The organism is Kocuria sp. CNJ-770, from assembly GCF_001942375.1.
Classification (GTDB): Bacteria; Actinomycetota; Actinomycetes; order Actinomycetales; family Micrococcaceae; genus Kocuria; species Kocuria oceani.
In genome coordinates this window covers 1-54,862 of the sequence record NZ_MKJW01000078.1, presented here as the reverse complement: position 1 = coordinate 54,862, position 54,862 = coordinate 1, and the positions used below count along the sequence as shown (strand labels likewise).

General features: G+C 72.8%; 55 protein-coding genes and 6 pseudogenes (1 of these 61 cut by a window edge). 25 read left to right on the top strand and 36 right to left on the bottom strand.

The features are described from left to right. Nucleotides 1-789: the 3' portion of an amidohydrolase gene (locus BJF77_RS04795; RefSeq protein WP_075871428.1), read on the top strand. 891 nt of this gene lie to the left of the window's left edge; only the last 789 of its 1,680 coding nucleotides appear in the window; its start codon lies beyond the left edge, outside the window; its stop codon occupies nt 787-789. Beyond that, nucleotides 786-1,730, top strand: coding sequence for a GTP-binding protein (locus BJF77_RS04790; RefSeq protein WP_075871427.1), 945 nt, complete (start codon nt 786-788; stop codon nt 1,728-1,730). The genes BJF77_RS04795 and BJF77_RS04790 overlap by 4 nt, the downstream gene beginning before the upstream one ends. A gap of 429 nt (nt 1,731-2,159) precedes the next feature. Here BJF77_RS04790 and BJF77_RS04785 read toward each other — a convergent pair whose 3' ends face one another. Then, nucleotides 2,160-2,432, bottom strand: coding sequence for a hypothetical protein (locus tag BJF77_RS04785; protein ID WP_075871426.1), 273 nt, complete (start codon nt 2,430-2,432; stop codon nt 2,160-2,162). Between the two features lie 96 nt (nt 2,433-2,528). Continuing rightward, on the bottom strand, nt 2,529-3,014 hold the full coding sequence (locus BJF77_RS04780) for a GNAT family N-acetyltransferase (protein WP_075871425.1): 486 nt from the start codon (nt 3,012-3,014) through the stop codon (nt 2,529-2,531). A 444-nt stretch (nt 3,015-3,458) separates the two neighbouring features. On the opposite strand from BJF77_RS04780, the gene BJF77_RS04775 reads away from it, so the two are divergent. Both BJF77_RS04775 and BJF77_RS04770 read left to right on the top strand, forming a co-directional pair. Next, a complete protein-coding gene (locus BJF77_RS04775; protein ID WP_075871424.1) occupies nt 3,459-4,865 on the top strand; it encodes a hemolysin family protein in 1,407 nt (468 codons plus the stop codon). Between the two features lie 28 nt (nt 4,866-4,893). Further along, nucleotides 4,894-5,892 (top strand): CNNM domain-containing protein, encoded by a 999-nt coding sequence (locus BJF77_RS04770; protein WP_255396136.1) that lies wholly within the window; start codon nt 4,894-4,896, stop codon nt 5,890-5,892. Nucleotides 5,893-5,976: 84 nt separating this feature from the next. Here BJF77_RS04770 and BJF77_RS04765 read toward each other — a convergent pair whose 3' ends face one another. Continuing rightward, nucleotides 5,977-6,786, bottom strand: coding sequence for a nuclease-related domain-containing protein (locus BJF77_RS04765; protein ID WP_255396135.1), 810 nt, complete (start codon nt 6,784-6,786; stop codon nt 5,977-5,979). Nucleotides 6,787-7,198: 412 nt separating this feature from the next. On the opposite strand from BJF77_RS04765, the gene BJF77_RS04760 reads away from it, so the two are divergent. Next, the gene (locus BJF77_RS04760) at nt 7,199-8,296 is read left to right on the top strand and encodes a thermonuclease family protein (protein WP_075871422.1); all 1,098 of its coding nucleotides are present in this window, start codon (nt 7,199-7,201) and stop codon (nt 8,294-8,296) included. Nucleotides 8,297-8,594: 298 nt separating this feature from the next. On the opposite strand, the gene BJF77_RS04755 is transcribed toward BJF77_RS04760, so the two are convergent. After that, a complete protein-coding gene (locus BJF77_RS04755; RefSeq protein ID WP_047803763.1) occupies nt 8,595-8,828 on the bottom strand; it encodes a hypothetical protein in 234 nt (77 codons plus the stop codon). Between the two features lie 353 nt (nt 8,829-9,181). On the opposite strand from BJF77_RS04755, the gene BJF77_RS04750 reads away from it, so the two are divergent. After that, nucleotides 9,182-9,508 carry a GYD domain-containing protein gene (locus BJF77_RS04750; protein ID WP_047803764.1) on the top strand — a complete coding sequence of 109 codons (327 nt, stop codon included), beginning with the start codon at nt 9,182-9,184 and terminating at the stop codon, nt 9,506-9,508. An 87-nt stretch (nt 9,509-9,595) separates the two neighbouring features. Here the strand turns inward: BJF77_RS04750 and BJF77_RS04745 are convergent, their stop codons facing one another. From BJF77_RS04745 to BJF77_RS04735, 3 genes are all read right to left on the bottom strand, one after another. Beyond that, the gene (locus BJF77_RS04745; RefSeq protein WP_075871421.1) at nt 9,596-10,633 is read right to left on the bottom strand and encodes an FAD-dependent oxidoreductase; all 1,038 of its coding nucleotides are present in this window, start codon (nt 10,631-10,633) and stop codon (nt 9,596-9,598) included. Between the two features lie 75 nt (nt 10,634-10,708). Then, entirely contained in the window at nt 10,709-11,398 is a 690-nt protein-coding gene (locus BJF77_RS04740) for a VC0807 family protein (RefSeq protein ID WP_083664966.1), read from the bottom strand. A 24-nt stretch (nt 11,399-11,422) separates the two neighbouring features. After that, nucleotides 11,423-12,040: a TetR/AcrR family transcriptional regulator gene (locus BJF77_RS04735; protein ID WP_075871513.1), complete on the bottom strand. Its 618-nt coding sequence runs from the start codon at nt 12,038-12,040 to the stop codon at nt 11,423-11,425. Nucleotides 12,041-12,172: 132 nt separating this feature from the next. On the opposite strand from BJF77_RS04735, the gene BJF77_RS04730 reads away from it, so the two are divergent. Beyond that, the gene (locus BJF77_RS04730) at nt 12,173-12,763 is read left to right on the top strand and encodes a GNAT family N-acetyltransferase (RefSeq protein WP_075871420.1); all 591 of its coding nucleotides are present in this window, start codon (nt 12,173-12,175) and stop codon (nt 12,761-12,763) included. 266 nt (nt 12,764-13,029) lie between these two features. Continuing rightward, entirely contained in the window at nt 13,030-13,524 is a 495-nt protein-coding gene (locus BJF77_RS04725) for an SRPBCC family protein (protein WP_047803767.1), read from the top strand. 41 nt (nt 13,525-13,565) lie between these two features. Here BJF77_RS04725 and BJF77_RS04720 read toward each other — a convergent pair whose 3' ends face one another. Further along, nucleotides 13,566-14,894, bottom strand: coding sequence for a serine hydrolase (locus BJF77_RS04720; protein ID WP_075871419.1), 1,329 nt, complete (start codon nt 14,892-14,894; stop codon nt 13,566-13,568). A gap of 546 nt (nt 14,895-15,440) precedes the next feature. Here BJF77_RS04720 and BJF77_RS04715 point away from each other — a divergent pair. The 3 genes from BJF77_RS04715 (at nt 15,441) to BJF77_RS20455 (ending at nt 17,285) form a co-directional block, all read left to right on the top strand. Beyond that, on the top strand, nt 15,441-16,283 hold the full coding sequence (locus BJF77_RS04715) for a hypothetical protein (RefSeq protein ID WP_139318436.1): 843 nt from the start codon (nt 15,441-15,443) through the stop codon (nt 16,281-16,283). Between the two features lie 174 nt (nt 16,284-16,457). After that, nucleotides 16,458-16,889: a DUF1801 domain-containing protein gene (locus tag BJF77_RS04710; RefSeq protein WP_075871417.1), complete on the top strand. Its 432-nt coding sequence runs from the start codon at nt 16,458-16,460 to the stop codon at nt 16,887-16,889. A gap of 231 nt (nt 16,890-17,120) precedes the next feature. Next, complete coding sequence (locus tag BJF77_RS20455) at nt 17,121-17,285, top strand: hypothetical protein (RefSeq protein WP_158041183.1); 165 nt, start codon at nt 17,121-17,123, stop codon at nt 17,283-17,285. Here the strand turns inward: BJF77_RS20455 and BJF77_RS04705 are convergent. The 3 genes from BJF77_RS04705 to BJF77_RS04695 form a co-directional block, all read right to left on the bottom strand. Then, nucleotides 17,239-17,967 (bottom strand): maleylpyruvate isomerase family mycothiol-dependent enzyme, encoded by a 729-nt coding sequence (locus BJF77_RS04705; protein ID WP_083664965.1) that lies wholly within the window; start codon nt 17,965-17,967, stop codon nt 17,239-17,241. The genes BJF77_RS20455 and BJF77_RS04705 overlap by 47 nt on opposite strands. A 62-nt stretch (nt 17,968-18,029) precedes the next feature. Then, nucleotides 18,030-18,260, bottom strand: coding sequence for a hypothetical protein (locus BJF77_RS04700; RefSeq protein WP_075871416.1), 231 nt, complete (start codon nt 18,258-18,260; stop codon nt 18,030-18,032). Between the two features lie 142 nt (nt 18,261-18,402). Further along, nucleotides 18,403-19,179: an IclR family transcriptional regulator gene (locus tag BJF77_RS04695; RefSeq protein WP_075871415.1), complete on the bottom strand. Its 777-nt coding sequence runs from the start codon at nt 19,177-19,179 to the stop codon at nt 18,403-18,405. Between the two features lie 109 nt (nt 19,180-19,288). On the opposite strand from BJF77_RS04695, the gene BJF77_RS04690 reads away from it, so the two are divergent. The 3 genes from BJF77_RS04690 to dgoD are packed head-to-tail and all read left to right on the top strand — an operon-like array spanning nt 19,289 to nt 22,135. Beyond that, nucleotides 19,289-20,350: a 2-dehydro-3-deoxygalactonokinase gene (locus BJF77_RS04690; protein WP_075871414.1), complete on the top strand. Its 1,062-nt coding sequence runs from the start codon at nt 19,289-19,291 to the stop codon at nt 20,348-20,350. Beyond that, nucleotides 20,347-20,973 carry a 2-dehydro-3-deoxy-6-phosphogalactonate aldolase gene (locus BJF77_RS04685; RefSeq protein ID WP_075871413.1) on the top strand — a complete coding sequence of 209 codons (627 nt, stop codon included), beginning with the start codon at nt 20,347-20,349 and terminating at the stop codon, nt 20,971-20,973. Before BJF77_RS04690 ends, BJF77_RS04685 begins: the two co-directional genes overlap by 4 nt. 13 nt (nt 20,974-20,986) lie before the next feature. Further along, a complete protein-coding gene (gene dgoD / locus BJF77_RS04680) occupies nt 20,987-22,135 on the top strand; it encodes a galactonate dehydratase (protein ID WP_047803776.1) in 1,149 nt (382 codons plus the stop codon). A gap of 73 nt (nt 22,136-22,208) precedes the next feature. Here dgoD and BJF77_RS04675 read toward each other — a convergent pair whose 3' ends face one another. Next, complete coding sequence (locus BJF77_RS04675) at nt 22,209-22,961, bottom strand: dienelactone hydrolase family protein (protein WP_083664963.1); 753 nt, start codon at nt 22,959-22,961, stop codon at nt 22,209-22,211. Between the two features lie 147 nt (nt 22,962-23,108). Between BJF77_RS04675 and BJF77_RS04670 the strand changes: the two genes are divergently transcribed. After that, nucleotides 23,109-23,888 carry a peptidase gene (locus BJF77_RS04670; RefSeq protein ID WP_139318435.1) on the top strand — a complete coding sequence of 260 codons (780 nt, stop codon included), beginning with the start codon at nt 23,109-23,111 and terminating at the stop codon, nt 23,886-23,888. Between the two features lie 266 nt (nt 23,889-24,154). After that, complete coding sequence (locus tag BJF77_RS04665; protein ID WP_047803779.1) at nt 24,155-25,027, top strand: DUF1524 domain-containing protein; 873 nt, start codon at nt 24,155-24,157, stop codon at nt 25,025-25,027. On the opposite strand, the gene BJF77_RS04660 is transcribed toward BJF77_RS04665, so the two are convergent. Next, complete coding sequence (locus tag BJF77_RS04660) at nt 25,024-25,395, bottom strand: hypothetical protein (RefSeq protein WP_075871410.1); 372 nt, start codon at nt 25,393-25,395, stop codon at nt 25,024-25,026. The two genes, BJF77_RS04665 and BJF77_RS04660, sit on opposite strands and share 4 nt — an antisense overlap. A gap of 181 nt (nt 25,396-25,576) precedes the next feature. Here BJF77_RS04660 and BJF77_RS04655 point away from each other — a divergent pair, with 181 nt between their 5' ends. Together BJF77_RS04655 and BJF77_RS04650 are read left to right on the top strand one after the other, a co-directional pair. Beyond that, a complete protein-coding gene (locus BJF77_RS04655) occupies nt 25,577-26,074 on the top strand; it encodes a DedA family protein (RefSeq protein ID WP_047803781.1) in 498 nt (165 codons plus the stop codon). A gap of 70 nt (nt 26,075-26,144) precedes the next feature. Further along, nucleotides 26,145-27,152, top strand: coding sequence for an SDR family oxidoreductase (locus BJF77_RS04650; RefSeq protein ID WP_075871409.1), 1,008 nt, complete (start codon nt 26,145-26,147; stop codon nt 27,150-27,152). Nucleotides 27,153-27,258: 106 nt separating this feature from the next. Here the strand turns inward: BJF77_RS04650 and BJF77_RS04645 are convergent, their stop codons facing one another. Then, nucleotides 27,259-28,362, bottom strand: a complete 1,104-nt coding sequence (locus BJF77_RS04645) for an NADH:flavin oxidoreductase (RefSeq protein ID WP_075871408.1) — start codon at nt 28,360-28,362, stop codon at nt 27,259-27,261. Nucleotides 28,363-28,641: 279 nt separating this feature from the next. On the opposite strand from BJF77_RS04645, the gene BJF77_RS04640 reads away from it, so the two are divergent. After that, a complete protein-coding gene (locus BJF77_RS04640; RefSeq protein ID WP_139318434.1) occupies nt 28,642-28,923 on the top strand; it encodes a hypothetical protein in 282 nt (93 codons plus the stop codon). Between the two features lie 115 nt (nt 28,924-29,038). Here BJF77_RS04640 and BJF77_RS04635 read toward each other — a convergent pair whose 3' ends face one another. Further along, nucleotides 29,039-29,779 (bottom strand): LacI family DNA-binding transcriptional regulator, encoded by a 741-nt coding sequence (locus tag BJF77_RS04635; protein ID WP_369821360.1) that lies wholly within the window; start codon nt 29,777-29,779, stop codon nt 29,039-29,041. A 24-nt stretch (nt 29,780-29,803) separates the two neighbouring features. On the opposite strand from BJF77_RS04635, the gene BJF77_RS22505 reads away from it, so the two are divergent. Then, nucleotides 29,804-29,929: a hypothetical protein gene (locus BJF77_RS22505; protein WP_369821365.1), complete on the top strand. Its 126-nt coding sequence runs from the start codon at nt 29,804-29,806 to the stop codon at nt 29,927-29,929. A gap of 47 nt (nt 29,930-29,976) precedes the next feature. Here BJF77_RS22505 and BJF77_RS22500 read toward each other — a convergent pair. The 11 genes and pseudogenes from BJF77_RS22500 to BJF77_RS04590 form a co-directional block, all read right to left on the bottom strand. Continuing rightward, a pseudogene (locus BJF77_RS22500) lies at nt 29,977-30,024 on the bottom strand (hypothetical protein); the annotation flags it as partial. 80 nt (nt 30,025-30,104) lie between these two features. Continuing rightward, on the bottom strand, nt 30,105-31,577 hold the full coding sequence (locus BJF77_RS04630) for a GH1 family beta-glucosidase (protein ID WP_075871407.1): 1,473 nt from the start codon (nt 31,575-31,577) through the stop codon (nt 30,105-30,107). 342 nt (nt 31,578-31,919) lie between these two features. After that, entirely contained in the window at nt 31,920-32,060 is a 141-nt protein-coding gene (locus BJF77_RS20450; RefSeq protein ID WP_158041181.1) for a hypothetical protein, read from the bottom strand. Nucleotides 32,061-32,114: 54 nt separating this feature from the next. Continuing rightward, entirely contained in the window at nt 32,115-32,690 is a 576-nt protein-coding gene (locus BJF77_RS04625; protein ID WP_075871406.1) for an NADPH-dependent FMN reductase, read from the bottom strand. Nucleotides 32,691-32,733: 43 nt separating this feature from the next. Beyond that, nucleotides 32,734-33,825 (bottom strand): NAD(P)-binding domain-containing protein, encoded by a 1,092-nt coding sequence (locus BJF77_RS04620; protein WP_075871405.1) that lies wholly within the window; start codon nt 33,823-33,825, stop codon nt 32,734-32,736. Between the two features lie 154 nt (nt 33,826-33,979). Beyond that, complete coding sequence (locus tag BJF77_RS04615) at nt 33,980-34,480, bottom strand: GNAT family N-acetyltransferase (protein WP_047803789.1); 501 nt, start codon at nt 34,478-34,480, stop codon at nt 33,980-33,982. 85 nt (nt 34,481-34,565) lie between these two features. Then, nucleotides 34,566-35,429 carry an alpha/beta hydrolase gene (locus BJF77_RS04610; RefSeq protein WP_075871404.1) on the bottom strand — a complete coding sequence of 288 codons (864 nt, stop codon included), beginning with the start codon at nt 35,427-35,429 and terminating at the stop codon, nt 34,566-34,568. A 100-nt stretch (nt 35,430-35,529) separates the two neighbouring features. Continuing rightward, nucleotides 35,530-36,339 (bottom strand): annotated as a pseudogene (locus BJF77_RS22495) (4-hydroxythreonine-4-phosphate dehydrogenase PdxA); the annotation flags it as partial. 268 nt (nt 36,340-36,607) lie between these two features. Then, a pseudogene (locus tag BJF77_RS04600) lies at nt 36,608-37,563 on the bottom strand (C-terminal binding protein). Between the two features lie 521 nt (nt 37,564-38,084). Beyond that, nucleotides 38,085-38,849, bottom strand: a complete 765-nt coding sequence (locus BJF77_RS04595; RefSeq protein WP_075871403.1) for an enoyl-CoA hydratase — start codon at nt 38,847-38,849, stop codon at nt 38,085-38,087. Continuing rightward, on the bottom strand, nt 38,846-40,066 hold the full coding sequence (locus tag BJF77_RS04590; protein WP_075871402.1) for a CaiB/BaiF CoA-transferase family protein: 1,221 nt from the start codon (nt 40,064-40,066) through the stop codon (nt 38,846-38,848). The genes BJF77_RS04595 and BJF77_RS04590 overlap by 4 nt, the downstream gene beginning before the upstream one ends. Before the next feature lie 159 nt (nt 40,067-40,225). Between BJF77_RS04590 and BJF77_RS04585 the strand changes: the two are divergent. Next, nucleotides 40,226-40,866 (top strand): annotated as a pseudogene (locus tag BJF77_RS04585) (transposase). A gap of 269 nt (nt 40,867-41,135) precedes the next feature. On the opposite strand, the gene BJF77_RS04580 reads toward BJF77_RS04585, so the two are convergent. Both BJF77_RS04580 and BJF77_RS04575 read right to left on the bottom strand, forming a co-directional pair. Next, nucleotides 41,136-41,660, bottom strand: coding sequence for a gamma carbonic anhydrase family protein (locus tag BJF77_RS04580; protein WP_075871400.1), 525 nt, complete (start codon nt 41,658-41,660; stop codon nt 41,136-41,138). Nucleotides 41,661-41,869: 209 nt separating this feature from the next. Next, nucleotides 41,870-42,550, bottom strand: a complete 681-nt coding sequence (locus BJF77_RS04575) for a GntR family transcriptional regulator (RefSeq protein ID WP_222844959.1) — start codon at nt 42,548-42,550, stop codon at nt 41,870-41,872. A gap of 707 nt (nt 42,551-43,257) precedes the next feature. On the opposite strand from BJF77_RS04575, the gene BJF77_RS04570 reads away from it, so the two are divergent. The 4 genes from BJF77_RS04570 to BJF77_RS04555 all read left to right on the top strand — a co-directional run bounded on the left by BJF77_RS04570 (nt 43,258) and on the right by BJF77_RS04555 (nt 46,975). Beyond that, entirely contained in the window at nt 43,258-44,457 is a 1,200-nt protein-coding gene (locus tag BJF77_RS04570; protein ID WP_075871398.1) for a pyridoxal phosphate-dependent aminotransferase, read from the top strand. Beyond that, complete coding sequence (locus BJF77_RS04565; protein WP_075871397.1) at nt 44,454-45,413, top strand: D-glycerate dehydrogenase; 960 nt, start codon at nt 44,454-44,456, stop codon at nt 45,411-45,413. The genes BJF77_RS04570 and BJF77_RS04565 overlap by 4 nt, the downstream gene beginning before the upstream one ends. 172 nt (nt 45,414-45,585) lie before the next feature. Next, a complete protein-coding gene (locus BJF77_RS04560; protein WP_075871396.1) occupies nt 45,586-46,536 on the top strand; it encodes a helix-turn-helix domain-containing protein in 951 nt (316 codons plus the stop codon). A gap of 235 nt (nt 46,537-46,771) precedes the next feature. Continuing rightward, nucleotides 46,772-46,975 carry a hypothetical protein gene (locus tag BJF77_RS04555; protein WP_075871395.1) on the top strand — a complete coding sequence of 68 codons (204 nt, stop codon included), beginning with the start codon at nt 46,772-46,774 and terminating at the stop codon, nt 46,973-46,975. Nucleotides 46,976-47,084: 109 nt separating this feature from the next. Here BJF77_RS04555 and BJF77_RS04550 read toward each other — a convergent pair whose 3' ends face one another. The 8 genes and pseudogenes from BJF77_RS04550 to BJF77_RS04515 form a co-directional block, all read right to left on the bottom strand. Beyond that, nucleotides 47,085-47,381 carry a hypothetical protein gene (locus tag BJF77_RS04550; RefSeq protein WP_075871394.1) on the bottom strand — a complete coding sequence of 99 codons (297 nt, stop codon included), beginning with the start codon at nt 47,379-47,381 and terminating at the stop codon, nt 47,085-47,087. A 91-nt stretch (nt 47,382-47,472) separates the two neighbouring features. Then, entirely contained in the window at nt 47,473-48,324 is an 852-nt protein-coding gene (locus BJF77_RS04545; RefSeq protein WP_075871393.1) for a fumarylacetoacetate hydrolase family protein, read from the bottom strand. Nucleotides 48,325-48,386: 62 nt separating this feature from the next. Then, nucleotides 48,387-49,139 carry an SDR family NAD(P)-dependent oxidoreductase gene (locus tag BJF77_RS04540; RefSeq protein WP_075871392.1) on the bottom strand — a complete coding sequence of 251 codons (753 nt, stop codon included), beginning with the start codon at nt 49,137-49,139 and terminating at the stop codon, nt 48,387-48,389. Nucleotides 49,140-49,168: 29 nt separating this feature from the next. Next, nucleotides 49,169-49,873, bottom strand: coding sequence for a GntR family transcriptional regulator (locus BJF77_RS04535; RefSeq protein ID WP_075871391.1), 705 nt, complete (start codon nt 49,871-49,873; stop codon nt 49,169-49,171). Then, nucleotides 49,870-51,104: pseudogene (locus BJF77_RS04530) on the bottom strand (fumarylacetoacetate hydrolase family protein). Before BJF77_RS04530 ends, BJF77_RS04535 begins: the two are co-directional and overlap by 4 nt. A gap of 41 nt (nt 51,105-51,145) precedes the next feature. Further along, nucleotides 51,146-52,636 (bottom strand): aldehyde dehydrogenase (NADP(+)), encoded by a 1,491-nt coding sequence (locus BJF77_RS04525; protein WP_075871390.1) that lies wholly within the window; start codon nt 52,634-52,636, stop codon nt 51,146-51,148. Nucleotides 52,637-52,662: 26 nt separating this feature from the next. After that, nucleotides 52,663-53,966, bottom strand: a pseudogene (locus BJF77_RS04520) (enolase C-terminal domain-like protein). A 31-nt stretch (nt 53,967-53,997) separates the two neighbouring features. After that, on the bottom strand, nt 53,998-54,862 hold an 865-nt coding region (locus BJF77_RS04515), incomplete at its 5' end, for a TRAP transporter large permease (RefSeq protein ID WP_255396134.1).

The following is a 54,862-nucleotide window of genomic DNA, read 5'->3' as shown; positions in this document are numbered from 1 at the left end:
TTCGGCAACGTCAAGCTCATGCTGGACGGCTCCATCCAGGGCTTCACCGCACGCCTGCTGGAGCCGGGCTACCTCAACGGCGAGCCGAACGGGATCTGGGCCGTGAGCCCGGAGGAGTTCCGCGAGGCCTTCGAGACGTTCCACCGGGCCGGGCTGCTGATCCACGTGCACTGCAACGGGGACCAGACCACCCAGCTCTTCCTGGACACGCTCGAGGCCGTGCTCGTGGCGCACCCCCGCCCCGACCACCGGCACACCTGCACGCACTCGCAGCTGAGCACCGCCGCCCAGTACCGGCGGATGGCCGCCCTGGGCGCGTGCGCCAACGTCTTCGCCAACCACATCTGGGCCTGGGGCGACCAGCACATGGATCTCACCGTGGGCCCGGACCGGGCGGCGCGCATGAACGCCGCCGCCACGGCGCTGCGGCTGGGCGTGCCGATCTCGCTGCACTCCGACACCCCGGTCACGCCACTGGGCCCGCTGCACTCGGTCAAGCACGCCGTGACGAGGCTGACGGTGTCCGGGCGGGTCATGGGCGAGCACGAGCGGATCGGCGTGCAGGAGGCCCTGGAGGCCGTCACCGTCGGCGGGGCGTACCTGCTGAAGATGGACCACGAGGTCGGCTCGCTCGAGGCCGGCAAGTTCGCGGACCTGGCCGTCCTGGCCGAGGACCCGCTCGCCGTGGCCCCCGAGGAGATCGGGGACATCCACGTCCTCGGCACGGTGGTCGGCGGCCGCCACCACGCCACCCGGGTCCCGGCCCCGCCGGCGGGCGCGGCGCCGTGACCGCCCGGCTGGGGATCATCGGCGGCTACCTGGGCTCGGGGAAGTCCACGCTGGTGAACCGGCTGCTGGCCGGGGTGCTGCCCGGCCGCACCGCCGTGGTCGTCAACGACTTCGGCAGCGTCAACATCGACGCGGACCTCATCGCTTCGGCCTCCGGGGACACCGTGGAGCTGACCAACGGGTGCATCTGCTGCCAGATCAGCGACGACGCCCTGCGCACCATGACCGCCCTGGCCGCCCGCGGGGACCTGGACCACGTGCTGTGCGAGGTCAGCGGCGTGGGCGACCCCGCCCAGCTGGCCGCGTGGCGGGACTTCCCGGGCTTCTCCCCCGGCCCGGTGCTGGTCTGCGCGGACGCGACCGCCGTGCGCCGGCTGCTGCGGGACCAGTACGTCGGGGACACCGTGCGGCGGCAGCTCGCCGCGGCCGAGGTGGTCCTCGTGACGAAGACCGACCTCGCGCTGCCCGCCGGGACGCAGGAGGCGGTCGAGGCCTGCCGGGAGGCCGCACCGCAGGCGCGTCTGCTCGTGCAGGATCCCGCCGACCCCGGCGCGGCGGCGACGGCCGCCTTCGCCGGCCCGGCCCCGGGGACGCAGAACGGCGGAGCGCCGCCGGACGACCCCGCGGACCGCCACGCGACGACCCACAGATCCGCCGCCCTGGAGGACCTCGGCCCCCTCGACGTCGCCGCGTTCGCCCGGGTGCTGGCCGGGCAGGCGGGGCGGCTGGTCCGGGCCAAGGGATTCCTCCAGGATCCGGTCGGGCGGTGGCACGAGATCCAGCTCTCGGGCGGACGGGTGGACCTGCGCCCCCATCCGCCCGGCCGGCCCGCACCGGAGCACCCGGCCCTGGTGCTCATCGCGGCGGGCCCGGACGCCGAGGACATCCTGGACGAGGTCCGTACCGTCCTGCTCCACGCAGCAACCTCCCGGCCGGGGTGAGCCCCGGCCTCGGCGGCTCGGTCGTTTCCGCGGGGACGCCGGCTTCCCCGGCGTCGTCCGGGACCGAGTTACCGGGATGGTCCCGGCCGGGGGCTTCGCGCCCGCAACGAAATGTTGCCTGTGGTGTGCGTCATATTCAGGCACCGTTTGCGAGCCCGGCGGCAGATCCTCCATGGTGGTCGTGGGGAAAGACCAGGGCCTGACCAGAGGCACTTCTGGTCACCCGCAGCCGTTGCGCACCACTCGCTGGACAAGGGAGTCCCCGAGGCGGTCGCAGCGGCCGTCCCTACCCTGAGGGGGGAGCGCTGGAGGCGGATCGTGCTGGGGGGCATGATCCGCCTCCAGCCATGTCCGCACCCTTTCGTGCACCGCCGAGGGTCTCCTGCAGCCGGGCCGTTCGCCGCACCTCGATCAGGGTGCTGTGTCCCGTCAGGGGGTCCAGCCCAGGACCTGCCCGCCGAACGACATCAGGCCGAACCAGCTCACCGCGGCCACGACGGGCACGAGCAGCACCAGGTAGGACCGGCGCTGCACCAGCCGCACGCCGACGACGGTGAGGACCGCCCACCAGACCAGCAGCAGCACCACGGCCCACAGCGGGGCCATCAGACCGCTGGCCAGGTAGAAGTACGCCGCCACGAGGTGGGCGACCGCAGCCAGCACGACCGCGAGCACGAACCCGGGCTGTCTCCGCGTCGTCATGCAGCCACTGTGCGCCCCCGCACGGCGTGTGCGCAATGGTGAACTCCGGGCCGACAGGCCGGGGCCGCCCGGGAGGTCCCGCCCCCGGGGGATCTCCTACAGCACGCGGCTGTAGAACACGGTGGGCAGCGGGGTGAAGCCTCCGGCGGCATAGGCGGCCCGGGCGGAGGCGTGCGCGTCGTCACCGCCGGTGCTCGCCCAGGCGACGACGCATCCGGCAGCGCGCATCGCCGCACAGGCCGCCTCGATCAGGGCACGGCCGAGGCCGCTCCGCTGGTGCCGGGGGTCGACCGCGAGCAGCGTGATCTCCCCTTGGGGCCCGGCGGGACCGGGGTGGACCGCCCAGGCCGCGTAGCCGGCGGGTGCGCCGTCGAGGTCGGCGACGAGGAACCGGTGCCGGCGCTCCGGGGCGGTGAGCTCCGTCAGGGTGTCGCGGTAGTCCTGCTGCCACTGTCCGTTCTGCCGGGCGAACAGCTCAGGACCCAGCTGGTGCCGGATGCCGTCCTGGATGGGCCGGAAGGCGCGGACGGTGAGGCCGATCAGGGTCTCGAGGTCGCCGGCGCGGAAGGTGCGAAGGTGCATGGTCCGTCTCCTGGTGCGTGGGGAATCCCGCGGCCCGGATCCGGGTCGCGGAAGGAGCTCGTTCCCGAGGCAGCGGGGCCTCGGCACGGTCAGGAGCGGGTGCGCGCGGCGGCGGGGCACATCACAGCTCCAGCGTAGGCCAGGTCCGTGACACCGGGACATGGACTGCCTGCCGAAGCCGCGCCGTCCGCGGAGACCGCGCGGGCGAACCTGGGGATCCTCTCGGAATCAGTGCTGGGAACCCGGCCGGCGGAGCGGCGGGAAATAGACTGGTCGGCGCATCTGCATCCCCGACCAATGGAGTGTGTGTACCACCGTCATGGGCCCATCGCCTGCGAGCCCCGGGTCGTCCGACGACCCGGGCGACAGTTGTCCTTTTCCCGCCACAGCTGACCACCGCCGCAGGCTCCGGCCCTGCTCCTCCTCCCCGGGGGTGAGCCCCCGATGATCGAAGCGCTCCTCACCCTGCTCCTGGGCATCGTGGTGATCCTCGCGATCATCGCCGCCAACGGGTACTTCGTGGCCCAGGAGTTCGCCTACATGTCGGTGGACCGCGCCCGCCTGGGGGCCCGCGCCGACGCCGGCGACAAGGCCGCCCAGCGCGCGCTGAAGGTGACCCGCCGCACCTCGTTCATGCTCTCGGGCGCCCAGCTGGGCATCACCGTCACCGGCCTGCTCATCGGCTACGTCGCCGAGCCCATGGTCGGGGAGTCCCTGGCCGTGCTGCTGGGCGAGGCGGGGATCCCCGCGGCGCTGAGCATCACGGTGGGCACGGTGATCGCCCTGGTCGTGGCCGCCGTGGTGCAGATGATCTTCGGCGAGCTGTACCCGAAGAACCTCGCCATCGCGAACCCCGAGCCGCTCGCCCGGGCGCTGGCCCGCTCCACGACGATCTACCTGGCGCTGTTCGGCTGGCTCATCACCGTGTTCGACCACGCCGCCAACGCCCTGCTGCGCCTGGTGCGCGTGGAGCCGGTGCACGACGTCGACGCCACCGCGACCGTCGAGGACCTCGAGCGCATCGTGGCCGACTCCCGCGAGAGCGGGGACCTGCCCGAGGAGCTGTCGGTGCTCATCGACCGCATCATCGACTTCCCGGACCGGGACGTCGAGCACGCCATGATCCCCCGCTCCCAGGTCGGCGCCGTCACCCCGGACACCACCGTGGGCGAGCTGCGCGCCCTCATGGCCGCCGAGCACACCCGGTACCCGGTCCTCTCCGAGACCGAGGAGCCCCTCGGCGTCGTCCAGCTCGCCGACCTGCTGCGCAGCAACGCGCCCGACAGCGCCGCGGTGGCCACCATCATGGCGCCCCCGCTGGTGCTGCCCACGCTCATGTCCCTGCCCGACGCACTGGCCCGGCTGACGGAGTCGCGCCACGAGCTGGCCTGCGTCATCGACGAGTACGGCGGCTTCGCCGGCGTCCTGACGGTCGAGGACCTGGCCGAGGAGCTGGTCGGGGAGATCACCGACGAGCACGACGACGAACCCCCCGCCGTCATCACCGCCGAGCAGGAGGACACCTGGCGGATGGACGGTGACATCCACGTCGACGAGGTCGAGCGCGCGGTCGGTCACGAGCTGCCCGACGGCGACTACGAGACCATCTCGGGCCTGCTCATCGCCCACCGCGGTGAGCTGCCGGCCACCGGGGACGTGGTGCGCATCGAGCTGCCCGACGACCCCCGCGACCTCGTCCTGGACGACCCCGTGCACCGGGCGCTCGACGTCGAGGTGCTGGAGCTGTCCCGGCACGTGCCCAGCGAGCTGCTCGTGCGGCTCGTCGAGACCACCGCCGAGGGCGCCGCCCCGGGTACCACCACCGACACCACCCGGGAGGAGGACCGATGACCGACCCCTGATCGTCACCGTCGCCACCGTGCTGCTCATCGTGCTCAGCGCGTTCTTCGTGGTCATCGAGTTCGCCCTGCTGGGGGCCCGCAGCCACCGGCTCGAGGCCGAGGCCGCGACCAACCGCTCCGCCCGCGCCGCGCTGCGCGGGATCAACGAGCTGACCATCATGCTCGCCGGCGCGCAGCTGGGCATCACCGCCTGCACCTTCGCCCTGGGGGCGGTCACCAAGCCGGCCGTGGACGCGTGGCTGAGTCCGGTGTTCGCGGCCTGGGGCGCGCCCGAGGGGCTGGCCGACGGCGCCGCCTTCGCCCTGTCGCTGCTGTTCGTCACGTTCCTGCACCTGGTGATGGGCGAGATGGCGCCGAAGTCCTGGGCGATCGCGCACCCGGAGACCTCGGCCAAGCTGATCGGCGTGCCCTCCCGCGGCTTCATCTGGGTGGTGCGGCCGCTGCTGGTCTGGGTCAACGCGATCGCCAACCGGCTGGTCGCCGCCAGCGGGGTCACCCCGGTGAACCGCGCGGCGGTCGGCGGCCAGGACGCCGAGACGATCCAGCACCTCGTGGAGCACTCCGCCTCCGTCGGGGCGCTGGACTCCTCCTTCCGCAGCCAGGTCTCCGGTGTCCTGGAGCTCGAGAAGCTCACCGTCGAGGCGCTGATCGCCTCGGACGGGCCGCCCACCACGGTGCCGGTCGGGGCCACGGCCGCCGACGTGCAGGAGGCCGCCACCCGCACCGGGCACCTGCGCATCCTCGTGGGGGACCCCGAGGTCGGCGCCCCCGGCGTCGTGCACGTGCGCGACACGCTGCTCGAGCCGCCGGGCCGACCCGTGCGGGAACTGTCCCGCCCGGCGTTCGTGCTCGAGGCCGACACCCCGGTCTACGAGGCCCTGTCCCGGATCCGGGAGGCCGGCGAGCAGCTCGCCGCCGTCCGGCACGACGGCCGCTTCGTCGGGGTGATCACCCTCTCCGACGTCCTGCGGCGCGTGCTGCCCATGGAGCTCACCCCGGCGGACCAGCCAGGCTGATCCCGCTCCCCGACCTGCGGTGACGCGGTCCCCGGTGCGGTCCCGACGACCGCGCCGGGGACCGCACCGTCACACCGGCGCCGATCAGAAGGAGTCCAGGACCGCCTCGACCGGCCCCGAGCCGAGGAACGCCGCCAGCGCCGCGGCGACCCCGGCGAGCTTCCACAGGTCGCGCCGCACCCGCGCGCCGCGGACGGTGGACCGCAGCTGCTCGAAGCGCTCCTGCAGCACCGCTGGGTCCTCGGGCAGCGCGGGGTGGTCGTGCCAGGTATCCGGGCGAAGGGCCGCGGCCCTGATCCGGTCGACCTGCGCGGGCGCCAGCACGGGGCGACGCCGCTGCAGCCAGCGCAGCACCTGGCGGTCGGTGACGACGGCGACGTCCACGGGACGTTGCTTGACCGTCAGCGACTTCGGGGCGATCAGCACCAGCACCGGGGTGACCGGCACCGGCTCCCCCACCGCCGCGCTCAACCGTTTCGCCGCCCGGGCGGCCTCGTGCCGGGAGTGCGACAGGTAGTGCTGCCTGTGCCCGCCGACAAGAATGGCGCGCGCCCCGAGCCACACTGCCTTGCCCGTGTGGTTCTTCGTGTTGAGCGTGAACACGCCGGCCGGGCCGATCACCACGTGGTCAATGTCCGAGGTCCCGGCCCCGACCGGGACGGCGTGCAGCACCGTCCACTCCGGTCCGAGCCGCCCCAGGATCTGCCCGACCGCCATCTCCCCTTCCGCGCCCCGGAACCACGGGCGGCTCCGGTCGCTGAGCGGATCGGTGCCGACGAAGCGGGCCCACCGTGACCGGGGTGGTCGCTCGTCCTGGATCCGCAGCGTCTCGGCGATCACCGCCTGGCCGGCAGGCCGGTCCGCCAGGCTGGGTCCGGGCCTCGGGCTGCTCACATCCGCCGGTGGGGGCAGGAGCCGGAACGCGGCGAAGCCCGTGCTGCGGATGGGGGCTTCGGGCGGGAACTCCCCCGGCGCCGCGGCCGGCGGGAGTCCCGCGCGGTTCCCGGCATGCACCGGCCGTGGAGAAGGCGGCAGGACGGGTGGGCCGGGCGTGGCAGGAGTCGTCATGGTCGTCGGCTTTCGGACGGAGCGGAGATGTCTTCCTGCATCTCATGTGTTTGCATTAGTACACGACAAGTCGGAGCGCCCGTGTGCCCCATTGTGACGCTGCAGCAGCGCTCGGCCCCCGTCCTCGACGCACCACGAGGCGCGGCACATCCCCCGAACTGGGGACGGGCCCCTCCGTGATGATTGCATTCGCATCCATAGGCTGGAGGGGTACTGACGGCTTCCTGACAGGACCCCCATGACCTTCCTCCCGGCATCTCGCCGCCTGGGCGCCTCCGCGCTCGTCCTCCTGCTCCTGACCGGCTGCGGTGGGACGGCGGCCTCCAGCGACGCGGCACCGCCGTCGAAGGCTTCCTCGACCGTGACCTCCGATGCCGCGGAGCTGCGCGGCGAGCGCGCCGTGGTGGAGCGGGTGATCGACGGCGACACCGTCGACGTCCAGCTGGGCGGCGAGGTGGTGCGGGTGCGGCTGCTCAACATCGACACCCCGGAGACCAAGGACCCGAACGAGGTCGTCGAGTGCCTCGGCCCGGAGGCTACCGCGCTGCTGGAGGAACTCCTGCCGCCGGGCACGGTGGTCGGCCTCGAGTACGACCAGGAGCGCACCGACTCCTACGGCCGCAGGCTCGCCGGCGTGTTCCTGGAGGACGGCACCCTGGTCAACGCCGAGATCGCCCGCCAGGGGCTGGGCACGCCGCTCCACATCGTCCCGAACGACCGGTTCCTGCCGCCCGTGGAGGAGGCCTTCGCCGAGGCCGAGCAGCAGCAGGCCGGCCTGCTCGACCCGGCCCACGGCTGCACCATCCCGGCGCAGCTGCAGCAGGCGACGAACGCGCTCGCCGACGCCGCGCCGGCTGATCTCGACGACGTGGCCGGAGAGGTCGCGGCTGCCCTCGCGTTCCTGGCCGCCCTGGACGCTGTCGACGGGGACGCGCACCCGCACGTGCGCCACCTGGCCGGGCTGCCGTCGCTGAAGGGCAAGCTCTCGGATGTGCGGGGAGACGTCGCCGCGCTCCGGGAGCGCGCCGCCGAGCAGCGCCGCGCGGCGGAGGCCGAGGAGCAGAGCCGCCAGGCAGAGACCGAAGCCGCCCGGCAGGCGGAGGCGGCCCGGCAGGCGGCGGCCGACGCCGCTCGCCGGGTGGTGGTGCCCGCACCTGCTCCTGCTCCTGTTCCCGCGCCCGCCCCGGCACCCGCGCCCGCGCCCGCGCCGAAGCCTGCCCCGAACCCGGGGGCCAACATCGTCAACCAGGCACCGCCCGGGTACTACGCGGACATTCCCGGCTACACGGGACCGCGCTGCTACGCGCCGGGCGGGAAGTTCTTCAAGCCCTGCTGAGTCCACCGGCGGGGAATCCACGGGCGGCGCAGCGACTCACCGGAGCGCGTCAAGGCGCCGGACGCCGAACCGGGCCCTTCCTGGGACGGCCTCGTCGGCCCTGAGTCTGCTGTGGCAGCTCGCCGTCGGTGACAATGGCTGGATGCTGCCTGACCGCCATCTGCTCCGGGCCGATCAGCACCAGCCCCGATGATGGCCCATCCGGCCTCGGCCATCGCTGGGCCGGACAGTCCACGCTCGCCGGACTGCGAGCCTCCCGGCTCACCTTCGGCGTGGACCCGCATGGGGCCGGGAGGCGTCAGCAGCACCGGCACCAATCACCCTCACGGTCATACGCTGCGCGCGCCAGCCACCACTGGACGTTGCGGTCCCGGTCCCGCGCAACCAGAGCCGCGTAGGCGGTGGCGGCGACCCCGGCCAGCATCCACCCGGCGAGCGAGCGCCGAGACTCGGGCGGGGCCTTGACGCCCACCAGCATGCCGAGCAGGACGGCCAGCACGTGGAGGGGCCGGCCCTCAGGGATGATTTCCACGGGGATCTCCTGACGTGGGGGAACGGGAACTGCGCATCATCGTCCCACGTCAGCGGCGTGTTTCTCGGCGGAGGAGACCGGCAGGGCGTCCCCTCTTGCGCGGACGGCAATGGCCCTCCCCCTCGTCGCGACGAGTCCGACCGGCCCCGAGGTCGGTCCACGGGAGGCCGACGACCGATGGAGTTCGCGATGTGCGACTCCGACACGGAGACGACATGAGTCACGGCCCGGCGACGATCCGGTCGATGCCCTTGGGCCGCCTCCCGCCGGGGGCCTACGGTCGGGGCAGCCGCGCTCGAGGACCCCGGCGGAACAGCCGCCAGGACGCCCTCGGGCACCGGAAGGACGAGACGATGCCGCTCTATCTGTCGAAGTTCAGCTACACCCCGGAGACCTGGGCCCGGATGATCCAGCACCCGGAGGACCGCCGCGAGGCCGCCCGGGCCTACATCGAATCGGTCGGCGGGAAGCTGCACGGATTCTGGTACGCCTTCGGCGAGCACGACGGCTACAACCTCTGGGAAGCACCGGACAACGTGTCCATGGCCGCGGTGGCCCTCGCCATCGGCGGGGGCGGGGCGCTCAGCTCGCTGGAGACCACGGTGCTCATGAGCGTCGAGGAGACGCTGGACGCCCTGGGCCGGGCCCAGCAGGTCCGGTACCGGCCACCCGGCACCTGATCCGGTCCGGTACGCCGGTCCGGGCGGGGTCCACGCCGGCGACCCCTCGGACGGCCGGTCGCCCCTCGGACGGCCGGCCGCCGGCGGCTACCCGAGCCGGCTCAGGTGCGATGCCGCGGCCATGACCGTGTTGCGCACGGGCAGGAGATGCTGCGCGGTGCTCACGGTGTTGGCCAGGCGCGCCAGGCGCACCGTGCGGGTGGCCGGCCTGCGGCGGGCGTCGTCGTACCGGCGCAGGGCGCCGGCCACGTCCGGTGCTGCGGTCAGCGCCTCGACGAGGACCGTGGCGTCCAGAAGGGCCTCGCAGGCGCCTCTTCCGAGATTGGGCGCCATGCCGTGGGCGGCGTCGCCCAGGATCGCGGTCCGTCCGCTGACGTAGGAGGGCGGCGGAGCGACGTCGAGCAGCGTCCGCCGGTCGATCGGGGTGTCCCCGAGGGCGTCCAGCACCCGCCGCACCTCCCGGTGCCAGTCCCCGTAGAGCTCTCGGAGCAGCTGGGCGGCGCTGCGCGGAGACGTTTCCGGCGGCAGGAGATCGGCGCGGATGCTCGCGAACCAGTTGGTGTTCCCGGGGTCGTGCGGGGTGATGCCGAAGAGCCGCCCGGGCCCCCAGGTCTCCGTGACCCCGTCCGCAGGGCCGGGCACGGTGCCGCGGAAGGCGACGGTGCCCAGCGCCCGCGGGGCGGTGCCGAACAGGGCGGCGCGGGTGGGGCTGTGGATGCCTTCGGCGGCGACGACGACATCGGCCGTGGGCAGCTCACCGTGGTCGGTGACCGGGGTGTTCCATGCGATGACTCCCGGCGGAATCGCCGCGGCCAGTGCCGTCAGCAGGACTGGCCGGGGCACCAGCCGGACCGGGCGGCCGAGGTCCAGGCGGGCGATCTCGGTGCCGTCCGGCCGGAGGAGCCGCCCGCCGCGCTGCTCGACGGAGGAAGATCGGACCTCCTTCCCCACCCCCAGCCGGTCCAGGGCGTGCATGGCCTCGGGCCACATGCCCAGGGCGGTGCCGGTGTCCGGCAGGCCCGGCGAGCGCTCGAGCACGTGGACGGTCCAGCCCGCGCGGAGCAGCCCGCGGGCGGTGGCGAGACCGGCGATGCCGGCCCCGAGGACGACGGCTGATCCCTGCACGGCGCCTCCTCCGATCGGTGGTGTCCTGTTCAGTGTCTACACCCGGGGGCGGGAGGACGTCGGACGGCCGAGGGTTCAGGTCCGGTGGCCGGGCACGCCCTGGCCCGCACCGGGCCCCAGGTGGCGCCGGCCGTAGGCCTTCCCGCCCTGGACCACGGCCACGAGCAGCAGCACGAGCAGCCCGACGCTGGCCGCGGGCACCACGTCGACCGGCAGCGTGTAGGCCATCACCACCCGGGCCGCGGCGTCGAGCAGGAACGCCGCGCCGAAGGCGGCGGTCATCCGGCGCAGCAGCCGGCGGAAACCGGGGCTGGTCTCCCAGTCCCGGCGCCACCCCGCGGCGGCGCCGGCCGGCATCAGCCGCAGCGTGGCCTCGTAGAGCACCGGCTTTCCCCCCAGCAGGGAGGCGAGGATCCAGCCGCCCACCAGGGCCGTCAGCCAGCTCTCCCGGGCCAGCAGCAGGCGCGGGTCGGGGCTGAGCAGTCCGACGACGGTGCCCGCTGCGAGCACGGTGAGCGTGAACAGGCCCAGCCGCTCCAGCCGCCGGGCGCGCACGGCCGTGACCACCACCCGCGCCAGGGGCCCGACGGCGCCGAGCATGAGGGCCGTCCACGCGTCCGCCCCGGCCAGCCGGGACCCGTAGTAGAGGGCGAAGGGCAGCACCAGGTCCACCCCCAGCCACCCGGCGGCACTGCCGCCCCGGCGCGGGGTCGGAGCGGCGTCGTCGGCGGCGTCGTCGGGGGCCGGAAAGCGTGGACTGCTCATGGCGTCCTCCTCGGGACGGTGCGCTCAGCGCACCCTGCGGGTGGCGAGCTCGGCCGTGGCCACGAGCTCCCGGGTGTAGGCCGCGAGGTCGAACCCGGGGTCGGTGACCAGCCGTCCCGAGGCGGTGTCCACGGCCCCGCGCAGCAGCACGGCCATGCTGCGGGCGTCGAAGTCGCGGAACTCCCCGGCCTGCTGGCCGTCCCGCAGCATCTGCTCCAGGTGGCCCAGCACGGGGTCCTCCCCGGTCGGGGCGAACCGGGGCGCGCCGTCCGGCCCGCGCAGGTTCATCACGATCTCGGTCACGGCCCGGATGTCCGCCGGGTGGTCGGCCAGGAAGCCGAGGTTGGCCTCGAGATAGGCCCGCAGGAACGCGGCCCCGGTGCGCCCGGCGGTCGCCGCGGCGATGGCCGCCCCGGCCCGGGTGTAGACGTCGGCCACCACCTGCCCGAGCAGCCGGTCCTTGCCCGGGAAGTAGTAGGAGACCACACCCTTGCTGACCCCCGCCCGGCGGGCGATCTCCGCCAGGGAGGCCCGGGCGTAGCCCAGCTCCGCGATCGCCTCGACCGCGCACGCCAGGATCTGCTCACGCCGGGCCCGCTCCGTGAACGTCCTCCCGCCGTCCCGCCCCGTGTCTGACCGCATGGTCAGATTCTCGTACGACCGGTCAAGGTCGGCCAGGGTCCGCGGGTCACGATCCGGCCACACCTGCCCGGCGGGATCGCCTCCTTCCCGTTCCGAGATGCCTCGCGGCCCGCGCCCACGCGAGAATGGGCCATGGACACGACCCCGTTCACGATCCGGCCGGCCACGAGCGAGCGGTTCGACGACGTCGCCACCGTCCTCGGCCCCCGGAACCCCGACTCGGCGGTGTGCTGGTGCCTCACCTACCGGCTGCCGTCCCGGGAGAACCGCGCACTGAGCCCTCGGGAGCGGGCCCAGAAGGTGCAGGAGCTGTGCGCCCGGCCGATCCCGCCCGGCATCCTCGCCTACGACGGCGACACCGTGGTCGGCTGGTGCGGCGTCGCCCCGCGGGCCGAGCTGCACGCGTTCAGCCACAGCAGGACGATCCCGCACCTCGACGACCTCCCGGTCTGGGCGGTGTGGTGCTTCCGGGTGCGCGGGGGCCGGCGCGGCCGGGGCGTGGCCCGGGCCCTGCTCGACGGGGCCGTCGAGCACGCCCGCGGCCACGGGGCGCCGGCGCTCGAGGGGTACCCGGTCGACAACGGGGACCGGAAGGTCGACACCACGATGGCCTACGTCGGCACCCGCGCCATGTTCGAGCGCGCCGGCTTCACCTGGGCCGCCGACACGACCTCGACGCTGAACGGCTTCCCCCGCGTCCTCATGCGCCGGTCGCTGCGCTGACTCGGGCACAGGGTCGACGGCGCACCCTGTGCGCTTTCCCCGACCTCGCCCCCCGCACGGACCGTCGCACCGCGGCGGGCGACCACGTCCCGGGAGCTCCAGCGACACGAAGGCGCACATAGTCACGGGCCCGAGACGATCCGGCCTCCGCCCTTGGGCGCGCCCTCGACGGGCGCCTATGGTCGAGGCACCCTTCGGTGCGGGTCCCACCCGCACCGAGGTCCCGGCACCTGATCCGCTCCGCCACCGCACCACGGAGGACCACCATGCAGACCCTGGGCCGTGCCGAGGAGTCCGTGCACATCGAGGCGCCGCCGCAGGCGGTCTACGACGTCGTCGCCGACGTCACCCGCACCCCCGAGTACAGTCCCGAGGTCGACGAGGTCGTCTGGCTCGACGACGGCGGCCCGCACGTCGGCGCCCGGTTCCGGGCCCGCAACCGGGCCCCGGAAGACTCCCGCTTCTCCTGGCACAACACCCCGATCGTGATGGCCGCCGAGCCCGGCCGGGAGTTCGCCTTCGCGCGCACCGAGAAGTTCGCCGGCACCATCGTGTGGCGCTATCGCTTCGAGCCCGAGGGCACCGGCACCCGGGTGACGGAGTCCTACGAGGTGGCCCGCCCGGTCGGCCGGATCGGCTGGTTCATCATCGGCACCCTGGGCCGGGACCCGGACCGGATGACCACGATGCGCGAGGGGCTGCGGGAGAGCCTGCGGCGGCTCAAGCGCCTGGTCGAGGCCGGGACGGCGCCGTCGTCCTAGGGTCGCCCCCGTGCCGGCCCACGGCCCGGAGCCCGCCGTGGTCACTCCTGCGGGTTGGGCGTGAAGGTGTGGCCCAGCGCGGTGGAGAGCTCGGCGAAGATGCGGGTGGCGGGCCCGGAGCACGGCAGCGTCCTCGGGTCGTCGGCCAGCACCGGGGACTCGGGGCAGTTCCCGGAGGCGATGTCGCTGTTGACCAGCACGACCACGGTGGTGTCGGTGGTGGTGTCGTAGTAGACGGTGGTGTTGTACCCGGGCAGCTCCCCGGTGTGCCCGACCCAGCCGTCGATGCACCCGAAGCCCAGTCCGTAGCCTCGTTCCGGCGGTGAGAAGGACATCAGGCGTTCCCGCTGGCTGTCGGCCTCCAGCAGACCCTGTCCGGTGCCCAGGGCCCGGCCGTAGATCAGCAGGTCGTCCACGTCCGAGATCAGGCCCCCGGCGGTGAAGGCCCAGGTGGGGCTCCAGTGGGTGGCATCGGCCGGGGCCTCGGGGGTCGCGGTGTCGCCCTGCAGGGTGAAGCCCCGGGCGAAGGGCTCGGGCAGCTCGGTGGAGGCACCGGGCCAGACGGTTTCGTCGAGCTCCAGCGGGTCGAAGATGTTGGCCTCCAGCACCTCCCCGACCGGGCGTCCGGTGACCTGCTCGACGACCAGGCCCAGCAGGACGTAGTTGGTGTTCGAGTAGTCGAACTGCGCCCCCGGGGCGAACAGCGGGGACTCCGCCACGCCGAAGGCGACGAGCTCCTCGGGCGTGAAGACCGTCTCCGGGGCCGCGAAGAGGACCTTCTGGAACTCCTCGTTGCGGGAGTAGCTGGCGATGCCGCTGGTCATGTCCGCGAGCTGGCGCAGCGTGATCCGGTCCCCGTTGGGGATGCCCTCGACGTAGTCCCCGATGGGGTCGTCCAGGGACAGCTCGCCCTCCTCGGCCAGCTGCAGCACCAGAGTGGCGGTGAAGGGCTTGGTGGCGGAGCCGATGCGGGTGTGCACGTCGACGTCCATCGGCTCCCCGGTGGCCGGGTCGGCCACTCCGTAGGCCTGCGTCCAGGTTCCCTCCGGGGAGGAGACTCCGACGACCGCACCGGGGGCCGAGGCCTGCGCGAAGGATCGCCGCGCGGCGGCATCCAGCCTCGCGGTGAGCTCCTGCGGCAGCGGCTCCGCCGTCTGCGGGGACGGACCGGCGCTGACGACGCGGTCGACGTCGGGAACGCAGGCCTCCGGGACGGAGGGCGCGGGGGCCGCCGCGGCTCCCGTCGCCGGTCCGGCCGCGGACCCTGTGGCCGCCGATGGAACGCCGACGGCGCCGCCGGCCCCGAGGAGCAGCACCGCCGCCACGGCGGCGAGGGACGGGGGACGGGTGGATCGGGTGGATGGTGACATGGGTCTTCTCTTCCCGGTCGGCGGAGCACGCCGTCGGCGCGGACTCTCCGCCCTGGAGGCGGTGCTTCGGACACTGTCGTCGTGGGCGACGATGTCGATCCCTGCGGCGCGCCACGGCGACGGCAGTTCCTGGCCGTGCGCACGGACACGGGAATCGAAGCCGGGGCGGGCCGGTGCCGGGCCCCGCGGATCACGCGCCCCGGCCCGGGTCCGCACCCGGGGGGACCGCTCCGTCCAGCGTAGGACCGCGTCCGGGACAGGCCTCCGGCCCCGTCCCGGATCGTTACCCGACACCGGAAGATGACGCACCCCACGGCCGCGACGGGCCCGGCCGCGCCTCCGGTCGCCGACAGCCACCACGGTCGCCGCCGGACTCCGCCCTGACCAGGCGCTGTGACGCAGCGTTGCGCCCTGCTCGCCAGCAGGATGTGAGGATGCCCACTCATCCTGTGTTCTCCCAGGTCAGCCGGGATAATGGATCCGGCCGACCCGAGCGACGTCGCGGGGATCCGGCCCCCCAACCCGCGACCGGACCAGGACATCAGCATGACCCTCGAAAAGCCCCAGACCAGTACCGCACCCGCCGACGAGCAGGCGCCCACGGACGAGAAGCCGGAAAAGAAGAGCCCGGCCCTGAACATCCCGGGACTGCTCGCCGGTGCCGCCACCGCCGCGACCATGTCCGTGATCGGCGGTCACCTCAGCGTCGTCGGCACCGTCCTCGGCGCCGCCCTGACGAGCATCGTCTCCGGCATCGCCGTGGTCGTCTACTCCACCTCGCTCGAACGGAGCCGCCGGGGTCTGACCAAGGTCCGCACCGTGGTGACCACGCGCATCCTCACCCGCGACGGACTGCGGGTCCCCGAGACCCGCGGCAGCAGCGCCGTGGCCGACGACGCCCCCGGGCCGCGCTTCCGGCTGCCGTGGAAGCAGGTGCTCGTGAGCACCGGGGTGATCATCGGCCTGGCGGTCGCCGCGGTCTTCGGCGTCCAGGCGCTGACCGGCACCGAGCTCTCCGGCGGCACGGGCACGATCCAGCGCACCGTGACCGGCTCCGAGTCCGTGGCCGTGCGCAGCGCCAGCACCCCCGCCCCGGCCGAGGAGCAGGCACCGGGCACCGGCGAGCTCGCCCCGGCCGAGGGCGCCGCCCCTGCGGAGGCGCCGACCACCGACCCCGCGGCGGGCGAGGTGGTGCCCGGTGGGACCGCCCCGACCAGCGGGGCCGTGACCGGCGACGGCTCGGCCACGTCCGGCGACGCGGCCGCCGGCACGGGCGGCCAGCCGCTGGACGGCGGCCAGACGGGCACCGGAACCGGCCAGCTCGACCCGGGAGCGGCCCAGCAGGGCGCCACCGGCACCGACCCCGGAGCGGCCCCCGCCGCACCGTAGGCGAAACCCGGCACCCGCGGAACAGGGGCGGCAGACGTGGCGACCACGGCTGCCGCCCCTGTCGCCGTCCGTGACCCTTTCGCCGTCCGCCCCGCGGCGTACCGTGGCACTCGACCCGGCGACGCCGCCGAGGCGGGGCACCTGGCCCCGCACGCTCGCTTCCGAGGAGACCCCGTGGAGAAGACACCCCAGCCGGTCGAGGAGTTCCTCGAGGGCGTCACGCCCAGGAAACGCCGGAACGACGCCGAGCGGCTGCTCCCGCTGTTCGCCCGCGCCACCGGAGAGACCCCCACCATGTGGGGCACGATCATCGGCTTCGGCGAGTACCACTACCGCTACGCCAGCGGTCACGAGGGCGACGCCCCGGCGGCGAGCTTCGCCCCGCGCCGGGCGGCCACCACCATCTACCTGTTCGACGGCGTGAGCGCCTACCCCGGCGAGCTGGCGCGGCTGGGCCCGCACACGACGGGCGTCGGGTGCCTCTACGTCAAGGACCTCGACGGCATCGACCTCGGCGTGCTCGAGGACGTCGTCGCCGCCTCCTACCGCGCCGTGACCTGCGGGACCTTCGGCCGGGGCGCCCACGACGGTGCAGCCTCGGACTGAGCCGGGACCGAGGCGTCACCGAGGCCGTCGAGCAATCTTTCGTCATGTTCGGGTATCCCCGCTGACCAGGCCCGATGTTTCCGCGGGCACCCGGAGCTCTGGACTTAAGTCCAAAGACATATAACCCGGTCGGCACCTAACTTGGGGAGCAACCGGGCTGCGGTCGCAGCCGCGGAGGACACGACGAAGGGGATCGCAGTGGCGGGGGTTCGAGAAGTTCGGGAGGACCAGGTGGCGCAGTGGCTGACGGTGGTGGCCGTGGCGCTGTTCATCGCCAACGGCGCGGTGCTGGCGCTGGGCGCCCAGTCGTACGGGTGGGCCGCGCTGCTGGTCGTGGGCGCCGTGCTGGTCACCATCTCCACCGGCATCCTGGAGCGCCCGCTGCGCCGGAGCTGACCGCACGCCCGGCCCGTTCGGCCACCGGGTGCCGGACCGGGCCGGCCAGGACGAGCATGCGGCGATCAGCGCACGAGGCTGCGGCGCCCGGGCCGGCGAGCTCCTCCGGCCCGACCGCGCGCCCGGACACCGCCAGCAGCAGGGCGGCGGCGGTCCCGCGCACTTCCGGGCCCGTGCCGGACTCGAGTCCGGCGTCGGTGGTCACGACGCGCAGCCCATGAGCGCGCTCCTTGCCGCCGCCGAAGCGCACACTGGTCCGCAGCTGGTGGCGCAGGGCCTCGGTGACGGGCCCGACCGGATAGATGCGGGAGATGCCGAGGGGCCGCCGGATGTCCTCTCCGTGCACGATCGCCTCGATCAGCCGGGTGGCCGGCGGCGCCGGGGCGCTGGTCGTGCGGCCGCCGACCGCGCGGAAGGCGGCTAGGGTCGCGCGCGGATCGGCACGGCGTTCCCGGGCGATCCCCCGGGCGTTGCAGCGGTCGAAGTCGAGACCGGTGGCGGCGAGACGGCACAGGAAGCCCCGTCGTGTCGTCCGGGCGTCGTCGACGAGGTGCGCCAGGACGTCGTGCACATCCCAGCCGGGGCACAGGGACGGGGTGGCCCACTGCGGTGCCGGCAGGTGCTCCAGGTCCTGCGCGAGCGCCTGACGCTCGGCGTGCACCACGGGCCAGATCTCGGTCATGCGGACTCCTCTGTCCTGCGGCGGGCCGTCACCGGACGATGCCGTGCGGTGACGCGCCTGCACTACGTCGGGGGAGGCTCCGGGTCGGTGTGCTGGTCGGCGCCGCGGCGCAGGAGCGCGCGCTGCCGCAGCAGCCCGGAGACCACGAAGCTCAGGGCCAGCGAGCAGACGAGTGCCACCAGGTAGCTGTCCAGCGCCCACGACAGCAGCGGCAGGAGCCCGCCCAGGCACACGGCCGCCAGCAGCTGCTCCTTGGGCGAGCCGGCGGGCTGCGGGGTCTTCCCGGCGTTCATTCCTCCACCCTACGGACCGCGCCCGACGCCTCGGCGACCGACCCGCCCCGGCGGTGCCGCCGGGCGGCCGGGGCGGCCGGGCGGCCGGGGCGGCCGGGACCACGCCCACCCGCGGCCGCGGCTCGGGTTCCCCTCGGGCGGGTCACGCGCTCCGGCCGAGCTCGCGCCCGATGGCCTGCGCCGCCTGCCGCACGACCGGCACCAGCGCCTGCATGCGCTCGGCGGGCATGTACGGCTGCGTGGCCGAGACGCTGATCGCCGCCACGACCGCGCCGCGGGCGTCGCGGACGGGGGCCGCGACACAGCGGATCCCGGGCTCGTTCTCCTCCAGGTCCATCGTGCTGTCCCGGCCGGCACCGTCCTCCATGGTCCGGCGGAACGCGGCGAGCTCCTGCGGGGAGTGCGCCCCCGGGTGCTCCGCGGTGTACTGCTCCGCCCAACGGTGCGGCTCGTCCAGGAGCAGGGACTTACCGATGCCCGTGCGGGTCAGCGGCATCCGGTGCCCGATCCGCGAGCGCATCTCGGCTCCGCGCGAGCCGGGGATCTTGTCGAGGTAGAGCACCTGCCCGGCGTCCTCCACGGCCAGGTGCACGGTGTCCTGCACCGTGGCCGCCAGCCGCTCCAGGACCGGGCGGGCGAGCACCGGCAGGGGTTGCTGGTGCAGGGCGCGGAAGCCGTAGTCGATGAGCTGCGGCCCCAGCGTGTAGGACGTGCCGTGGACCGTCCGGACGAAGCCTCGCAGCTCCAGCAACTGGATCAGCCGGTGCGCCGTGCTGCGGCCGATGCCCGTGGCGTCCACGACGCCCTTCAGGTCGTGGGCGCCCTCCGCGACGGCGTGCAGGATGTCCAGTCCGCGCGCGAGGGTGAGGGTCCCTGCGGGACGGGTGGCCGGGGCGGGCTGCTCTCGGAGGTCATGCAGGGAAGTCTAGGAGGGGAACCGGCCGTCTTCCGGTCCGGGACGGAGTCGTCATGTCCCATTATCTACGACGCTGTTCGACATAGTGAGACAGGTAAAGCACACTCCAGATGTGCCTCAGCTCTCACCCGCCCCCTCCGGTCCTGACCCGTCGGCCCCCGGCCCGGCCTCCTCCCGGCTGGTCGCGCTGGACTGGGGAACGACCTCGGCGCGGGCCTACCTGCTCGACACCGGCGGCACCGTCCTCGACACCGCCCCGGCGGGCCGGGGCGTCCTGGCCGTCACCGACGGGCTGACCACCGCGCAGGACCGCCGCGCGGCGTTCGAGGAGGAGTTCGAGCGGATGTGCGGGCGGTGGCTGGAGGCGCACCCGGCGCTCCCCGTGCTGGCCTCCGGCATGGTCGGCAGCACCCAGGGCTGGGCGGACGTACCGTATCAGCGCCTGCCCCAGGATCTCGAGGCCCTGGCCGGGGCGCTGACGGCGATCCCCACCCGCCGCGGGCCCGTGCACGTGGTGCCGGGCCTGCTGGCGGACGGCGAGCTGCCCCAGGTGATGCGCGGGGAGGAGACCCAGGTCCTGGGCCTGCTCGAGACCGCCCACGGCGACGCGCACACCGGCGGGCGCCGCGGGACGGTCGTGGTCCTGCCCGGCACCCACACCAAGTGGGTGCACGTGGAGGGACGCCGCGTCCTCGACTTCCGCACCGTGATGACCGGTGAGGTCTACGGCCTGGTCACCCGGCACAGCATCCTGGGCCGGCTCGCCCGCCGGCCCGACGCGCCCGACCTGGAGGCCTTCGACCGCGGGGTCCGGACGTCGCTGAGCGCGGACGCCGACGGCGGGATCCTGGCCACCCTCTTCTCCGCACGGACCCTGCCGCTGACCGGGCGCCTGGCCGCCGAGCAGGTGGACGACTACATCTCCGGGCTGATGATCGGCGCCGAGGTGGCCTCCTGGGCGCGCGACCGGCCGGCCTCCGGCGGCTCCCCCGGCGCAGGGCCGGCCGAGGTGCTGCTGTGCGGGGAGCCGGAGCTGTGCCGGCGCTACCAGCGCGCCCTGCACCAGCTCGGCGTCGACGCCCCGGTGGTCGGCGGCGACGTCGTCACCCACGGCCTGCGGAGCATCGCGCTCGCCGCCGGCCTTCTCGATGCCCCGACGGAAGGAACGGCATGACGCACATCCCCACCGGCCTCGTCGCCATCCTGCGGGGCCTCACCCCGCAGGAGGCCCCCGAGGTCGGGGACCGGCTGTACGCGGCGGGCTTCCGCGCCCTCGAGGTCCCGCTGAACTCCCCCGACCCCCTGACCTCGGTCCGAGTGCTGCGCGAGAACCTCCCGCAGGACTGCGCCGTGGGCGCGGGCACCGTCCTGACGGTCGAGGAGGTCCGGGCCGCCCGTGCCGCGGGGGCCGGGCTCATCGTCTCCCCGGCCATGGACCCGGAGGTCATCGCCGAGACGGTCCGCCTCGGCATGCGCAGCTACCCCGGCGTGGCCACGCCCACCGAGGCCTTCGCCGCGCTCCGGGCCGGCGCTCGGAGCCTCAAGCTGTTCCCCTCCGACGCGGTCGGGATCGCCGGGATGACGGCCTGGCGGGCCGTGCTGCCGGCGGACGTCGAGTTCCTGCCCGTGGGCGGGGTCGGCGCCGAGAACCTCCGGGACTGGGTGGCCGCCGGGGCCGGCGGGGCCGGCATCGGCTCGTCCCTCTACCGGCCCGGCGTGTCCGGCCCCGACCTGTCCGCCCGCGCCGAGGCCCTGGTCCGGGCCTGGCGCTCCGCGAGCGACCACCCCGAGAAGTGAGCGAGGAGACTCCATGAGGATCACCGGCGTGACCACCTACACCGTGCCCCCGCGGTGGCTGTTCCTGAAGATCGAGACCGACGAGGGCGTCGTGGGCTGGGGCGAACCGGTCGTCGAGGGCCGGGCGGCGACCGTGGCCGCCGCCGTCGAGGAGCTCTCGGACCACCTGGTCGGCCAGGACCCCCGCAACATCGAGGACCTGTGGACCGTGCTGTACCGCGGCGGGTTCTACCGCGGCGGACCCATCCTGATGAGCGCCCTGGCCGGCATCGACCAGGCCCTGTGGGACATCAAGGGCAAGGCCCTCGGGGTGCCGGTGCACGAGCTGCTCGGCGGGAGGGTCCGCGACCGGATCCGCGTGTACTCGTGGATCGGCGGGGACCGCCCCACCGAGACCGCCGCCGCGGCCCGCGCCGCCGTCGAGCGAGGCTTCAGTGCGGTGAAGATGAACGGCACCGCGGAGCTGCAGTACGTCGACAGCTGGGACAAGGTCGACCTGTGCCTGGAGAGCGTGCGGACGGTCCGCGAGGCGGTGGGCCCGGACGTCGGCATCGGGGTGGACTTCCACGGCCGCGTGCACAAGCCCATGGCCAAGGTCCTGCTGCGCGAGCTCGAGCCCTACCGGCTGATGTTCATCGAGGAGCCCGTCCTCAGCGAGAACGTCGACGGCTTCCTCGATCCCCTGCGCAGCACGTCCACGCCCATCGCCCTGGGCGAGCGGCTGTTCTCCCGCTGGGACTTCAAGGACGTCCTGGCCTCCGGCGCCGTGGACATCATCCAGCCCGACCCCTCCCACTGCGGCGGCATCACCGAGGCCCGCAAGATCGCGCACATGGCCGAGGCCTACGACGTCGCCCTGGCCCTGCACTGCCCCCTGGGCCCCATCGCCCTCGCGGCGTGCCTGCAGATCGACGCCGGCTGCTACAACGCCTTCATCCAGGAGCAGAGCCTGGGCATCCACTACAACGAGAGCAACGACCTGCTGGACTACCTGGCCGACCCGTCGGTCTTCGACTACGAGGACGGCATGGTCCGGATCCCCGGCGGGCCCGGGCTGGGCATCGAGGTCAACGAGGACTACGTCCTGGAGCGGGCCCGCGAGGGCCACCGCTGGCGCAACCCGGTCTGGCGCCACGCCGACGGCTCCTTCGCGGAGTGGTGAGCCGGCGGCCACGGACCTGAACGCCCCGGACCTGAACGCCCCGGACGGCCCCGCCCTCGTCCCGGCGGAGGCCCTACCGCACGTGCTCGCGCAGGAACGCGACCGCGCGCGCCCAGGCCGTCCTGGCGTCCTCGGGCCGGTGGTTGTGCCGGTTCTCGTCGTTGTGGAAGGCGTGCGGGGCGTCGTAGAAGTGGAACTGCACGACCGGGGCCCCGGACTCCCGGCGGATCTGCTCCTCCAGGGCCTCGGCCTTCTCGGGCGGGTACGACCGGTCCTGCCGGCCGTAGTGGCCCTGCACGGCCGCGCGCAGCCCCTGGTAGGCGTCCGGCAGCCCCTGGCCGACGCCGTAGAACGGCACTGCGGCGCCGATCCGCTCGCCCTGGTCCGCGGCGAGCGCCAGGACGAACCCGCCGCCCATGCAGAAGCCGACGGCGCCCAGGGTGGCGCTCGTGACGGCCTCCTGGCCCAGGAGGTGGTCCACCGCCCCGCCGAGCAGGCGGGCGCCCTCCTCCTCGGGCAGCCGGGCCATCATCGCGGCGGCCTCCTCGGCGTCGTGGGTGATGGACCCGCCGTAGAGGTCCGGGGCCAGCGCGACGAAGCCCTCCGCCGCGAGCCGGTCGGCCACGTCGCGGATGTGGTCCGTCAGCCCCCACCACTCCTGGACCACGATGACGCCGGGACCGCGGCCGGTCTCCGGCAGGGCCAGGTAGCCGTGGGCCTGTTCCCCGGCCGAGGGGAAGGTGACGTTCTGGTGCGGGCTCTGCTCCACTGCGGTGCTCCTTCGTCGGGGATCCGGCCCGGCCAGTGTAGGCAGGCGGCCCGTCATGTTCGGACGGGAAAGACCGCCATTTCCCTTTGCTTTCGTACACTTCAGTACGGTCAAGGGGACAGGGTCGATCGAGCACTGGAGACGGGGACGATGCGCGAGCACGGTGGCACCACACCGCACCGGGTTCCCCGGCGACGGAGCCGGGTGCGGCGGACGAGCCCGGCGGTGGGGGTCGTGCTGCTGACCGTGCTCTGCTTCGCCCCCGGCCTCGTCGACCGCTACGCCCTGCCCGTCCTCCTTCCGCACCTGCCGGACGCCGCGGCGCCGCCGCCGGGGGTGGAGGCCTCCCGGACCCCGCTGGGCGACCCGCCGGTCGTCGAGGAGGCGGGCGGCTACCGCTTCATGGACTCGCCCGACCCGGAGCAGGAGATGGTCGCCTACGACCCCTGCCGGCCGGTGCACTGGGTCCTGCGCCCGGACGGCGCCCCGCCCGGAGGGCAGCAGCTCGTGGAGGAGGCCGTGGCCGAGATCTCCGCGGCCACGGGCCTGCAGTTCATCTACGACGGCACGACGACGGAGGACCCCGACACACGGCGGGAGCCCTATCAGCCCGACCGGTACGGCTCGCGGTGGGCGCCGGTGCTGATCACCTGGTCGGACCCGGACGAGGTCCCGGAGCTGGCCGGCGACGTCGTGGGCCTCGGCGGCAGCACGCCCCGGGGCGCACCCGGGAAGCCGCTGGTCTACGTCACCGGCCAGGTCACCCTCGACGCCCCGGGCCTGGCGCCGATCCTGGAGGCGCCCGGCGGCGCTCATCACGTCCGCGCGACCATCGTGCACGAACTGGCGCACGTGGTCGGGCTCGCCCACGTGGACGACCCCGCCCAGGTGATGCACCCGGCGGGTGAGGTCACGACGCTCGCCGCCGGGGACCGGGCCGGCCTGGCCGAGCTCGGCGCCGGACAGTGCGTCCCGCAGCTGTGAGCGGCGGGGCCCCGCGGGTCCGTTCCACGGATCGGGCGCGGTGAACGTCGGGGCCGGCATGGACGGTCTCTTCTCCGACCACCCGGATCTGGCGGTCGCGGCCGTGGACGAGCGGAGCTGAGCGGCCGACCGCCGGTCGAACGGCCCGGAGGAGCAGCCCGGCACGGCCCGGGCGGCCCCTCCGGGCTGTGCCGTCGGCGTGCTGACGAGGGACAATGGACCTCCACCCGCGTCCGATGCGGGCGCGCCCCGCTCCCAGGAGATCCATGCAGCACGCGCACGACCCCTCCGCCCGCCGGGCCGGCCGGCACCCGGCCCGCTGGGCGGTGGCCGTCCCGCTCGCCCTCGCCCTGCTGAGCGGGTGCACCGCCCCGGCCCGGACCACCGCGAGCGCCTCCCCGGCCGGGCAGGCCCTCGAGGCGCTGCCCGTCGAGGAGGCCGGCAGCGGCGACGACTACGACCGGCTCGCGCAGTTCGGCGACTGGGCCGATCCCGACGGCAACGGCTGCGACGCCCGCAACGACGTCCTGGCCCGGGACCTGACCGGCACGGTGCTCGGCGACGACGGGTGCACCGTCCTCTCGGGGACGCTGGAGGACCCCTACACGGGGGCGACGATCGACTTCCGCCGCGGACCGCTGACCTCCGCCGACGTGCAGATCGACCACGTGGTGGCGCTCAAGAACGCATGGGTCACCGGGGCGGACCGGCTCCCCGCGGACGAGCGGCAGGCACTGGCCAACGACCCGCTGAACCTGCTGGCCGTGGACGGGCCCACCAACGGGGAGAAGTCCGCCTCGGACGCCGCCGCATGGCTGCCGCCGGACGAGGCGTTCCACTGCCCGTACGTGGCCCTCCAGATCGCGGTGAAGACCCGCTACGAGCTCTTCGTCACGGCCGAGGAGAAGGCCGCCATGGCCCAGGTCCTGGCCGGGTGCCCCGAGCAGGACCTGCCCGACGGCGCCTCCGCGGCCCGGGCCGGTGCGTCCTCCCCCGCGCCGTCGGCCCCGGTGGAGGTGTACTACCCGAACTGCGACGCCGTGCGCGAGGCCGGCGCCGCACCGCTGCGCGCGGACGAGCCCGGCTACCGCCCGGCCCTGGACCGGGGCGGGGAGCCGGGCGTGGCCTGCGAGGACTAGCCGCGCCGACCGGCTGCTGGCTCCTGCGGCGCAGCCGCGTCGGCTGCCGGCTCCTGCGGCGCAGTGTCCGAGGTCGCGGGCTCCGGCGATCCGGCGTCCGGATCCGAGGCCGCCGGCTCGGAAGGCACGGTCTCCTGTGACGCCGTCTCCTGCGGCGCCGTCTCCTGGGCCGCCGCGGCGGCCCAGGAGGCGCCCGGCGCGCGCGGCACCCCGGCCGCGAACGCCTTCCGCACCGCGGCGGCCTGCTCCTCCGGGCCCGCGTGCTCGGCGGCGGCGATCACGGTCACGAACGCCTTGGTGTCGTGGACCAGGTCGGTGATCGTCTCGGGCGAGTCCACGGCCCAGCCGTAGGCGGTGGCGTAGTCCACGGGGCGCGCGAGGGTGCACGGTGCCCTGGTCGTCGATCTCCACGCTCATGCTCGTGCGTCCTCCTGTGCCGGTGACCGTCCCGGAAGGGCCGGATCTGAGGCGAGGGTATCCCAGGCGGAGGCGGTCCGTGCTGACATCCTGTCGTCGGGTGTTGTCAGCTCCGCTCCCTAGACTGGACCGGTGCAGGCCTGGATGGAGTCCCTCCCCCTCGGTGCCGCGATCCTGTTCTTCTGGGCCGTGGGCATCGTGCGCACCACGGCCGTCTTCGCCCTGGGCCGCGCCGCGGCCACCGGCGGCAGCCGGCGCTCCGACCGTGTCCGCCGGCTGATGGACACCGCCCTCTACCGGCGGGCCCAGCGGCTCGTGCACCGCTGGGGCGTGCTGGCCGTGCCCGCCTGCTTCCTCACCGTGGGACTGCAGACCGCCGTCATCCTCACCACCGCCGTCACCGGCATGCCCCTGCGCCGCTGGATCCCCGCGATGCTGGTGGGCACGCTCATCTGGGGCACCGTCTACGGGACGGTCGGGATGGCCGTGGTCTGGGCCTGGCTGCGGGAGCCGTGGGCGGTCCTGCTCGTCGTCGCCCTGCTGGCCCTGCTGGCCGCCGCCCGCGCGGCCCACGCCCGCCGCAGCGCCCGGCGCACCGCGGACCGGCAGACGTCCCCGGGACGCAATTGATCAGCACACTTGCTGTCGCGCGCGGCGACTCTCTACGGTGGGTCCACACCCACCGACAGGAGCACCGATCATGCAGCTCAAGCCCATCGCGGACCAGGTCGTCGTCGTCCTGGGCGCCTCCAGCGGCATCGGCCGCGCGTCCGCCCTGCGCCTGGCCGAGAAGGGGGCGGCGCTCGTCGTGGCGGCCCGCAGCGAGCCCGGCCTGCAGTCCCTCGTCAAGGAGATCACCGACCGCGGCGGCCGGGCCGCCTACGTGGTGTGCGACGTCGTCGACCCCGACCAGGTCCAGGCCGTCGCCGAGGCGGCGGTGTCCGCCTACGGGCGGATCGACACGTGGGTCAACGTGGCGGCCGTGCTCGTGCACGCCCCCTTCGAGCAGACCCTGCCCGAGGAGTTCCGCCGCCTCATGGAGATCAACTACCTCGGCCAGGTGCACGGCGCCCTCACCGCGCTGCCGCGCCTGCGCGAGGCCGGCGGCGGCGCCCTGATCACCGTCTCCTCCGTGGAGAGCCGGGTCGCCCTGCCCCGGCACAGCGCCTACGCCGCCTCCAAGCACGCGGTGGAGGGCATGACCGACGCGCTCCGGCGGGACCTGATGGCCGAGGGGGCGCCGATCTCGGTCACCAGCATCAAGCCGGCCACCATCAACACCCCGTTCTTCACCAGCGCGGCCCACACCCTGGACGTGGAGCCCACCGGCCCGCCGCCCATCTATCAGCCCTCCGTGGTGGCCGACTGCGTGCTCTACGCCGCCGAGCACCCGGTCCGGGACCTCTACGCCGGTGGGGCCGGGCGGATCATGTCCGCCGTCCAGGCCCTCGCGCCGCGGCTGATGGACGCGGCGCTGTCCCGGGCCGTGCCGCTGGAGAGCACCTCGACGCCCGCCCCGGGCGGCGCCCCCGGCACCCTGTACGCCCCCCGGGAGGAGGACAACCGCGCCGAGGGGGATCTCGGTGCCCGGGCCCGCGGCGTCAGCGCCTACACCTGGCTGCAGACCCACCCCCGGGCCGCCTCCCTGCTGGCCGGAGGGGCGCTGGCCACGGCCGCGCTCGCCCGGAACCGGCGGCACGGCCGCTGATTCCCGCGCTGGGCAGCGACCGCTGCCGCTCCGGGCAGCGTCCCGGGGACGCCGCCGGGCCGGGCGCACGGCGCGCCCGGCCCGGTGCCGTCCCCGGCGTCCGCGGTCAGCCGCGCAGGGACAGCTCCTCGTCCTTGATGTCGGCGAGCGGGCCGAGCACGGCGCCGTCGAACGGCGCCGGCTCCCGGCCCTCCCGCACCAGGTGGGGCCAGTTCCGGTTGGCCAGGGCGCCCTTGCCCAGGGCGACGACGTCGGCCGCGCCCGTGCCCAGCAGCGCGGCCGCGGCGTCCGGGTCGTCGAGGTGGCCGTTGGCGATCACGGTGACCCCGGCGTGCTCCTTGGCGAGCGCGGCCAGCGACTCGCCGTCCCCTCCGAAGGCCGGGGCGGTGGCTCGGTACTCGGTGGTGTGGACGAAGTCGATGCCCGCGGCGCCCAGGGCCGTGAAGATCACGCGGGCCTCCTCGGCGCCACCGCTCCACCGGTGCTCGGCGTCGCTGACCTTGGCCTGGGAGATGCGGATCCCCACGGTCATCTCCGGCCCCACGGCCTCGCGCACGGCGCGGCAGATCTCCACGGCGAAGCGCACCCGGTTCTCGGGCGAGCCGCCGTACTTGTCGGTGCGCCGGTTCAGGTAGTCGGTGAGGAACTGGTCCAGCAGGTACCCGTTGGCGCCGTGGATCTCCACACCGTCGAAGCCCGCGTCCTGGGCGTGCAGGGCGGCCGTGACGAAGCCGTCCCGGACCTTGTCCATCTGCTCCGGGGTGATCTGCTGGGGCACGGGGAACGGGCCCTCGCCGCGGTAGAAGCCGAGCTGCTCGCCCTTGGGCGCCACCGCGGAGGGTCCGACCGTGGCGTCGACGTACCGGTTGCCCTGGGTCTGGGCGCCGGCGTGCATGAGCTGGGCGAAGATCCGCGCCCCGGCCGCGTGCACGGCGTCGACGACGGGGACCCAGGACTTCGCCTGCTCCACGGTGGCGATGCCCGGCTGGTGCAGATAGCCCTGGCTGTAGGCGGTGTCGGGGTAGATCCCCTCGGTGATCAGCAGCCCGAAGCCGCCGCGGGCGAAGGTCTCGTAGTAGGAGACCATCCGGTCGGTGGCCCGGCCGTCCTCGGTGGCGCTGATGCGGGTCATCGGGGCCAGGGCGACGCGGTGCGCCACCTCCGTGGCGCCGATCCGGACGGGTGACCAGAGCGGGGCGAACTCCTGCATGGGCATCTCCTTCGATGTCTCTGTCTGTGGGCTGCGGATCTGTACTGGGTATCGGTGCGATCCGGATCCGTGCGGTCTCGAGCTCTGCGGTCTCGAGCCGTCGACGCGGTCGTGGGCGGGGCCGCCGGCACGTCCAGGGCCCCACGGTGGAGCGAACGTCCGCGCCGTGCGTGGCATTCCGCCGGGGGGATCGGCCCGTCGCCCGGATTCAGGGGATTTTCATGGAAGCGGATTAGTGTTGCAACTGTGATGTCCACGATGCAGACCCCACTTCCCCACATGTTCGCCGCCAGTCTCTACGCCGCGGAGCGGCTGCTCGCCGAAGCCATCCACGACGAGCACGTGAGCGTCGACGCCGTGGTCGTCCTGGACGCCCTGACCGAGCACGTCACGGCCGAGGCGGCCCCCTCGCTCGACGCCGTGGCCCGCGACGCCCAGCTCACTCCGGGGCAGCTCGACACCGCCCTGCACGACCTCGCCGAGCTGGGCTACCTCCAGGAGCTGGCCGAGCACGCGCCGCACCTGTCCGGGCTCCGCGCCGCCCTCGACACGGCGGCCTGACCGCGGCGGCCCGGCCGGCGCCGGAGGGGGTCACCGGCCGCGGACCGCGGCCTGACCGCCGGCGTCCCGACCGCGGGCCGTGCGGGCGGGAGGACCCGGTGCCACCGGTGGGCGCTCAGCGCGCGGAGAGCCGCCGCGCCCCGCTGCTCTCCCGCACCACCAGCTCCGCCGGGTAGACGATCGGCGCACGGCGGGCCCCCGGGGAGTCGATCTCCTCGAGCAGGATCCGGCACGCCGCGCCGGCCATGGCCGACATCGGCTGGGTGACCGTGGTCAGCGGGGGAACGGCGGTGGCGGCGAGGGCGTGGTTGTCGTAGCCGACCACCGCGACGTCCTCGGGCACCGAGCGGCCGCGCCGGCGCGCGGCCTCGAGAACCCCCAGGGCCATGAGGTCCGAGGCCGCGAAGACGCCGTCGAGCTCCGGGGCCTCCTCGAGGAGCCGCAGCGCGGCCTGCCGGCCGCCGGCCGTCGTGAAGTCCGCGTGCACCACCGGCCCCTCGGCCAGGCCGGCCTCGCGCAGCCCGTCGCGCCACCCGGCGAGCCGGTCGGCGGCCGCGGTCATGTCCGCCGGGCCGGCGACCGTGCCCACCCGCGTGCGGCCGCCGGCGGCGAGGTGCAGGGCGGCGAGCCGACCGCCCTGGTGGTTGTCGGTGTCCACGTAGGGGACCCCGGGCCGGCCCTCCCAGGGGCGGCCGATGAACACGGTGGGCAGACCGGCCCCCGGCAGGGACGTCGTCCACGGATCGTCCCGGTGGTGGGAGACCACGACGGCGCCGTCCACGTGCCCGCCGCGCAGATAGCGCAGCACCCGCCCGGAGTCGTCCCCGGTGCGGGACATGAGCAGGACCAGCTGCACGTCCGTCTCCCGGAGGCGTCGGTGATGCCCGTGATGATCACGGCGAAGAACGGGTCCGCCATGATCCGGACGTCCGGCTCCGGGATGACCAGGGCGATCGAGGACGTGCGCCGGGTGACCAGGCTCCGGGCCGCGCGGTTGGGCGTGTAGCCGAGCTCGACGACGGCGGCGTCCACGGCCGCCTGCGCCCGCGGGCTCACCCGGTCACCGCCGTTGACGGCCCGTGAGGCGGTCGACCGGGACACGCCCGCCGCCGCGGCGATGTCCTCCAGGGTGGGGCTGGGCCGCCCGGTGCCGGCGTGCCCCGCCCCGTGCCGCTCCGCGCTCACCGACCGGGCGATGCGGCGCCCTCGAGCGGTCCGGGCTCCTGCGAGGGGGACGCCGGAAGCGCGTTGGCCGCGGCCACGGCGGCGTACCACCGGGCGCTGGCCTTGGGGGTGCGGCGCTGGGTCCCGTAGTCCACCCGGACCAGGCCGAACCGCTGGTGATAGCCCCACGCCCACTCGAAGTTGTCCATGAGGGACCACGCGAGGTAGCCGCGCACGTCCACGCCGTCGTCGATGGCGTCCTTGACGGCCCGCAGGTGGGCGTCGAAGAAGTGCAGCCGGTCCTGGTCGTCCACGAACCCCGAGGCGTCGGGGGCGTCGTCGTAGGCCGCGCCGTTCTCCGTGATGAACACGGGGATCCCGGCCGGGCCGGTGTACTCCTCCTGCACCCGGTTCAGCAGCCGGCGCAGCCCCTCGGGCTGCACCTCCCAGCCCATCCCGGTGACCGGCAGGCCCCGCGGCACGGACTGCACGCGGTCGGCGGCGACGTACGGGGAGGAGACGGGACGGCTCAGCGGAGCGTGGCCCTCCGGCGCGGAGGGGGCGTCCGGCGCGGCCGTGGTCACGGCCTCCCCGTGGTAGTAGTTGATGCCCAGCACGTCGAGCGGTGCGGCGATGACGGTGAGGTCACCTTCCTGCACGTGGTCGGCCAGGCCCAGGTGGTGCACGTCCTCGAGCACGTCGGCCGGGTACTCCCCCCGGAACAGGGGGTCCAGGAAGATGCGGTTGAACTGCCCGTCGATGCGGCGGGCCGCGTCACGGTCCGCGGCGCTGGCGGGGTCCAGGGGATCGGGCACCGTGAGGTTCAGGGTGATCCCCAGGGTGGCCTCCGGATCGCGCCGCCGCAGCTCCTGCACGGCCAGGCCGTGCCCGAGCAGCAGGTGGTGCGCCGCGGCGAGCGCGGCCCGGGGCTCCTGCCGGCCCGGGGCGTGCACGCCGGCCGCGTAGCCCAGGAAGGCCGAGCACCACGGCTCGTTGAGGGTGGTCCAGATCCGCACGCGGTCCCCGAGGGCCTCGTGCATGACGGCCGCGTACTCGGCGAACCGGTGGGCGGTCTCCCGGTTCGTCCAGCCGCCCCGGTCCTCCAGCGCCTGCGGGAGGTCCCAGTGGTAGAGAGTCAGCCACGGCTGGATCCCCGCCTCGAGGAGCTGGTCGACCAGGCGGGAGTAGAACGCGATGCCCTCGGGGTTGGGCGTGACGCCGTCCGGCACGCACCGGGCCCACGACGTCGAGAAGCGGTAGGCCTGCAGGTTCAGCTCCTGCATCAGGGCCACGTCCTCCGCGGACCGGTGGTAGTGGTCGCAGGCGACGTCCCCGTTGTGGGCGTCGGCCACGGCTCCGGGGACGCGGGCGAAGACGTCCCAGATGGAGTCCTCCCGGCCGCCCTCATGGGCGGCGCCCTCGATCTGGTAGGCGGCGGTGGCCGCGCCCCAGACGAAGTGGTCGGGGAACGACAGCGGTGTGGTGCTCATCCTGTGACTGCTCCTTGCACGGGTCCGGGAACGAGGTGGCATCCGGTCGCCACGAGGAGCGGCAGCGGGCCGATTCGGCGGGGCGCCCAGTTCGTGGGAGCGCTCCCACCCCACCCTCACTGTGCGTGGCGGCCGTCACGGTGTCAAGCATCCTGTCGATCCGAGGGCCGGGCGGCGTGTTGCGCCCGGCACGTCGTGGCGAGCTGGCCCGGACTCCTGCCGAAGCCCGCCGGCGGACACGGGGACGCCCCCGGGGAGCAGCTGCTCCCCGGGGGCGTCCCCGTGCGGCCGCACGGGCGGGGTGCCGTACGGCACCGGTCGTGCGGTTCGAGTCGTGCGGTCTCAGTCCTCCGGGTCGGAGTCCTCGTTCTTGGCGTCGCCGTGCTCGTGCGGCACCGGGGTCATCTCGGTGGTCATGTCGGCGTCGTCGATCTTGGCCGCGTCCTCGATCGGGTCGGGGCTGGAAGTCGGCTGGTCGCTCACGGGTGCTCCTTCGTCGGGACGGCTGGATGTGCTCAGCCTACGACCACGCCGCGCTCATCCGGCGCCGTCGGCCGGGGCGCGCAGCGGCGCGAGCGCCGTGGACCAGGCGATCACCTGGTCCAGCATCGTGGACAGCGCGCGCAGGTGGTGCTCCGCCGGGGCGAAGGTGCTGTAGTGCTCGAAGTCGGTGCGCAGGGACAGCGCGACCTGCTGGCGCACGTCCGCCAGCTGGAGCTCCCCGGCGACCTGCCGCAGCTGCTCCACGGCGCGCACCCCGCCGGCGGAGCCGTAGGAGACGAAGGCCACGGCCTTGTTGTTCCACTCGGCGTAGAGGTGGTCGAAGGCGTTCTTCAGCACCCCGGGGGCACCGTGGTTGTACTCGGGAGTGACGACGACGAAGCCGTCGAAGCCGTCGATCGTGGCGGCCCACCGTCGCGTGTGCTCGTGCTGGTACCGGCCCGCCGAGGGCGGCACGGGCTCGTCCAGGTGCGGCAGGTCGTGCTCGCGCAGGTCGAGGAGCTCGAAGTGCGCGTCGTCGCGGTGGGCGGCGTGGGTGAGCACCCACTGCGCCACGGCCTCCCCGTTGCGCTGGGGGCGGGTGCTGCCGAGGATGATGCCGATGCGGACCATGACGGTTCCTCCTGCGTGGGACGGATCAGGGGCGCGGGATGGATCAGGTGCGGACGGTGGACGCGAGTTCCCGGGGCCCGGAGGTCCCCGCGCCCAGCAGCCGTACGGCCTCCCGGGCGGCCGCCCGTCCCGCCCGGGTGGCGCCGAGGGTCGAGGCGGAGGCCCCGTAGCCGACGAGCAGCACGCGCGGGTCGGCCAGCACCCGCACCCCGTCCGTCCGGATCCCCCCGCCCGGCTCGCGCAGCCCGAGCGGGGCGAGGTGGTCGAGGGCGGGCCGGAAGCCGGTGGCCCACAGGATCGCGTCGGCGCGGATCTCCCGACCGCCGGCCAGGCGGACCCCTTCGGCGGTGAGCTCCCGCAGCGGACCGGCCGAGACCAGGACCCCGGCCTCGATCCCGGCCCGGTACTGCGGGGTGAGGGGCAGGCCGGTGGCCGAGACCACGCTCTCCGTGGGCAGCCCCGCCCGGGTCCGCTCGTCGACCCGGCGCTCCACGTCCCGGCCCCACTCGGCGTCGAAGGGGCGCGGTGTGAACTGCGGCGGGCGGCGGGTGACCCACGTGGTCGTGGCGCCGGCGGCGTCCAGCTGCAGCAGGAACTGCACGGCGGAGGTGCCCCCGCCCACGACCACGACGTGCCGGCCGCGGAACTCCTGCGCGGAGCGGAAGTCGTGGGTGTGCAGCTGCCGCCCCCGGAAGCGCTCCCGGCCGGGGTAGTACGGCCAGTGCGGGCGGTCCCACGTGCCGGTGCCGTTGATCAGCAGCCGCGTCCGCCAGGTCCCGGTGTCCGTGACCACGTCGAGCGGCCCGCCTTCGGAGACGGACTCCACCCGGCGCACGGCCACGGGACGGTGCACGGGCAGCTCGAAGCGGCGCTCGTACTCGCCGTAGTAGCGGGTGACCACGGCGGAGGCGGGCTCGGCCGGATCGGGGACCCCGAGGGGCATCCCCGGCAGGTCGTGGATGCCGTGGGCCCCGCCGAAGGTCAGCGAGGGCCAGCGGTGCCGCCACGCTCCCCCGGGCCCGGGATTGGCGTCGAGGACCACGAAGTCCTCCTCGGGCACCAGCCCGCGGCGGCGCAGGTGGTGGGCCGCGGACAGTCCCGCCTGCCCGGCCCCGACGACCACGACCTTCTGCACAGCACCCCCCGTTCGTTGACGTATCACTGATCAGGGAACGCCAGGCGGCCATGGGCTATTCCGGCCGACGGGGCGGGGCCGGAACCGCACCGGCACGCAGCGGGGTGCGGACACCGGGTCCGACCGCAGCGCCCCGGGGAGACGTCAGGGGCGCTCAGGCGCGGCCGGGCTGGTGCTCCCGCGCGGCGCCGACCCGGTGCAGGGCGTCCCCGGTGAGCCGGAAGACGGACCACTCGTCCTGGGGCAGCGCGCCGAGGCTGCGGTAGAAGCCGATCGACGGCTCGTTCCAGTTCAGCACGCTCCACTCGACCCGGGCCCAGCCCTGCGCCACGGCGTGCCGGGCCAGGGCCTGCAGCAGTGCCTTGCCGTGGCCGGCGCCGCGGGCCTCGGGGCGCACGTAGAGGTCCTCAAGGTGGATGCCGTGCACGCCCTCCCAGGTGGAGAAGGTGCGGAACCACAGGGCGAAGCCCTGCAGGCGGCCCTCGTCCTCCGCGACGTGGGCGAAGACCGCCGGGTGCTCCCCGAACAGCGCCTGCGCCAGCTGCTGCTCGGTCATCCGCACGGCGTCGGGCTCGCGCTCGTACACGGCCAGGTCCCGCACCATCCCGAGGATGGCGGGCACGTCCTCCGGGCGGGCCTGACGGATCTGCGACATGACCGGCAGACTACCGCACCGGCCCGGGCCGGACCGGCGGGACGGGCTGTGGGACGGGCGGCAGGAAGGGTCCGGAGCGGGGCGTTCAGAGCAGCGAGCGGACGTGCCGGATGGCCCGCTGGGCCTCGGGGGTCCACCACGCGCCCACGTAGACGTGGAAGGCGCCGGGCTCGTAGAGCAGCCGCCCGGGGTTGCCGGCGCGCTGCAGGGCCCGGGCGAAGCCGAGGGCGTCGGCCGCGAGGATGTCCCGCCCGCCCTGCACCAGGTGCACCGGGGGCAGGCCCTCCACGTCCCCGTGGACGGGGCTGACCAGGGGGTCGGTCAGCGAGCGGTCCCCGGCCCAGGCCTGGCACAGCGGGACGACCTCGTCCGTGCTCAGCATCGGGTCGTGCGGGTCGATCTCGCGCACGGCCGGGTGGCTCGCGGTGACGTCCAGGGCCGGGGAGAAGCCGACGACGTGGTCGGGCGCCCGCAGCCCGGTGTCGCGCAGCAGCATGGCCAGCCCGATCGCCAGGCACCCGCCGGCGGAGTCCCCCGCCACGACGATCCGGTCCACGGCGGGCCGGGCCACCAGGTCGGCCCAGGCCGCGCCGAGGAACTCGTAGCCCTCGTCCGCGCAGCCCTCCGGGGCGAGCCGGTAGAGGGGCACCGTGACCGTGGTGCCCGTGCCCTTGACGACCTCGCGGATGATCCACCAGTGCGCCGGCAGCAGCGGGTTCACGAACGCCCCGCCGTGCAGGTAGATCAGGTGGGACCCGTCCGCGCCGTCGCGCGGGGTCAGGCGCAGCACCGGGCGCCCGCCCACCTCCTCGCGGGTGAGCTCGTGCGAGCGCCGCAGGTCCTTCGGCACCGCCGCGGGCTCCGGATAGGGCCGGCCCCGCAGCTGGTCCACCTCCCGGAACGGGCTGAGGCGGGCGCGCACGGCCACCGCCCGGGCGGTCAGGTCCATCCGCAGGCTCATCGATCATCCCCTCCGGCCGGGCGGCCCACTCCCCGGCCGCGGCACCGCCGCACGGCGGGCCGCCCTCGGCGGTTTGGGCGGCCTGGCCCTGGTCGTGATACATCGTCACCACACCGTCGAACTGCCCGTCCGAGGCGCGGATGAACACGGTGTCGCAGGGGTACGGCCCGCTGGCATCAATGCCCTCCGATTGCGCCAGCGCGATGCCAGGGCGGATGTGCTCGATCTCCTCCCGCCCGAACTGCCCGTTCTCCCCGGCATGGGGGTTCAAGGCGCACACCGCCAAGCGTGGACTTTCCACTCCGGTGCCCTGAACGACTGAATGCAGCAACCTGATCGACTCGACGACGCTCTGCGCATTGATGAGATCGGCGACTTCCTTGATCGCCACATGGGACGTCACACGTGAGGTCGTCAGCCCCGGTACGAAGTTCAGCTCCGAGGTCGTCCCGGAGTACTCCAGGGACTTGGCGAACCATCGGAGCTCGTCCTCCTCGTGCATGCCGGCCAGGTGCAGGGCCGACTTGTTCAAGGGAGTGAAGACGATGCCGTCCACCTCACCGCGCTGGTACATCGCCAGAGCGTCCGTCAAGTCGGCCAGAGCTCGTTCGCCGGCCTCTCGGCTGACCCGGCCCCGCGGTACCTCGCGGTCCGAGAAACGGCTCCCCACCGCAGCGGCCGCCTCCGAGCTCGGTTGCTCAGCCAGGGACAGCGACACCCCGGCCTCATCGGCGATGGCCCGGAGCTCGGCCTCACCGGCGAGGACGTAGACATCGGCCGCTGCCAGATTGGCTGGATTGGCGATCAGCTTTGCAGCGAGCTCCGGGCCGATGCCCGACGGGTCTCCCGGGACCAAGGCCAGCCGGGGACGTGCTGCGGGACGGTTTTCTGTCGGCATATTTCTCCAACCGCTGTTCCGTATATTGCCGATCCTATTGGATCTCTGACTGAGTGTGCCATGGGTCACACTTGAAGACAATGGATTACTCGGGCCTTCTCCGAGACCACCCTGACCGGCCCCACGGGCCCCAAACGCCGACCACCGGGACCGGAGCGCAGACGCTGCGGCCATGCCCGTGTCGGTGGAACGGCTGCTGGCGACGTCCATGTCCGCGCTTTCGGAAAGCTCCCGCCCAGGAACGGTCGACGCAGCTGCCTGAGCGGGGTCAGGCCACCTGACAGCGGAGCGGCTCGCCGCCAAGAGCACGGGCGGCTTCTTCTGTCGCCAACCGCTGCAGATTCGCCAGCGACGCATCCGAGAAGAACGCGGCATGGGGGGTCAGCAGAACGTTGTCGAAATGCCGCAGCTCTGCCTCGAGCGGCAGCGGCTCCGGTTCGAAGACGTCCAGAGCCGCCCCAGCCAGCTTGCCGTTGCGCAGATGGGTCACCAGGCAGACGGATCCACCAGCCCTCCGCGCGAGGTGTTCACCAGCACGGCTCCCGGGCGCATGCGCTCCAGCGCCTCCTGACCGATGAGGTGCCGGTTCTCCGCGGTCAGAGGCGCATGCAGCGACACGGCGTGAGCCGCGGCCAGCAGCTCGTCGAGCTCCACGGATTCGATCCCGATGGCCGCCAGGTGCGCCGGCTCGACGAAAGGGTCATGGGCGACGATCCTGAACCCGAAAGGTTGCAGCCGTGCCGCAACAGCGCGGCCGATGCGGCCGGTGCCGACGAGACCGATCGTGGTGTCGGCGAACCCGGGCAATGGGCCCAGAGCACCAGGGTCCAACCAGCCACGCTCGCGGACAGCCCGGTCGAAAAGACTCAGTTTGCGCAGAAGGGCGAGCAGGCTCGCGACGGTGTGGTCGGCGACGGTGTCGGCGCCGTAGTCCGGCACATTGCAGACCAGGATGCCGAGTTCTCTCGCGGCCGCGACGTCCACGTTGTCGTAGCCGATGCCGTATCGGACGACCGTCGTTCCCGCCTCGAGAGCCTCGAGCACACGACGGGTCATCGGCGCGAAGTTCACGAGCACGACGCTGGCACCCGCCACCGCCTCGACCGTCTCCGCCTCGGTCTGGCACTGATGCTCGGAGAACTCGAGACCGAGTCGTTCGGCCAGGGCCTGCTCCCGGGTCGTGCTGCCGAAAATGTGATCAGTGACCACGATCTTGCCGCTCATTGCATCCTCTCCACACCGTCAATGCGTACTGCTCTCGAAAGTCCGTCACTGCCGGGTGAACGGCAGCGTCTTCATGAACGTCACCTACTCGGGCATCGGCTCTCCGGCCGGACCACTGCCCTCGGCGCCGAGGGCATCGACGCACACCGAACTGCCCGACCTCGTTCCTGCGTCGGGACCGGCACAAGGACGTGGAGGACCGTCACCCCGGTGGTCGCCGGCACCACCTGAACGAAGGGTTGGACGTCTCGGGCGCGGAGAACGATGCCCACACCGTCCTGGGCGGTTGCATCAGAGCTCTCCGAGAACTGCGGTCAGGGCGGCGGACATGATCCGGCAACTCACGGCACCGTGCTCACGACCGTTTCTCGGTCACCGAGGCCATCGGTGTGCCATGCAGGGCCCCACCCGGCTACCCGGCATCCCACCCAAGGATGAGACGGTGGTGCCGTGAGAGCGGTGTCGGGCCAACTTGCCGGTCCGCACTTCCCGCAACGGTGACCACACCCGGCACTCACCGCTCAGCGGCCGACCCAGGTCGCCTTCTCCTTTTTCAGGAAGGCCTGCACCGCGCCGGCGAAGTCCTCGCTGCCGTACACCCTGCGCACGATGTCGTCGTCGTCGTGCACGCTCCCTGCGTGCAGTCGGCGCATGCCTTCCTTGGCGGCCCACATCGTCAGCGGCGCATGGGCCACCAGGCGGCTGGTGAGCTTGTCGAGTTCCTCGTCCAGCTCATCCGTCGAAGCTGTGACGAAACCGCATCGAACTGCTTCGTCGGCCGGCATCAGACGAGCGGTCAGCAACAGGTCGATGGTGCGCGATCGCCCCAGCAGCTGCGTCAGTACTGAAAGGGTGCTCATCGACAAGCAGTTCCCCAGGGTTCGGGCGATCGGCACACCGAACTTCGCCGAGGTGTTGGAGATGCGGACATCTGCCACCGCAGCGATGCCCAGCCCACCGCCGATGCAATAGCCTTCGATGGCTGCGACGACGGGGACGTGCACCGCCGCGAGCCGATTGAGGATCTCACCGATCCGGCGTTCGTATTCGATGCCCTGGTCGCCGTCGAACTCGGTGAACTGAGCGATGTCAGTGCCTGCGACGAAAGCTTCCCCGCCTGCTCCGCGGAGCACCATGACCCGGACGTCGGAGTCGGTGTCCGCCTGCTCGCACGCCTGCTGAAGCCTTTGGTACATCTCCCAGGTCATGGCGTTGCGCTGTCCGGGCCGGTTGAAGGTCACCGTCAGGACGGCCCCGGTCTTGTCGACGAGCAGATCCTCGGTCATGAGTGGTCTCCTGCCTGTGCGACGGCTCGGCCGTCCCCGGCCAGGGCTTCCAGCTCTTCACCCTCGTAGCCCGCGGCGGCCAGTACCTCCCGGTTGCTCGAACCCAGAACCGGCCCTGCGGCGCGCCGGACGGTCGGTGTGCGAGAGAACCGCATGGGCGATCCGAGCTGGCGCACTTTGCCCATGGACGGGTGATCGCCGTCCCAAAAGTATTCTCGCGCCTGCAGGTGCTCGTCGTTGAAGACCTCTCCGAAGTCGAGGATCGGAGCGACCGGCACCCCGGCCGCATTGAGGATGTCGACGATCTCGTCCGTCGTCAGTTCCGCGGTCCGGCGCTCGATCGACTCGATGAGCGGAATCCGGTTCTGCAACCTGTCATAGGTACCGACGTAGCGTGGATCGCTCAAGAGCTCCTTCAGGTCGAGAGCTTCGCAGAACGCCACCCAGTTGCGCGGGGTGTTGGCCCCAACGGTGACGAATCCGTCCTTGCTGACGACAGCCTGGTACGGAGCCTGATTCTGGTGCGCCGAGCCGTGACGGCCTCCGACGGACCCTTCGGCGAAGTAGGCTCCCGCCTCCCACACGGCATATGAGACCCCGGATTCCAGAAGGGACACATCGATGTACTGACCCTCGCCGGAGGTGCGCCGTTCGTAGAGCGCCGAGGTGATCGCCAGGGCGACGTAGAGAGCAGTGGTGAGGTCGCAGATCGGCACGCCGATCTTGACCGGAGGGCGGTCGGAATAACCGGTGATGCTCATGAGCCCGCTGCGGGCTTGGGCCATGATGTCCAGGCCGGGCAGGTGGGCGAGCGGGCCGTCCTGACCCCATCCCGAGGCAGAGGCGTAGACGAGTCCCGGGTTCGCGTCCTTGAGGTCCTCGTAGGAAAGCCCCAGGCGCCGCATGGCCCCAGGGCGCAGGTTCTCGACGACCACATCCGCTGTCCGCGCGAGCTTCTTGAACGCGGCGTTGCCCTCGGGGGACTTCAGGTTGAGAGTCACGGACTCCTTGTTGCGGTTCAAGCGTGCGAACGGCGAGCTCTCACCATTGATCAGCGGGCCGGTGGCACGGGTCTGCTCCCCGCCGTCCGGGTTTTCGATCTTGATGACACGGGCGCCGAGGTCAGCCAGTTGCATGGTGGCGAAGGGGGCGGCCATGAACACCCCAACCTCCAGGACGGTCACTCCGGCCAGCGGAGCCGGCATTGTTCCGTTCATCCCATACCTCCTCAGTGGGTGAGCTCACGCCACTCGCATGCGCGCGATGTGAGCTGGATTACATCCGAATATTGTATACCGTATACGGGCTACGGCTCGAGGGGAAGATCTGCACGCCGCATTACCGGATCGCGCTCGAAGAGAGCATCGCCTGCCCCGTTGACGCCAGGCGTGACCACCCTCCGGCCGGTCGGGAAGACGGTCTACGGCAAAGCCCTGCCCAACGACGAGGCCCGGCTGCCGGCCATCCTCGAAGGGCTGGCCGCCGGGCATGGGCCGATGCTGATGGTCGTGGACCAGCCGGCCACCATCGGGGCGCTTCCCGTGGCCGTGGCCCAAGCAATGGAGGCAGTCGTCGTGGCATACCTGCCGGGGCTGGCCGTGCGCCGGATCGCAGACATGCACCCGGGCACGGCCAAGACCGATGCTCGGGACGTCCTGACCACCGCCGAGGCCGTCGGCAAGGACTTCGCCGACGCCGGGCACCTGGCTTCGTATGCCGGGGTCGCCCCGGTCACCCGCCGTTCGGGGGGACCACGATCTGCGGCGAGCACGCCCCGAAGGGCGGGAACAAGAATCTCGAACGGGCGCTGTTCCTCTCGGCCTTCGCCTCGTTCAACCACCCGCCCTCACAGGCGTACTACGACCGGAAACGCGCCCAGGGCAAACGCCACAACCAGGCGATCATCGCCCTGGCCCGCCGCCGGATCGACGTGCTCTTCGCGATGCTCAGGGACAGAACCCTCTACCAAGACCCCACCGAGCCCCGGACCGTTCCACCGGTGGGCCTGGCCTCTTGACGAAGACCATAGAGGCCCCCTTCCCAGCCCACCCCTCGGAGCCCGAGCCCCTCTGGGGGCTCAGGACGGTACCAGGGAGAATTGTCGCGCTCGTGCACATCCGCCGGGCAACTGTCGCGTCCGGGAGACGGGCGCTTCGGGCCGGACGCGCCGACAGCCCGCGGCCGACCGGCCGTGAGTGTGACAGGGTCTGCCACCGGCGTTGGCCTCGATCCGCTGCCCCGCCGCGGAGGAACGGCGACACCGACAGGGTGGCGTGCCCTAAGGGTTCAGGATGCTGAGCTGTGCTGCTGGATGAGGCCTTCGTACGTGGTGGCATTGGTGCGGCAGTGCTCCACCTCGTGCTCCGTGAGCTCGCGACGCACCTTGGCGGGGATGCCGGCCACCAGGGACCGGGGTGGGACGACCGTTCCTTCGAGCACCAAGGCATTGGCCGCCACGAGGGAACCGGCACCTATGACAGCGCCGTTCAGCACGGTGGCGTTCATGCCGATGAGCGAACCGTCTTCGACCGTGCACCCGTGGAGGACTGCGCCGTGGCCGATGCTCACGTGGTCCCCAATGCGTGCCGGGTAGCCGGGGTCGGCGTGAAGGACAGCGGCATCCTGGACGTTGCTTCCCCGTCCGACGGTGATGCTCTCCATGTCCGCGCGCAGAACGGCCCCGTAGAAGACCCCTGACTGCGGACCGATCGTGACGTCGCCGACGACGGTGGCGGTGGGCGCCACCCAGGCATCCTCGGCGAGGCTGGGAGTGCGGCCGGCGACGGTGATGATGTGGGGCGTGTGTGACATGGGGAGCTCCTTCGTCGTTTCGAATGCGTGGGCATCGGGGGCGGGGGCCAGCGCGGTGTCCCGCCGTGATCAGTGCCACGGACCGGGCGCAGATTGCCGCGAGCGGGTGGTCAGCGATCGGCTCCGCTTCCCCGGAGACGTGACTGAGTTGCAGGCCGCGAGGAACTTCCAGCCAGCACGGACGTCGCCCGCGGCTCGGTCAGCGCACTCTAGGCCCGGTTCTCCTCCAGGGGGGTGACGTGTCGGAACGAGTGTTCCCCGTGGACGGCGAGCTCGGCAAGAGCCGCGTCTGCATCCCCGGCCTCGACGAGTTCGAGCAAGCGCCGGTGCCTGGCCACATGCTCGTCGAGGTCTTCGTAGAACCGTTCCCGGACGACCAGATTTCGCGACATGCACACCAGCAGTTGCTGCTGGAGTGAAGCATAGATCTCCTCCAGGCGCCGGTGCTTCGCAATCCGTATCAGGGCGGAGTGGAAGGCGTACCCGGCCAGCACCAATGCTCCGCGGTCCTGTTCCTGGGCGCAGCGGACCATCTCCTCGAGGGCTGCCCGTGCGGGCTCCAGCAGAGCCGCGTCCTTGACCGGAAGGCCGAGCTCGAACGCCATCCGCTCCAGGGCCGAGCGCAGCGTCATGATCTCATAGACGTCTTCGTCGGTGAGCGTCGCCACGAAACTCCCCCTGCGCGGGCGGGTCACCACGAGTCCTTCGCTCTCCAGTATCCGGAGCGCTTCGCGCAAGGGCGCGCGACTCACGTCCAGTTCTGCCGTGAGGGGCTCCTCCAGCAGCCGCTCTCCCGGCTGAAGCTCTCCGGCGAGAATTTTCTTGCGGATGGCACTGGCTGCCAGGGCGACGAGTGTAGGTGCCTCCAGCCGACCACTGAGGCCGGGCACCCGCCCCACTCGAGGTGATTCCTGAGGTGCCATGGTTCCTGCCTTCTGCTGCTTGCCGTCATCCGCCCGGAGGTTTTCCGTCGAGCCCTGGAAGCATGTTCGTTCCCCACAGGAGCGAGGACTTCCCGGAAAGTGCGTTGAACATTACACCCTGGTCGCGTGAGGACTTCGCTCCGGTCGACAGAAGGAGTCCTTGGCTGACCGATCCGCTTCCATCACAGACACCCCGTGACGGCCAACGTGAACTGCGTCCTCCGACGCACCGGAACACATGTGCGCAGAAGGCGACCCTTCGCCACTGTCAGCCGCGCACGAAGCCTCTGTTTCCTATGCATGCAACAGGCCGCTAACGATCGTCAACGAACAGATGGCACATGACGGCGGTCGTCACCCACACATTGGAGCCGATACAGCGGGCACGGATCGTACTTCATGCCGGCGAGCCTTTTCGACACTGAAATGGCGCAGAGGGTCGGGGCCACCTGCAACGCTGTCTCTGCCAGGCGGGCTTGCTGTGGGCAGACCGGCATCGACGAGCCGGCCGCCCCTTATGCCTTAGGCATGATCGGCCGGAGGTCGAGGTGCGCTCGCCGCCTCCCTGGAGAGCTTCAATCTCGAATCACTCTTCCCAGCCTGATATATGAGTCGTATGCTCAGGGTGGATCCGCCCACGGATCGACCGCCAACTCGACGAGGAGTGGAACAGCATGCGAGAACTCGCGCACCGGCTCGACCGGCTGGGCACCGAAACCGCCTTCAGCGTCGCCCAGGCCGCGGCCGCCTGGAAGGCGCAGGGGAACCGCGTGTACCCCTTCCACCTCGGCGACATCAACATCCCGACGGCCCCGCACATCATCGAGGCCATGAACCGGGCCATCGCCGACGGCTACACGGGTTACTGCCCCGGCCCCGGCATCCCCCAGCTGCGGGAGGCCCTCGCGGAGGACCTCGGCTCGCGCCGCGGCATCGACCTCACCCCCGAGAACATCGTCGTGATGACCGGCGGCAAGCCCGTCATCACGAAGTTCCTGCAGGCGGTCATGAACCCCGGCCAGGAGGTGCTCTACCCGAACCCCGGCTTCCCGATCTACGAGTCGCAGATCGAGTACCTCGGCGGCACGGCCGTGCCGTACCGCTACCTCCCCACGGAGAGCGGCTTCGCGATCGACCTCGACCAGGTGCGCGCCTCGATCACCCCGAACACGGTCGCCATCATCTACAACGACCTGCAGAACCCCATCTCGGCCGAGTCGACGGCGGCCGAGCGCGAGGCCATCGCGCAGCTGGCCCAGGAGCACAACCTCTGGGTGCTCTCCGACGAGGCCTACTTCGAGACGCGCTACGAGGGGGTCTCGAGCTCGATCGCCTCGCTGCCCGGCATGGCCGAGCGCACCGTCATCCTCTACACGTTCAGCAAGAAGTTCGCCATGACCGGCTCGCGCCTCGGCTGCGCCGTCGCACCGCCCGAGATCGCCAAGGTGCTCAGCACCCTCAACACCAACGACGAGTCCTGCACCACGCACTACGTGCAGTGGGCCGGCATCGAAGCGCTCCGCGGCCCCCAGGAACCCGTGCAGCAGATGCTCGACGTCCTGCGCGAGCGCCGGGACGCCGCCTGCGAGCTCGTGAACGCCACTCCCGGCATGCACGTTGCCGTGCCGCAGTCGACCTTCTACCTGTTCCCGGACGTCACCGCCGCCATGGAGCGCATGGGGTACACGGCGGTCGGCGACTTCGCCACGGCGGCGCTGCACGAGACCGGCGTCTCCTTCTGCACGCGGGAGCACTTCGGCCGGCGCCTGCCGGGTGAGGAACAGCAGTACATCCGGCTGGCCTACTCGGGCATCGACGTCGCCGACATCCGCGACGGCCTCGGCCGCCTGTGCCAGTGGATCGAGTCGGCATGAGCCGGGTCGTCGTCACGGGACGGGTGCCCGACGCCGCCATCGAGAAGCTTCGCGCCGCGCACGAGGTCGACGCCTGGCCGGGCCCGCAGTCGATCGACCGCGAGGAGCTCCTGCGCCGCGTGGCCGGCGCCGATGCCGTCGTGAGTCTGCTGACCGAACGCGTCGACGCGGAGCTTCTCGACGCCGCCGGTCCGCAGCTGAAGGTGGTCGCGAACGTCGCCGTCGGCTACGACAACATCGACGTCCCGGCCTGCACCGAGCGCGGCGTCGTGGCCACCAACACCCCCGGGGTGCTCACGGAGGCCACCGCCGACATCGCGCTGGGCCTCATCCTCATGGCGACCCGCCGGCTCGGCGAGGGGGAACGACTCATCCGCTCCGGCCAGGACTGGAAGTGGGGCATGTTCTTCCTGCTCGGCAGTAGCCTGCAGGGCAAGATCCTCGGCGTCGTCGGCATGGGCGGCATCGGCCAGGCGACCGCGCGCCGGGCCAGGGCCTTCGGCATGGAGATCGTCTACCAGTCCCGCAGCGAGATCGATCCGACGATCGCCGCCGAGCTGGGCGCCCGGCGGGTCGAGCTCGACGAGCTACTGGCCGTCTCCGACGTCGTGTCGCTGCACTGCCCCTACGGGCCCGCCACGCGCCATTTGATTGGCGCCGAGCAGCTGGCGGCGATGAAGGACACCGCGTACCTCGTCAACACCGCGCGCGGACCGATCGTCGACGAGGCGGCGCTCGCGTCCGCGTTGCGCGAGGGCCGGATTGCAGGTGCGGGACTGGACGTCTACGAGCACGAGCCCCAGGTGCATCCCGAGCTGCTGGAGCTCGACAACGTGGTGCTGGTGCCGCACCTGGGCTCCGCCACCGTGGAGACGCGCACCGCGATGGCGGTGCTCGCCGCCGACAACGTGCTCGCCGTGCTCGGCGGGGAGCGGCCGCCGACGCCGATCGGGTAGCGGCCGGGCCGTCCGTCGCTCAGGACAGGACCGCGGTGACCGGCTCCCGGACGTCCTCCGCCGTCGGACGCGGCGTCCGGGCCCGCACCGGCCCGGACGCCGACGCCTTGCCGAGGATGGCACTTTCCTGACTTCCGTCGATTCCCTGCCAGTTCCGTGGGAGCATGGACCCATGATCAGCAACGTGGCCGTCATCGTGTTCGACGAGGTCTCCCCCTTCGAGCTCGGGGTGGCCTGCGAGGCCTGGGCGATCGACCGCTCCGGGGACGGGCTGCCGGTCATGGACTTCGCCGTGTGCAGCCCGGACGGGCGGCCGGTCCGCACGATCGCCGGCTTCGACGTGGCCGTTCAGCACGGGCTCGACCGGGTGGCCGAGGCGGATCTCGTGGTCCTGCCGGCCATCTCGCGGAACCGGGACGTTCCGGCCGAGGTGGTCCGCGCACTGCACGCGGCCCACGACCGCGGCGCCCGGATCCTGTCCATCTGCTCGGGCGCCTTCGTGCTGGGGGCCGCCGGGCTGCTCGACGGCCGCCGCTGCACCACGCACTGGATGCACACCGCGGAGCTGGCCGAGCGGTTCCCGGCCGCCCAGGTGGTGCCCGAGGTCCTCTACGTGGAGGACGGCACCATCCTCACCAGCGCCGGCACCGCGGCAGGCCTGGACGCCTGCCTGCATCTGTGGCGCCAGGAGTTCGGCTCGGCGGCCGCCAACACCGTGGCCCGGCGCATGGTCGTGCCGCCGCAGCGCCAGGGCGGGCAGGCGCAGTTCATCAAGGACCCGGTGCCCGAGCAGCGGGCCGAGACGCTGGACCCGCTGCTGACCTGGATCGTGGGGCACCTGAACGAACCGCTCGACGTCGACGCCCTCGCCCGGCGCGCGGCCATGTCCCCGCGCACCTTCGCCCGCCGGTTCCGCGACGAGACCGGCACCACGCCGCACGCCTGGATCACCGCCCGGCGCCTGCACCGGGCCGAGCAGCTCCTCGAGGAGACCGACCTGCCGGTCGAGCGCATCGCCGCGGACGTGGGCTTCGGCAACGCCGCCACGCTGCGCCACCATTTCACCCGGATCCGCCGGCTCAGCCCGCAGCAGTACCGCCGCCGCTTCGCGACCGCCTCGTGAGCACCGCCTGAGCACGCTCTTGGCCGCGATGACGCGGCCGAGGTGCTCCGTGATCATCGCGGCCGGGGCCCAGACAATGCCCCTGCCGGCTCCGGAGCGAGGCACTGGCACATTTGGCAGGAAATGACCGGAGAGAGGCATTTCTGCCACTCGTGAGGGGAGGTCCGAGCGACCAGGCTTGTCAGTGTGAGGGTGGGCCGGATCGGACCGGCGCACGACAGGCAAGGAGCCAACCATGATGACGGACCTGTTCCTGATGCTGGCCGCAGCCGCGGTGCTGTCGGTGTACACGCTGATCGGGCGCCTGGCCATTCCCGCCGAGGACCGGGTGCCGCTGCGCGACCTCGGCGGGGACGGCTGGGTGCACACGCTGCGGCGCAGCCTGGTCGTCCTGGGCGACACCGCCCCGGGCGCCGGCGGGGTGCGGGAACGGGGCTGACCGTGGCGGCCCGGTAGCACGAGGGTTGCGGCGTCGCTGGACCCACACCGCTCCACCGCATAGCGGAGGGCCCCGGTCCGTGTTCGCACCGGGGCCCTCCGCCTGTGGTCTAGAGACTGTGGTCCTCCAGGACATCGAGGTTGCGGAAGACGGGGTCGCCGTCCATGAGTTCCGTCAGCTTCTTCGCGTAGTCCTGGGTCTCCGGGAGGTTGGAGTTCTCCATGGCGGACTCGTAGGAGTCGAAGTGGACGATGTGGGTGAAGCGGTTCGGGTCGTCGCGGTCCCGGGTCGACAAGACCCGCCGGGCGGTCCTGTTCCCCTGGGAGCTGCGCTCCCACTCCGCGACGATCTTCTCCACCTCCTCGGGCTTCGAGGTGCTGAACTCGATCAACTGGACGAAGGCCATGACGCACGCTCCTTCGGATCAGACCTTTCGGGGGCACCAGTTTAATCCCGAGGCGCCGGAGAGTCCCCGACGGGCAGGAAATGACGGAGGGTCAGTGGCCCACCACGGTCTGCCGCTGCTCGCCCAGCCCTTCGATGCCGATGGTCATGGTGTCCCCGGCCCGCAGGTAGGGGAAGCGCCCGGACAGCGCCACGCCCTGCGGGGTGCCGGTGTTGATCACGTCGCCGGGGTCCAGGGCCATGTACTGGGAGAGGTGCCGGACGATCTCGGCGACCCCGAAGACCATGTCCGCGGTGCTGGAGTCCTGCCGGGCCTCCCCGTTGACGGTCGAGTACATCCGAAGGTCCTGCGGGTCGCCGAGGTCCTCGGCCGGCACGAGCACCGGGCCGAGCGGGTTGAAGGTGGGGCAGCACTTGCCCTTGGACCACTGCCCGCCGGACTGGTGGAGCTGGAAGTCGCGCTCGGAGACGTCGTTGCTCACCGCGTACCCGGCGATGCACGCCAGCGCCTCCTCGTGGCCGGCCAGGTAGGACGCGCGGCGGCCGATGACCACGGCCAGCTCCACCTCCCAGTCCACCTTCTCGGCCCTCGGCGGCAGCACGACGTCGTCGTCGGGCCCCACCACGGTGTTGGGGTGCTTGAAGAAGATGATCGGGGTGCTGGGGGGCGGGTCCCCGGTCTCGGCGGCGTGGGCGGCGTAGTTCTGCCCCACGCACACCACCGCACCGGGCCGGGCCACCGGCGGCCCGACCCGCAGGGACTGCGCGTCCTGCAGCTCCGGCAGGGAACGGGCCGCCAGCGCCTGGCGCACCGTGGCGATGCCGCCGGCGGCCAGGAACCCGCCGTCGATGTCGGCGGTGACCCCGGAGAGGTCGTAGACGGTGCCCTCGTGGCGCACCGCGGGCTTCTCACGGCCCGCGGGGCCGAGTCTCATCAGTTCCATGAACAGTCCTTCGGTTCGAGGGGACGGTGGTGTCCGGGCGGGACGGCCCGGCGACGGCGGGGTCAGGTGGCCGGCCGCAGGAGGAGGTCGTGCATGCCGCTGTCCACGGGCAGCGTGGTGCCGGTCGTGGAGCCGTTGGCGGGATCGGCCAGGAAGAGGATGGAGGCGGCGACCTCATCGGCCGAGACGAGCCGGCCGTGCGGCTGGCGAGCCTCGAGGGCCTTCCGCTCGGCCGCCGGGTCCGCGGCGGCCTGCAGCAGCCGGCCGACCCAGGGGGTGTCCGCGGTCCCCGGGCTGACGCAGTTCACGCGGATGCCCTCCCGCAGGTGGTCGGCGGCCATGGCGCGGGTCAGGGCCGCGACCGCGCCCTTGCTCGCCGAGTACAGGGCCCGGTCGGGCAGTCCGTGGGTGGCGGCGATCGAGGAGGTGTTGACGATCGCCGGGGTGCGGGAGCGGCGCAGGTGCGGCAGGGCGGCGGCCGAGACCCGGGCGATGCCGACCACGTTGACGTCGAGCACCCGGAACCACTCGTCGTCGTCGTGGTCGGCCATGGTGCCCACCGCCCCGACACCGGCGTTGTTGACGACGACGTCGATGCCGTCCAGCGCCTCGGCCGCCGCCTCCACGGCCGACTGCACCGAGGACCGGTCGGCCACGTCGCACCGCAGCCCCACGGCCCCGTCCGGCAGGGCGCCGACGTTGAGGTCGAGGACGGCGACGCGGGCGCCGCGATCCAGCAGCTGAGACGTGACGGCGGCGCCGATGCCGGAGGCCCCGCCGGTGACGACCACGCGCAGGTCGGCGAAGGTGTTCATGGGTGTTCCTTCCTGTTCCGTGCCTCTGCTCAGGTGAGCCGCACGTCGGTGGCCGGGCGGGGGCCGGGGTCGTCCTCGGAGGCGAACGCGCCGGCGAAGCGGTGGTAGGCGCCCATGAGGTGGTCGTGCATGGCGTTCTCCGCCGCGTCGGGATCGCAGTCGCGGATGGCCTCCACGATCGCCCCGTGCTCCTGGATGGTCTGCTCCCCGGACCAGTCCGCCGGGTAGAGCCGGAACAGGTGCAGGTGGCAGTGGGTCGCCCGGATCGCCTGGTGGGCGAAGTCGTTGTGCCCGGCCCCGAGGATCAGGTCGTGGAACTGCATGTCGTGGGCCACCAGCAGGTGCCGGGTGCTGGCCTCGGTCGCGGTGCCGGCGACGAAGTCCTGCAGGCCCGCCGCCAAGGCGCGGCCGGGGTTGCTGAGCCGATTGACGGCCGCGGCCCGGGCCGCCCACGGCTCGATGAGCAGGCGCAGCTCGAACAGCTCCCGCAGCTGGTCGAAGCCGAGCAGGGGGGTGGTGCGGTATCCCTTGCCCGGAGTCTTGAGGATGAGGTTGTCGCCCTCCAGCTGGTGCAGCGCCTCGCGCACCGGGGTCTGGGACACGCCCAGCTCCCGGGCGATGGCGTCGATGTTGACCTTGCTGTCCGGGGGCAGCTGGAGGTCCAGGATCCGGGCGCGCAGGACGGCGTAGACGTCCGTGCGCGCCCGGCCAGAGGGGGATGGGGCTTCGGTCATGAGGAGCGGGTTCCTTCGGGCAGAGGTTCGTCCCTGGCCATCCCGTCGGGTCGAGCTCCGTGGGTGGTCAGGTAGTGCACGAGGCGCCCGATCCCGAAGGTCCACGGCTGCAAGTCCTCGGTCGGGGCCACGACGTTCGTCAATGTTCCCAGGCGCCGGCTGCCGATCTGCACGACGTCGCCGTGCTGGTGGGTGAACCCCTTCCCGGGTTCGTCGCGGTCCTCGGTGGGCGCGAAGAGCGTGCCGGTGAACAGCACGAACCGTCCGGGTACTGGTGGTGGGCCCCGTGCGCGGCTCCGACCAGCTCCTCGAAGGGCCGGCTGAGGCGGGAGACGTTGTTGGTGCCGTGCAGCTCGTAGCCGTCCGTGCCGCGCACGGTGAGCTCGATGGTCTCGGTGCGGGCGTCGTCGAGGGTGTAGCTCTCGTCGAAGATCCGCACGAACGGGCCGAGGGCCGCCGAGGCGTTGTTGTCCTTGGCCATGCCCAGCAGCAGCGCGCTACGGCCTTCCACGTCGCGCAGGTTCACGTCGTTGCCCAGGGTGGCCCCGCGCACGGTGCCGCGGCTGTCCACCACCAGCACCAGCTCGGGCTCGGGGTTGTTCCAGGAGGAGAAGGCAGGGATGCCGATGCGAGCCCCGGCGCCCACGGCCGAGAGCACCGGGGCCTTGGTGAAGACCTCCGGGTCCGGGCCGATGCCCACCTCCAGGTACTGGGACCAGAACCCGGCCGCGATCAGGACCTCCTTGACTCGGGCCGCCTGCGCCGAGCCCGGCCGCAGGCCAGCCAGGCTGCCGCCCAGGGCCTCCAGCACCTGTGCGCGGATCCGCTCGGCCTGGGCGAAGTCCCCGCCGCAGCGCTCCTCGATGACGCGCTCGATCATGGAGTCCACGAAGGTCACCCCGCAGGCCTTGACCGCCTGCAAATCCACCGGGGCCAGCAGAGTGGCCGCGGTGTCCGACCCGGCCGCGGTCGCGGCCAGCACCTCGGCCAGGTCCCAGGAGCGGGCCGCACCGGTGCCGGCCGCCGCGAGCACGGCCGCCGGATCGGGGGCCTCGAGAAGCTCCGAGACCGTCCGCACCACCGGGAACAGGTCCACCAGCCGGTCCCCGGCCACCCGCACCGGGCGCGGACCGGCGGTCTGCGGATCCCACACCCGGCCCACCAGCAGCGCCCGGGCGTGGTCGGCGGGCAGCACGCCCGCCGGGTCCAGACGGGGCCCGCCGGTGGTCACGCCGGTGGTCCCAGCGGTGGTCCCGTCAGTGGTGTCGGCGCTCATCGGCGGGCTCCTTCCGTGGCGGCGGGCTCGAACCGGCCGTCCACCCGGCGGACGATCCCCCACGGGTTGGCCTCCTGCAGGGCTGGCGGCAGCACGGCGTCAGGGGCGTCCTGGTAGGACACCGCACGCATGAACCGCCCGATCGCGGCCGTGCCCACCGAGGTGGTGTTCGACGTCGTCGCCGGATACGGCCCGCCGTGGTGCTGGGCGTAGGAGACGGTGACGCCGGTGGGCCAGCCGTTGAACAGCACCCGGCCGGCCTTGCCGGTGAGGGTGCCCACCAGCGCAGCACTGTCGTCCTCATCGTCGCCGTGGACGGTAGCCGTGAGCTGGCCCTCCATCAGCTCGGCGAGGGCGGGCAGCTCGGCGGCGTCCCGGTAGCGCACCAGCACCGTGGCCGGACCGAACATCTCCTGGTGCAGCACCTCGGGGTCCTTGCGGACCTGCTCGGCGTCGACGGCCAGGACGGTCGGGGCGGGCACTTCGTCGTCGGAGCCCGGCACGAGCGTCTCCACGCCCTCCAGCGCCGCGACCTCGTCGCGGGCCTGGCCGAAGGACTCCCGCAGCCCGGGGGTGAGCAGCTTTGCCAGCGGGGCGTCGGCCAGGGCCGCGCTCAGGGTGGCCCGGATCTGCTCCGTTCCGCCCTCGTCCGGGACGAAGAGCACCCCGGGCTTGGTGCAGAACTGGCCCATGCCCATGGTGAAGGACCCGGCGTAGCCGGTGAGGATCTCCTCCGCGCGGTGCTCCCACGCCGCCGGCAGCACGAACACCGGGTTGATGCTGCCCAGCTCCCCGTAGAAGGGAATGGGCTCGGGCCGAGCACTGGCACGGTCGAACAGCGCCCGGCCCCCGGCCGTGGAGCCGGTGAAGCCCACGGCCTTGACCAGGGGGTGGTCCACCAGCGCGGTGGCCGCCTCCCGGCCCTCGAGCACCGCGAACAGCCCCTCCGGGGCCCCGGCTTCCGCCAGCGCCTCGACGACGACCTCGGCGGTGCGCCGCCCGAGCCGCTGGTGCCCGCCGTGGATCTTGTGCAGCACCGCGCACCCGGCGGCCAGGGCCGAGGCACTGTCCCCGCCCATCACACTGAACGCGAAGGGGAAGTTGGAGGCGCCGAAGACGCCCACCACGCCCAGGGGCACGTTGACCCGACGGATGTCCGGGCGCGGGCCCATTCCCCAGTCGGGGTCGGCGTGGTCGACGACGGCGTCCAGGGCCACCCCGGTGCGGACCTCATCGGCGAAGAGCTCCAGCTGGAAGGCGCTGCGCTTGAGCTCCCCGCGCAGCCGGGGCTCGGCGAGGTGGGTCTCCTCCGCGGCGAGGCCGACGAGCTCGTCGTCGTGGGCGCGCAGGGCCTCGGCCAGGGCAGTGAGCCAGGAGGCCCGGGTGGCCGGGGTCTGGGCGGCGGAGATCAGGTACGCCTCGTGGGCGGCCCGGGCGGCGCGGTCCACCTCGGCGGCGGTCGTAGCGGGGCTGAGGGCGGTGTTCATGGTGACTCCTTATGGGGTTGCGGGGTTCAGCGGGCGAGGACGTCCTGCCAGCCGGCCCCGGAGGAGAAGGTCCAGCGCTCGACCGAGGAGCGCAGCATCTCCGCCCCGATGCCGGGCTGGACCGGCGCCTGGTAGCGGCCGCCGGCGACCACCACGGGCTCGGTGAAGTGCTCGTGCAGGTGGTCCACGAACTCGATCATCCGGTTCTCCGTGGTGCCGGTGACGGCGGCGTAGTCGAAGAAGGAGAAGTGCTGGACCAGCTCGCACAGTCCCACGCCGCCGGCGTGCGGGCAGACCGGGACGTCGAACTGCGCCGCCAGCAGCAGGTTGGCGATGTTCTCGTTGACCCCGGCCACACGGGTGGAGTCGATCTGCATGACGTCGATCGCCCCGGCCTGCAGCAGCTGCTTGAAGATGATGCGGTTGTGCACGGCCTCGCCGGTGGCGACCTTGACCGGGTGCACGCCCTTGCGGATGGCGGCGTGGGCCAGGATGTCGTCGGTGCTGGTCGGCTCCTCGATCCAGTAGGGGTGGAAGTCCTGCAGCTGGTTGACCCAGTCGATGGCCTCCTGCTCCTCCCAGCGCTGGTTGGCGTCGATGGCGATGCGCACGTCCGGGCCCACGGCCTCCCGGGCCAGGCCCAGGCGGCGGCGGTCGTCCTCGATGCTGCCGGCCACCTTGAGCTTGATCATCCCGAAGCCGGCCTCGACGGCCTCCTTGGACAGGCGCACGAGCTTCTCGTCGCTGTAGCCCAGCCAGCCGGGGGTGGTGGTGTAGGCGGGGTAGCCGTTCTGCTTGAGCTCGGCGATGCGCTCGGCCTTGCCCCCCTGGGCGCGGGCGAGGATCCCGGCGGCGTCCTCGGGGGTGAGGGCGTTGCGGATGTGGGTGAAGTCCACCGCGCTGATCAGCTCCTCGGAGGACATCTCGCTCAGGAGCAGCCACAGCGGCTTCTGCTCGCGGCGGGCGCGGATGTCCCACAGGGCGTTGACCAGGCCGCCGCAGGCCATGTGGGAGACGCCCTTCTCGGGGCCGAGCCAGCGCAGCTGCGAGTCGTGGACCAGCCGGCGGGACGCGTCGCCGAGGTTGTTGACGAGCTCGTCGGTGTCCCGGCCGACGAGCAGCTCCCCGTAGCTGTCCATGGCGGCGGTGATCAGCTCGTTGCCGCGGCCGCAGTCGAAGACCAGGCGTAGCCGCTCTCGCCCTCGTCGGTGGTCACCTCCACGTAGGCGGCGGAGTAGTCGGGGTCCACGTTGACGGCGTCGGAGCCGTCGAGCTCCAGCGAGGTGGGGAAGCGGACGTCGGTGGTGCGGACGGAGGCGATTCTGGACATGGGTGAGTTCCTTACGAGGTGCGGTGGAGGTTCAGAGGAAGCCGAGGACGGTCGGCAGGCCGAGGGTCATCACGGGCAGGAAGGTGATGACCAGCAGGGTGACCACCATGGGGGCGAAGAAGGGCAGGATGCCCTTGATCACCGTGGGCACCGAGGCCTTGGTGACGCTGGAGAGCACGAACAGCACCAGCCCCACCGGCGGGGTGATCAGCCCGATCAGCAGGTTGAAGATCACCATGATGCCCAGGTGGACGGGGTCGATCCCGAAGGTCTCGGCGACCGGGGCGAGCACGGGGACGAGGATCAGGATCGCGGCGGTGGGCTCGAGCACGCACCCCACGATGAGCAGCAGCACGTTGACCAGGATCAGGAAGACGATCGGCTGATTGGTCAGGTCGAGGATGAGGTTCGCGGCGACCTGCGGGGCCTGCTCGCGGGCCAGGACCCAGCCGAACAGGGCCGCGGCGGCCACGATCAGCAGCACGGACCCGGAGGTCTCCACGGTGGTGAGCAGGGTGCGGTACATCTTCCGCCATGTCAGGGCCTTGTAGGCGAGGGCCAGGACGAGGATGTAGATGACTCCGATGCCGCTGGCCTCCGTGGGGGTGAAGACGCCGCTGAGGATCCCGCCGAGGATCACCACGGCCGAGCCCAGGGCCGGCAGCGCGGCGACCGCGGTCCGCCCGCGGGTGCCCCAGGTGGAGCGGGGCAGCCGCAGCTCCTCCTGCTTGCGGGTCAGGAACCACACCGTGGTGCACAGGGCGGCCACGAGCACCAGGGCCGGGACGACGCCGGCCATGAACAGCGCCCCGACCGAGACCCGGCGGTCACCGCGTAGATGATCGCGGGGATGCTCGGCGGGATCATCGGGGCGATGAGGCTCGAGGCCCCGGTCA

Coding starts and splice junctions, on each gene's coding strand:
- BJF77_RS04785 (WP_075871426.1), bottom strand. CDS start 2,432: ATGACGACGCGGAGACAGCCCGGGTTCGTGCTCGCGGTCGTGCTGGCT.
- BJF77_RS04780 (WP_075871425.1), bottom strand. CDS start 3,014: ATGCACCTTCGCACCTTCCGCGCCGGCGACCTCGAGACCCTGATCGGC.
- BJF77_RS04775 (WP_075871424.1), top strand. CDS start 3,459: ATGATCGAAGCGCTCCTCACCCTGCTCCTGGGCATCGTGGTGATCCTC.
- BJF77_RS04760 (WP_075871422.1), top strand. CDS start 7,199: ATGACCTTCCTCCCGGCATCTCGCCGCCTGGGCGCCTCCGCGCTCGTC.
- BJF77_RS04750 (WP_047803764.1), top strand. CDS start 9,182: ATGCCGCTCTATCTGTCGAAGTTCAGCTACACCCCGGAGACCTGGGCC.
- BJF77_RS04740 (WP_083664966.1), bottom strand. CDS start 11,398: ATGAGCAGTCCACGCTTTCCGGCCCCCGACGACGCCGCCGACGACGCC.
- BJF77_RS04735 (WP_075871513.1), bottom strand. CDS start 12,040: ATGCGGTCAGACACGGGGCGGGACGGCGGGAGGACGTTCACGGAGCGG.
- BJF77_RS04730 (WP_075871420.1), top strand. CDS start 12,173: ATGGACACGACCCCGTTCACGATCCGGCCGGCCACGAGCGAGCGGTTC.
- BJF77_RS04725 (WP_047803767.1), top strand. CDS start 13,030: ATGCAGACCCTGGGCCGTGCCGAGGAGTCCGTGCACATCGAGGCGCCG.
- BJF77_RS04720 (WP_075871419.1), bottom strand. CDS start 14,894: ATGTCACCATCCACCCGATCCACCCGTCCCCCGTCCCTCGCCGCCGTG.
- BJF77_RS04715 (WP_139318436.1), top strand. CDS start 15,441: ATGACCCTCGAAAAGCCCCAGACCAGTACCGCACCCGCCGACGAGCAG.
- BJF77_RS04705 (WP_083664965.1), bottom strand. CDS start 17,967: ATGACCGAGATCTGGCCCGTGGTGCACGCCGAGCGTCAGGCGCTCGCG.
- BJF77_RS04700 (WP_075871416.1), bottom strand. CDS start 18,260: ATGAACGCCGGGAAGACCCCGCAGCCCGCCGGCTCGCCCAAGGAGCAG.
- BJF77_RS04685 (WP_075871413.1), top strand. CDS start 20,347: ATGACGCACATCCCCACCGGCCTCGTCGCCATCCTGCGGGGCCTCACC.
- dgoD (WP_047803776.1), top strand. CDS start 20,987: ATGAGGATCACCGGCGTGACCACCTACACCGTGCCCCCGCGGTGGCTG.
- BJF77_RS04675 (WP_083664963.1), bottom strand. CDS start 22,961: ATGACGGGCCGCCTGCCTACACTGGCCGGGCCGGATCCCCGACGAAGG.
- BJF77_RS04665 (WP_047803779.1), top strand. CDS start 24,155: ATGCAGCACGCGCACGACCCCTCCGCCCGCCGGGCCGGCCGGCACCCG.
- BJF77_RS04650 (WP_075871409.1), top strand. CDS start 26,145: ATGCAGCTCAAGCCCATCGCGGACCAGGTCGTCGTCGTCCTGGGCGCC.
- BJF77_RS04645 (WP_075871408.1), bottom strand. CDS start 28,362: ATGCAGGAGTTCGCCCCGCTCTGGTCACCCGTCCGGATCGGCGCCACG.
- BJF77_RS04640 (WP_139318434.1), top strand. CDS start 28,642: ATGTTCGCCGCCAGTCTCTACGCCGCGGAGCGGCTGCTCGCCGAAGCC.
- BJF77_RS22505 (WP_369821365.1), top strand. CDS start 29,804: ATGCCCGTGATGATCACGGCGAAGAACGGGTCCGCCATGATCCGGACG.
- BJF77_RS04630 (WP_075871407.1), bottom strand. CDS start 31,577: ATGAGCACCACACCGCTGTCGTTCCCCGACCACTTCGTCTGGGGCGCG.
- BJF77_RS04625 (WP_075871406.1), bottom strand. CDS start 32,690: ATGGTCCGCATCGGCATCATCCTCGGCAGCACCCGCCCCCAGCGCAAC.
- BJF77_RS04615 (WP_047803789.1), bottom strand. CDS start 34,480: ATGTCGCAGATCCGTCAGGCCCGCCCGGAGGACGTGCCCGCCATCCTC.
- BJF77_RS04610 (WP_075871404.1), bottom strand. CDS start 35,429: ATGGACCTGACCGCCCGGGCGGTGGCCGTGCGCGCCCGCCTCAGCCCG.
- BJF77_RS04595 (WP_075871403.1), bottom strand. CDS start 38,849: ATGACCGAGGATCTGCTCGTCGACAAGACCGGGGCCGTCCTGACGGTG.
- BJF77_RS04590 (WP_075871402.1), bottom strand. CDS start 40,066: ATGAACGGAACAATGCCGGCTCCGCTGGCCGGAGTGACCGTCCTGGAG.
- BJF77_RS04580 (WP_075871400.1), bottom strand. CDS start 41,660: ATGTCACACACGCCCCACATCATCACCGTCGCCGGCCGCACTCCCAGC.
- BJF77_RS04570 (WP_075871398.1), top strand. CDS start 43,258: ATGCGAGAACTCGCGCACCGGCTCGACCGGCTGGGCACCGAAACCGCC.
- BJF77_RS04565 (WP_075871397.1), top strand. CDS start 44,454: ATGAGCCGGGTCGTCGTCACGGGACGGGTGCCCGACGCCGCCATCGAG.
- BJF77_RS04560 (WP_075871396.1), top strand. CDS start 45,586: ATGATCAGCAACGTGGCCGTCATCGTGTTCGACGAGGTCTCCCCCTTC.
- BJF77_RS04555 (WP_075871395.1), top strand. CDS start 46,772: ATGATGACGGACCTGTTCCTGATGCTGGCCGCAGCCGCGGTGCTGTCG.
- BJF77_RS04550 (WP_075871394.1), bottom strand. CDS start 47,381: ATGGCCTTCGTCCAGTTGATCGAGTTCAGCACCTCGAAGCCCGAGGAG.
- BJF77_RS04545 (WP_075871393.1), bottom strand. CDS start 48,324: ATGGAACTGATGAGACTCGGCCCCGCGGGCCGTGAGAAGCCCGCGGTG.
- BJF77_RS04540 (WP_075871392.1), bottom strand. CDS start 49,139: ATGAACACCTTCGCCGACCTGCGCGTGGTCGTCACCGGCGGGGCCTCC.
- BJF77_RS04535 (WP_075871391.1), bottom strand. CDS start 49,873: ATGACCGAAGCCCCATCCCCCTCTGGCCGGGCGCGCACGGACGTCTAC.
- BJF77_RS04525 (WP_075871390.1), bottom strand. CDS start 52,636: ATGAACACCGCCCTCAGCCCCGCTACGACCGCCGCCGAGGTGGACCGC.